This window comes from Brachybacterium sp. B718/18, from assembly GCF_055454375.1.
In genome coordinates, this window is the sequence record NZ_JBVDDO010000001.1 from 110,160 (window position 1) to 164,972 (window position 54,813).

Here is a 54,813-nt window from a genome sequence, read left to right on the forward strand (position 1 = left end):
CCCCCCGGGACGGCGCGCTCCGTCCACGACGCCACCGTACGGCGTGCCGTCGCCGCGATCGCGGTCTTCCCGTCCGTTGCCGAGGAGCGCCCGGAGAGCGGAGTGCACCCCGGGAGGATGCCGCCGGTTGCCATCCCGCACGGGCCGGGATGAGGTCCGGTGTGAGCGGCGTCGCAATGTGCTGACGATCTCGCCGGAAACTGTGGCAACCCGTGACAACTGGGTGAGGGGGCATCTGCGCTCTGGGAGCGTCCCCCGCAACGGCAAGGGCGCCTCCCCGAGCACACCCCGCTCGAGAGCTCCCGGATCAAGGATGATGATGAGCACCACTTCGAACACCGCACCCCAGGCCACGTCGGCCCGCGGCCTGCAGCGGCTGAACCCGCTGAACTACGTCGCGTACGCCGGCGGTGACGCGGCGAACAACCTCGCCTTCTCCCTGGCGATGTCCTTCCTCGCGGTCTACCTCACCGACGTCGCGCAGATCGGCCCCGCGGTCGTGGGCCTCATGTTCCTGCTGATGCGCGCGGTCGACGCCGTCACCGACGTGCTCATGGGCTCCCTGATCGACCGCACCAGCACCCGATTCGGCAAGTTCCGACCCTGGATCCTCGCCGGCTCCGTGCCCCTCGTGGTCCTCGCGATCCTGAACTTCGCGATGCCCGCGTCGCTCTACGGCACCGCGGCCGGCGTCGCCTGGGCCTTCATCATGTACTTCCTGATGGGGTCGGTTGCCTACACCTCGGTGAACATCCCCTACGGCTCGCTCGCCGCCGCGATGACCGACAACCGCGCCGAGCGCTCGCGCCTCGCCGTCGCCCGGTCGGTCGGCTCCGCCCTGATGCAGATCGTCGTGGCCCTCGCGATCGCCCCGGCGATCAACTCCTTCCGCGGCGATCCCGCCGGGCTGCAGAACGCGATCCTCACCGCGCTGATCCCCCTCGGCGTCCTCGCGATCGCCCTGTACGTCTTCCTCTTCCTCACCGCGCGCGAGAACGTGCAGCGCTGCGTGGACCGGGTGAGCCTGCGGGCGAGCGTGGCCACCATCGCCTCGAACCGAGCGCTGCAGATGCTCGCCCTGTCCTCCGTCCTGATGCTGGTCGGCGTCTTCGGCGCCTCGGGCATGATGGCGTACTACGCCCGCGACGTGCTCGGCAACGCGACGCTCATCGCGGTGAACCAGGTGCTCATGTCCGGCGCGATCCTCGTGACCGGCGCGTTCATCCCGGTCCTCGCCAAGAAGCTCGGCAAGCCGCGGCTGTTCCAGGTCGCCGGGGTCGTCGGCATCGTCGCCGGTGTGCTGCTGTTCCTCGCCTCGCAGGAGCTCGTGTGGCTCGCCTTCGTCGGCTTCGGGCTCTTCGGCATCGCGAACAGCACGGCCAACACCCTCATGTGGAACATGGAGGCGGACTCCGTCGAGTACGGCGAGTGGAAGACCGGCATCCGCAACGAGGGCACCACCTACGCGGTGTTCTCCTTCGTGCGGAAATGCTCGCAGGCCCTCGGTGGCGCGGTGGGCCTGTGGATCCTGGGCTGGTTCGGCTACGACGGCACCGCCGCCGCGCAGAGCGCCGAGACGATCTTCGGCATCAACGTGGCCACGGGCCTGCTGCCCGCCGTCTCGATGGTCCTCGCGATCGTGGTCATGCACTTCTATCCGATGAGCGATAGCAAGCACCGCGAGATCCTCGCCGAGCTCGAGAGCCGGGGCGAGAAGCCCACCGAGAAGACCTCGGCGCAGGGCTGACGCCGCCACTCGTCTCCTCCGCACCGCGGTCCTGTCCTCCCGAGGGGGCGGGACCGTTTTGCGTCGGCGCGGTGCGTCCGTGCGGTGCGAGAGCGATCCGGTGGGTCCGACGGGGGACACGCCGACCGCGGTCGCGTAGCCTTCACGGATGCCCGCCTCCCGACCCGCCCCGCCCGCGGCGGATCTCCCGGTCGACCGGGAGCGCGTCCGGCGTCTGCTGATGCAGCTCGTGCCCGAGCCGGGGGTCCGACGCGGGTCTCTCGATGTCGATGTCGATCTCGATGTCGACGTCGATCTCGCTCCGCGGCCCGCGGGCGAGGGGTGGGACAACGTGCTCTGGCCGGTCGGCACCGTGGACGGCTTCCCGGTGGTCCTGCGCGTCGTCCGCCGCCGCAGCGCGCGCCCGCTGCGGGATCGGGAGCTGGCCGTGCTGCGGCGACTGGCCCCGCTCTCCGCCGAGCTCCCGCTGCGGATCCCGACGATCCTGGCCACCGCCCCCGACGCCCTGCTGATCCCCTGGGTTCCCGGACGCAGTGCGGCGGAGTCGAGCCCGCCGCACCGCCGCCGCAGCGCCACGGGCCTGGCCTCGATGCTCGCCGCCCTGCACTCGCTCCCTCCGCGCGACCTGGCGGACCTCGAGCGGAACCCGGTGCGCGGCGTGCCGCTCGCCGGCCGTGCCGAGGCCCTCGCCGCGGACCTGGAGCGGGCCGAGCTGCCGGCAGACCTCCGTCGTGCCGCGCGCGACGTGGCCGACCGGGGGCTCGAGGCACCGGTCTGGGACGGCGGGGACCTGCTGCTCCATGGGGACCCGCATCCGGGCAACGTCGTGGTCCCGACGGTCGACCCGGACCGCGACCCGGTACCCGGCGAGGACCACGACGCTTTCCGCGACAGGGCCCGCACGGGAGCGCTGATCGACTGGGGCGATGCGACCCTCGGCGACCCGGCGAGCGACCTCGGGGCCCTGCTGCTGCACGATCCCCGCGGGGATCTCCTCGCCCGCTACCGCCGGCACGCCACCTGGAACGGCATCGAGGACGAAGCGCGATGGTCGGCGCTCCTCGAGCGAGCTTGGGCCTGGTCGGTGCGCCTCGCCCTCGCCCTGGTCACCGCTTACGACTCCGCGCACCCGCTCGGGCGGAGCGGAACGGAGCTGCTGCGGGCAGTCGAGGAGGGGAAGCTCACCCCTGCTCGGCGGCCCGGGACCTGACGAAAGCGGCGACGGCGGCCTCGACATCGGCCTCGGTGTGCGCGGCGGAGAGCTGCACCCGGATCCGGGCCTTCCCCTGCGGCACCACCGGGTACGAGAAGGCGGTGACGTACACGCCGTTCTCGAGCATGCGGTCGGCGATGCGCGCCGCGAGCGCGGCGTCCCCGAACATGACCGGCACGATCGCGTGCTCTCCCGGCAGCAGCTCGAAACCCTCCTCGCTCATGCGCGTGCGGAACAGCTCGGCGTTGCGGAACAGGGTCGCGCGGAGCTCGGCACTGCCCTCGACGAGCTCGAGGGCCTGCAGCGTCGCAGCCGTGATCGCCGGGGCGAGCGAGTTGGAGAACAGGTAGGGGCGGCCCTTCTGGCGCAGCATCGCGACGATCTCGGCCCGGCCCGAGACATAGCCCCCGCTCGCCCCGCCGAGGGCCTTGCCGAAGGTCCCGGTGTAGAGGTCCACCCGATCCGAGACGCCGAAGTGCTCGGGCGTGCCGGCCCCGGTCTCGCCCATGAAGCCGACGGCGTGGGAGTCGTCGACGAGGACCAGCGCCCCGAACTCGTCGGCCAGGTCGCAGATGCCGGGCAGCGGGGCGAGATAGCCGTCCATCGAGAAGACGCCGTCGGTGACGATGATGGAGCGGCGCGCGCCGTGCCCGTCGTGGAGCGCGGCGGCCGCCTCGAGCTGGGTGCGCAGGTCCGCGAGGTCGGCGTTGCGGTAGCGGAGGCGAGCGGCCTTCGAGAGCCGGATGCCGTCGATGAGCGAGGCGTGGTTCAGCTCGTCGGAGATGATCGCGTCCTCCGTGCCGAACAGCGGCTCGAAGACGGCGCCGTTGGCGTCGAAGCAGGAGGAGAACAGGATGGTGTCCTCGGTGCCGAGGAAGGCGGAGACCGCCTGCTCGAGTTGAAGATGGAGATCCTGGGTGCCGCAGATGAAGCGCACCGACGCCATGCCGAAGCCGCGCTCGTCGAGAGCCCGCTTCGCCGCCTCGACCAGGCGCGGATCATCCGCCAGGCCCAGGTAGTTGTTGGCGCAGAAGTTCAGCACCTCGGCGCCGTCGCGGCCGATGGGGCCGGCGGTGATGCGGTTGCCCTGGGCGGTGGTGATCACCCGCTCGTGCTTGTAGGTGCCGGCCTCCTCGAGGGCGGCGAGCTCGGCGGTCAGCTGGTCCTTGAGGGCGGTGTACATGGAAGCCTCCGGGTCGTTCGGGTCGTGGGGTGCGGGAGCGGGCGCGGTCAGTCGTCGAGGGCGCTCCAGTCCAGGAGCACCTTCCCGGCCGAGCCGGCCTTCGCGAGGGCGAAGCCCTGCTCCCAGTCGGTCGCGGGCAGGACGTGGGTGATGGTGCGCTCGATCGCGCCGCGCAGCGTGGAGGACGTGGAGAGCATCGCGCTCATCGCGTTCCAGGTCTCGAACATCTCGCGGCCGTAGATGCCCTGCAGGGTGAGCATGCGGGTGACGACGGCGGTCCAGTCGATCTCGAACTGCGTCGCGGGCAGTCCCAGCAGGGCGATCTTCCCGCCGTGGTTCATGTTCTCGATCATCTCCTGCAGGGCGCGGGCCTGGCCCGTGATCTCGAGGCCCACGTCGAAGCCCTCGCGCATCCCGAGGCGCCGCTGCGCATCGCGCACCCGCGTCGTGGAGACGTCGAGGACCACGTCGGCCCCGCACTCCTCGGCCATCGCCAGGCGCTGCGGGGAGATGTCGGTGATCGTGATGTAGCGGGCGCCGGCGTGGCGCGCGACCGCCGCGGCCATCTGGCCGATCGGTCCGGCCCCGGTGATCAGCACGTCCTCGCCGACGAGCGGGAACTTCAGCGCCGTGTGGACGGCGTTGCCCAGCGGGTCGAAGGCGGCGCCGAGCTCGGGGCTGATCAGGTCCGTGCGGCCGTCGTGCTCGTGCACCCAGACGTTCTCGTGGGGGAGCGTCACGTACTCGGCGAAGGCGCCGTCGCGCTGCACGCCGACGGAGCGCACGCGGTTGCACATCTGGCGCCGCCCGGCGCGGCAGTTGCGACAGGTCCCGCACACCACGTGGCCCTCGCCGGAGATCCGATCGCCGACGCGCACGTCCGTGACCTCGGCGCCGATCTCGACCACCTCGCCGTAGACCTCGTGGCCGGGGGTGAAGGGGACCGTGTCGCACATCGACTGCGCCGACTCGTCCCAGGCCAGGATGTGCAGGTCGGTCCCGCAGATGCCGGCGCGGAGCACGCGCACCTTCACGTCCCACGGCCCGCAGCGGGGCTCCTCGACCTCGGTGAGCTCGAGGCCCCCTCCGGGTGCGAGCTTGCGCAGTGCGCGCATCAGACCTCCTCGTCCGGCTCCGTCCGGAGCACGCAGGGACCGGCGCCATGACGCGATGCGGGGGTGGGCATCGCCACGGGCGGTCCGTCGGCCCCGGGTGGGACGCCGACGCGACGAGGATACGGGCCCGGCGTCGTGCCCGACGGATATCCGCAGGACCGCCAGCCACCCCGGCCCGTAGACTTGGGCCCGTCATGACCACGCCCTCCTCGACCCCTGATCCGTCCGTCACGACCCCGGGCGGCCCGGCTCCGTCCCCCAGGTCCCCCGGGCCGCGGATCTCCTACCCGTCGGACCTCCCCGTCTCGCAGCGCCGCGAGGACATCCAGGCCGCGATCCGGGACCACCAGGTGGTGGTGATCGCCGGGGCGACCGGCTCGGGCAAGACCACCCAGATCCCCAAGATGCTGCTGGAGATGGGGTATGGGGAAGGCCGCCGCCTGATCGGGCACACGCAGCCCCGCCGGATCGCCGCCCGCTCCGTCGCCGGGCGCATCGCGAGCGAACTGGGGGAGACCCTCGGCGAGGGGACCGTCGGCTTCCAGGTCCGCTTCACCAAGCAGACCGCCCGCGGAGCCCGGCTCAAGCTCATGACCGACGGCATCCTGCTCGCCGAGATCGGCCGCGACCGGCTGCTGAAGCGCTACGACGCGATCATCATCGACGAGGCCCACGAGCGCTCCCTCACGATCGACGTGATCCTCGGCTACCTCCGCCAGATCCTGCCGCAGCGTCCGGATCTCAAGGTCGTCATCACCTCGGCGACCATCGACCCGGAGCGCTTCGCCGAGCATTTCGCCTCGGTGCTGCCCTCGGGGGAGAGGCGCCCGGCGCCGATCATCGAGGTCTCGGGCCGGACCTACCCCGTGGAGGTCCGGTACCGGCCGCTCGTGCTCGAGCCGGAGATGGACGAGGACGACGAGCTGGAGGACGTCCACTCCGTCGAGCGGGACCTCACCCAGGCGATCACCGACGCCGTCGACGAGCTGGCCGCCGAGGGACCCGGCGACATGCTCGTCTTCCTGCCCGGTGAGCGGGAGATCCGGGAGATCTCCGACGCCCTCACCGCGCACCTGTCCCGCGGGACCCGCGGCCGAGCGGCGCTGCCCGTCGAGGTGCTGCCCCTCTTCGGGCGGCTCTCCGCCCAGGACCAGCAGAAGATCTTCTCCCCGCCCCCGTCGGGCACATACCGTCGCATCATCCTCTCGACCAATGTCGCCGAGACCTCCCTGACCGTCCCCGGCATCACGTACGTGATCGACTCCGGCCTCGCCCGCATCTCCCGCTACTCCCAGCGCACCAAGGTGCAGCGGCTCCCCATCGAGCCGATCTCCCAGGCCAGCGCCAACCAGCGCTCCGGCCGGTCCGGGCGCACCCATCCCGGCATCGCCATCCGCCTCTACTCCGAGGAGGACTTCGAGAGCCGGCCCGAGTTCACCGAGCCGGAGATCCTGCGCACCTCGCTGGCCTCCGTGGTGCTGCTGATGACCTCGCTGGGCCTCGGTGACGTCGAGTCCTTCCCCTTCGTCGAGCCGCCCGCGAGCCGTGCGATCGCCGACGGCGTGCGCCTGCTGGAGGAGCTCGGTGCGATCGAGGACGATCCGAAATCTCCAGGCGGTCGCCGCCTCACCCGCATCGGCCGCGATCTCGCCCGCTTCCCGCTCGACCCGCGGATGGCCCGCATGCTCCTCGAGGCGAACCGCCTCGGCGCCCTGCGCGAGGTGCTGATCATCGTCGCCGCCCTCTCGATCCAGGACCCGCGCGAGCGGCCCCTCGGGCAGGAGCAGCAGGCCCGCGAGAAGCACAAGCGCTTCGAGGACGAGACCAGCGACTTCCTCGCCTACCTCAACCTCTGGAACCACCTGCAGCAGCGTCGGAAGGATCTCTCCTCGAGCGCCTTCCGCCGCGAGGTGCGCGCCGACCACCTCCACTACCTGCGCATCCGCGAGTGGTGGGACCTCCACGCCCAGCTGCGCGACATGGCCAAGGATGCGGATCTGCGCGCCAATGAGCACGACGCCACCCCGCAGGCCATCCACCAGTCCCTGCTCGCGGGGCTGCTCAGCCATGTTGGCCTCCTCGATGACCGCACCCGCGAGTACTCCGGCGCCCGCGGGGCGCGCTTCGCGCTGTGGCCCGGCTCGGCGCTCGCCAGGAAGCGGCCCGACTACGTGATGGTCGCCGAGCTGGTGGAGACCTCCCGGCTGTGGGGCCGCACCGCCGCCCGCATCGACCCCGCCTGGGCCGAGGAGATCGGCGCGCACGTCGTCAAGCGCTCCCACTCCGCGCCGCACTGGTCCTCCAAGCAGGCGGGCGCCATGGCCCACGAGAAGGTCACCCTCTACGGCGTGACGCTCGTGGCGGACCGCGTGGTCGGCTACGGACGCATCGACCCCGAGGCGGCCCGCGACATCTTCCTGCAGAACGCCCTCGTCGAGGGGGACTGGCGCACCCGCCACCACTTCTTCCGCGACAACCGGGCCCTGATCGCGCGGCTCGAGGAGCTCGAGGCGAAGACCCGCCGACGCGACCTGCTGATCGGCGACGAGCAGATCTTCTCCTTCTACGACCGGCGGATCCCCCGCGAGGTCGTCTCCGGCCGCCACTTCGATACCTGGTGGAAGTCCCAGCGGCACGAGACCCCGGACCTGCTCACCCTCACCGAGAAGGACCTCCTCGCGGCCGATGAGGAGACCACGGCCGCGATCGCCGCGGACTTCCCCGACACCTGGGTCCAGGGCGATATCACCCTCCCGCTCAGCTACTCCTTCGGCGAGGTCGGGTCGAAGGGTGCCGAGGGCGTCACCGCGACGATCCCGCTCGCGGTCCTGAACCGACTGCGGCCCTCCGGCTTCGACTGGCTCGTGCCCGGCATGCGCGAGGAGCTCGTCACCGAGCTGATCCGCTCGCTCCCGAAGCCGATCCGGCGGTACCTGGTCCCCGCGCCCGAGCGCGCGAAGACCGTCGCCGCGACCCTCCACGACGACGACCCGGAGTCCGGTGAGGCCTTCGTCGAGGCGGTCGCCGACGAGCTCGTGGCCCTGCCCGGCGTGCCCGACGACCTCCCGCTGTACGGGCCCGAGTTCGACCTCGCGAAGCTGCCCGACCATCTGCGGATGCACTTCCGGGTGGTCGATGCGCAGGGCAAGCAGATCGGAGCGGGCGACGACCTGGAGGCGCTGCGCGGCCGGCTCAAGCAGCGGGTCGACGCCTCCGTCTCCTCCCAGGGCGACGATCTCGCCCATCGGGACCTCGACGGCTTCCCTGCGGGCGGCGTGCCCGCCCTGCACGAGTCGAGGGTCGGCGGTCTCAAGGTCACGGGGTATCCCGCGCTCGTGGCCCGCCGCGGCTCCGACGGCCGCCTCGAGCGCGTCGACCTCGCGGTGCTCGCGAGCGCCGACGAGCAGACCCTCGCCCACCGGGAGGGTGTCATCGCGCTGCTGGACCGCGACCTCGGCACCGAGTTGTCGACCGTGCTGAACGCCCTGCCCAACCCCACCAAGCTCGCCGTCGCCGGCTCCGAGTACGCGAGCACGGCAGCGCTGCTGGCCGACGCGACGCGCGCCGCGACGATCCACCTCGCTGGCGACGCCGCCACGATCCGCACCCGCGCGCAGTACGAGCAGCTGCTTGAGGCGGCCCGACCCCGGCACGCCGAGCTCGCGGCGCAGGCCGTCAAGGACGCTGCCGCGGCCCTCGCCGTCAACGCGACGCTGCAGAAGGAGCTCTCGCGGGTCTCGTCCCTCGCGATCCTGTCCCACCTGACCCAGATCCGCGAGCACGCCGCCGGCCTGCTCGCGGACGGCTTCATCTCCCGCACCGGCGTCGATCGCCTGCCGGACTTGCGGCGTTACCTCGAGGCGGATCGGGTCCGGCTCGAAAAGCTGCCGGAGAACCCGCGCCGGGACGAGCAGGCCGCCTGGCAGATCGCCGATCTCGAGGGGTACTGGGCGACCCGACGTGCGGCACTCGGTGCCCGGCGCCGCTCCGAGAAGGAGGCGCAGGAGATCGCCTGGCTGCTCGAGGAGCTGCGGGTGAGCCTCTTCGCGCAGACCCTGGGCACCCGCGTCTCCGTCTCGGACAAGCGGATCCGCCAGGCGATCGCGGCGCTCTGAGCCCGGAACGGACCGAGGCCCGCGCGGGGTGAGCCACGCCTCCGCCGCCTGCGCCGCAGCGGGACCTTGCGGAAGTTTTACCCGCGCGCCGTGATCCGTCGGCGTCTCCGCTCGGCCGCCTCGGCCGCGGCGGCCGGGAACCGTCCCCGACCGGTGCGGACGTCGCCCGGACGGTCCTGCGCAGAGACCCCAAGCGGTGGTCATGGCGATCCCAAGACGGGCGGAGCACGGCTCCGACCTGCGACAGCGCTCTCTTCCCTGCGGCGTGGGCCGCGCCTACGGTGGCACGGCCCGCGTCCCTGGCGATCGATCCGCCCGTCTCCCGAAGGAAATCTCGCATGCTCGGCTCCCGCTCCACCGCCCTCGTCGCCCCGGCGACGTCCCCGCTCCCGCGACGTCGCACGCTGCTCGTCGGCGCGCTCGGCGCCGGGGCCCTCCTCGGACTCGGGGCGACCGCGCCGGCTCGGGCGGATGACGTCTGGACCGAGGAGTTCATGACCCGGCCGGAGACCCGCGAGGGCTTCGACGTGAACGCCCTGGACTCCTGGCAGGAGCAGAACGCGCGGTTCCTCCTCTCCGTGATCGCCGGGCACGGCCTGGGGCGCGAGGCGGCGCGCATCACCCTGATCACGGCGATCGTCGAGTCCTGGCTGCGCAACTACGAGCCCGCCGTCGACCTCGATTCCGGTGGTCTCTTCCAGCAGCGGCCCTCGATGGGTTGGGGCACCGCCGCCCAGGTCCGCCACAAGAAGCTCGCCGTCGACGCCTTCCTCGGCCTCTCCGAGCACTCCGAGGCGCCCGGCCTGCTGCAGGTCGTCCCGGAGTACGAGGCGTGGGACCCGGGTGCCGCGGCGCAGGCCGTGCAGGCCTCTGCCCACCCCGACCGCTATAGCGAGCAGATCCCGGCCGCGGACGCCCTGTGGGACCGGTTCGCCGACCGCGTGGTGCCGTACACCGCCTGATCAGGTCGCGCTCGCCGCGGACGGAGCTGCTGTCCGGGGAGCCGGACACGCCCGGCGCGGCGCGGGTGCACGGGGCCCGATGCGCTCGTTACGCTGTGCCTCATGTCACCGTCGCCATCCGTCAGCTACTCCATCACGATCCGCCTCGAGTTCGAGGCGCGGTCCGCCGCCGTCAGCGACATCACCAGTCGCATCGAGCAGCATGGGGCGACCGTCACCGCCCTCGACGTCTCCGCCTCCGGCCCGGAGCGGATGCGCGCGGACATCACGGTGCTCACGGCCGGCCACGACCACGCGATCGAGGTCGTGGAGTCGCTCAAGGAACTCGACGGCGTCGAGCTCGGCAAGGTCTCCGATCGCACCTTCCTCGCCCACCTCGGGGGCAAGCTCACCGTCGAGTCCAAGCTCCCGATCCGCCACCGCGACGACCTGTCGATGATCTACACGCCGGGCGTCGCCCGCGTGGTCAAGGCGATCGCGGAGAACCCCGAGGACGCGCGCCGCCTCACCATCAAGCGCAACACCGTCGCCGTGGTCTCCGACGGCTCGGCGATCCTCGGCCTCGGCGACCTCGGCCCGCTCGCCGCGATGCCGGTGATGGAGGGCAAGGCCGCCCTCTTCAAGCGCTTCGCCGGGATCGACGCCTTCCCCATCTGCCTCGACGCGCACACGGTCGACGAGATCGTCGCGCACGTGAAGGCGATCGCGCCGGTCTTCGCGGGCATCAACCTCGAGGACATCTCCGCGCCGCGCTGCTTCGAGATCGAGGACCGGCTGCGGGCCGAGCTCGACATCCCCGTCTTCCACGACGACCAGCACGGCACCGCGATCGTCGTCGTCGCGGCCCTGCGCAACGCACTGCGCGTGGTGGAGAAGGACATCGCCTCGACCCGCATCGTGCTCTCGGGCGCGGGCGCCGCGGGCACGGCGATCCTGCGTCTGCTGCGCGCGGCCGGTGCCCGCGACATCGTCGTCACCGACATCCACGGCATCGTGCACGAGCGACGCGAGCAGCTCGAGGGTCGCCTCCCCTGGATCGCGGAGGTCACCAACCCCCGCGACCTCACGGGCACCCTGCAGGACGCCGTCGTGGACGCCGACGTCTTCATCGGCGTCAGCGCGGGCAACATCCTCACCGCCGCGGACGTCGCGACGATGGCCGACCGCTCGATCGTGTTCGCCATGGCCAACCCGACCCCGGAGATCGACCCGTCCGAGGCGGCCAAGCACGCCGAGGTCGTCGCGACCGGCCGCAGCGACTTCGCGAACCAGATCAACAACGTCCTCGCCTTCCCGGGAGTCTTCCGCGGGCTGCTCGACGCGCACGCCACGAAGGTCAGCGACCGCATGCTGCTCGCCGCCGCGAAGGCGCTCGCCGACGTGGTCTCCACCGAGGAGCTCAACCCCACCTACATCGTGCCGAGCGTCTTCCACGACGGGGTCACCAAGGCGGTCGCGAGCGCCGTCGAGCAGGTCGCCCGCGAGGAGGCGGGGACGGTCGACACCATCACCGGTGCGATGCGGCCGGTCTACGCCGACGAGATCACGCTGGAGAGCTGAGCCGGGCCCTCCGGCGGCCCCGGCCGCCGGAGGCTTCAGGCCGTGTCGCCGTCGAGCGCGTCGGCGCCAGGGTCCGTAGCCGTGGCGGACCGGCGCCGCTCGAGGATCCATGCGCTGAGGCCGACCCCGATCCCGAGCACGCCCGCGACCGCATCCCCGACGTCGCCCGACCGCTGCGGCAGGGCGAGGGACTGGACCAGCTCGACCAGCAGGACCTGCGCGAGCGCGACGATCACCACCCAGCCGATCGGGAAGCGGCGCCGCGGCGCGAGCAGCCGACCGAGCGCCCACACGGTGAGGGCGAGGACCACCAGGTGGTAGATCTTGTCCAGTCCCGGCACCCCGACGCCGGGGGTCCCGGAGGGGATCGACGGCAGGTAGAAGCCGCTGTTCAGCACGAGCGCGAGCACCGCGAGCGCGATCCGCAGCGGCAGCGATCCGCCGACATCCCGGATCTGGACGGGCAGGTCGAGGACGAAGCGATGCAGCGCTGACATGGGCGGCATTCTCCCCGGAGCCGTGACCGGGATCGGGGAGGCGGGGCCGTCCACCGCCCAGGGACTCCGCTAGTCTCGACGTGTCTCGAGAGATCGACCCCTGACCCCGGGAGCAGCCATGTCCTCCACCTCTGATCCGTCCCGCCTGGACCCGTACAGCGACCAGCCCGGTGCCGCGCCCGGCAGCACCGCCGTGCTGGACCGGCAGGTCCAGGAGCGGGAGCAGACCACCGACGACGGCGATCACGACCGGTTCGCCCACTACGTGCGCAAGGACCGGATCACGCAGGCCGCGCTCGACGGCACCCCGGTGATCGCCCTCTGCGGCAAGGTGTGGGTGCCCGGCCGCGACCCGAACAAGTACCCGGTCTGCCCGGAGTGCAAGGAGATCTACGAGGGCCTGCGCGAGCCCAACGACGGCGGGAACGGCGCGGGCGGCTCCGGTGGCAAGGGCGGGGGCGGCGGCTTCCGCGGTCTCTTCGGCGGGCGCCGCTGACCCCGGCCGGCGACGCTCTCTCCCACCCCTCCGCCCGACACGCCCGGGGGACTTCCTCACATCCCTCGCGCGGGCGGGTCGTCGGTCCTCAGCGGTACGGTGGAGCACGCTGTGACAACACCATCCCTGTTCTCCACCGGCGATCCCCGTCGGCCCTCCGAGGCCGCCGCGCGATCGCTCCCCGTCGCCTACCCCGAGCGCGCCGCCTGGGGCACGGTCCCGAAGCTCCGTGCCTGGCAGGCGGAGGCTCTCGACCTCTATCGCCGCACCGCGCCGAAGGACTTCCTCGCGGTCGCGACGCCCGGCGCGGGCAAGACCACCTTCGCGCTCCAGATCGCCGCGGGCCTCCTCGCGGACGGGACGGTCCGGAGGATCACCGTGGTCGCCCCGACCGAGCACCTGAAGACTCAGTGGGCGGACTCCGCGGCGCGCGTCGGCATCTCCCTGGATCCGAACTTCTCGAACGCCCAGGGCACCCACGGCGCCCATTACCAGGGGGTCGCGATCACCTACGCGCAGGTCGGCATGGCCCCCGCCCTGCATCGCGCCCGCACCGAGGCCGATCGCACCCTGGTCATCCTCGACGAGATCCACCACGCCGGTGACTCCCTCACCTGGGGTGACGGGGTCCGGGACGCCTTCGATCGGGCCACCCGCCGCCTGTCGCTGACGGGAACACCGTTCCGCTCGGACTCCTCGCAGATCCCCTTCGTCACGTACGAGGAGGACGGCGAGGGCTTCTCCCGCTCGAAGGCGGACTACACCTACGGGTACGGGGAGGCGCTGCGCGACCACGTCGTCCGCCCCGTCCTGTTCATGACCTATTCGGGGCGCATGCACTGGCGCACCAAGACCGGCGACGAGGTCTCGGCCCAGCTCGGCGCCCTCGAGACCAAGGACATCACCCAGCAGGCCTGGCGCACGGCGCTCGATCCCCAGGGCGAGTGGATCCAGTCGGTGCTCTCCGCCGCGGACCGCCGGCTCACCGAGGTGCGCCGTCACGTGCCGGACGCCGGCGGGCTCGTCATCGCGACCGACCAGAAGGCCGCCCGCTCCTACGCGGAGACGCTGCGCGAGCTGTGCGGGGAGGCGCCCACGGTGGTGCTCTCGGACGACGCGGGCGCCGGCAAGCGCATCGAGGACTTCTCCGCCTCCAAGGACCGCTGGATGGTGGCGGTGCGCATGGTGTCCGAGGGCGTCGACGTGCCCCGCCTCGCCGTCGGCGTCTACGCCACCTCGACCGCGACGCCCATGTTCTTCGCGCAGGCGGTAGGTCGCTTCGTCCGTTCGCGGACCCGTGGCGAGACCGCGAGCGTCTTCCTGCCGACGGTGCCGATCCTCATGGCCCACGCCGCGGCGATGGAGGAGGAGCGCGACCACGTGCTCGATCTCCGCCCCGCCGAGGGCGATGCCGAGACGGGGCTCGACGAGTCGCTGATCGAGGAGGCCAATCGCAGCGAGCGCGCCTCCGATCAGCTGGAGATGAGTTTCGAGGCGCTCGAGTCGCAGGCTTCCTTCGACCGGGTCCTCTTCGACGGCGGCGAGTACGGCGCGGGCGGCATGATCGGCTCGGAGGACGAGCAGGAGTTCCTCGGCATCCCCGGTCTGCTGGATGCGGACCAGATGCGCGCCGTCCTCCAGCAGCAGCAGGCCGAGCAGCAGGCGCGCCGCCGCCGCAACGGCACCGTGCAGGCTCCCGTCACCCCCGGCGTGGTCGACCATCGTCGGCTCATGGACCTGCGCAAGGAGCTCTCCTCGCTGGTCTCGGCCTGGTCCAAGAAGTCGGGCTCCCCGCACGGCTCGGTCCACAACACGCTGCGCTCGCGCAGCGGCGGCCCGGCGGTCGCGCAGGCCAGCGCCGAGCAGATCCAGGCGCGGATCGACATCGTCCGCGGTTGGTTCGTCGGCCGACGCTGATCCGACCGACCGACCGACCGACCGACCGACCGACTGACCGGCCGAGCGAGCGGGAGGGGGTCGATCGCTCTGCGCTCAGCGCAGCACGCGGGCGGCCTCCGTGCCGTCGGTGACGGTGGGGATCGCGATCGGCCCGTCGGGCCCGTCGTCGGCGACCAGGCCCAGCTCGGCGACCGAGGCGCGGTGCCGCTCCCGTGCCCGCCGCACGCGCTCGGGACCGCGCAGGTCCTCGACGGGCTCGCCGTCGCGGATCAGCGGGACCTGCAGCGGGCGCAGCGAGGTGCGACCCCAGTCCGGGGAGGCGTCGGCCGAGGTCAGCTCGGCCATCAGCTCCCGTTCGAACTCGGCCACCTCGGACTCGCCGGGCAGCACCAGCTCGGCGTGCGCCCGATCCCCGACCAGCACCCGGTAGGCATGCTTGCCCGCCCCGAGCGTGGCTTTGTCCTTCGACTGCTTGCCGACGGGATGCATGAGCCCGTCGGAGCCCTCCCGCTCGACGAGCTTGTACACGAAGCCGGGGGCGGGGTGCCCGCCGCCGGTGACCAGCCGGGTGCCGACGCCGTAGCCGTCGAGCGGGGCGTCGGCGAGGTCCTCCATGCGGTGCTCGTCGAGGTCGCCCGTGGCGGTGATGCGGGTGCCGGTGGCCCCGAGGCCGTCCAGCTGGGCGCGCAGGCGGACGGCCTGCTCGGCGAGGTCTCCCGAGTCCAGCCGCACCGCGCCCAGCTCGGGGCCGGCGAGCTCGACGGCGGTGCGTACCGCCTCCTCGACGTCGTAGGTGTCCACGAGGACGGTCGTCCCGGGGCCCTGGGCGGAGATCTGGGCGGAGAAGGCCTCGGACTCCTCGTCGAACAGCAGGGTGAAGGCGTGGGCGGCGGTCCCGGCGACAGGGATCCGGTAGTGGGCGCCCGCGGCGAGGTTCGAGGTCGAGTCGAAGCCGACGACGTACGCGGCGCGCGCGGCGGCGATCGCGGCGTCCTCGTGCACCCGTCGGCCGCCCATCTCGATGCAGGGACGGCCGCGGGCGGCGGTGACCATGCGCGATCCGGCGGAGGCGACGCCGCTGTCGTGGTTCAGGATCGAGAGCACGACGGTCTCGAGCATCACGGAGTCCTCGAAGGTGCCCTCGATGCGCAGCACGGGGGAGCCGGGGAAGTAGAGCTCGCCCTCGGCGTACCCGTGGACGTCGCCGTGGAAGCGGTAGTCGGCGAGGAAGTCGAGCGTGTCCTCGTCGAGCAGCTCGAGCCCGCGCAGGTAGCGGAGGTCCGCCGCGTCGAAGCGGAAGTCGGCGATCGCGTCGAGGACGCGGCCGGTGCCGGCGAGCGCGCCGTAGCGGCGCCCCGCGGGGAGGGAACGGGTGAACACCTCGAAGACGCAGCGACGGGAGGCGGTGCCGGCCTCGCGGGCGGCGCGGAGCATGGTCAGCTCGTAGAGGTCGGTGAGCAGGGCGGAGGTCACGCGTCCACCGTAATGGGTGCAGGGCGGGCAGGGCGTGCGCGGTCGCCGTAGAATCATCGGCATTGCCGTCCGCCGGGTCTCCGCGGGCGGCCCCGGCCGGTGAGGAGCGCGCATGCAGGACGTGGTGGCAGGAGCGGACCCGGGGACGGGGCCACTCGGCGACCTCTCTCCGGGCGCGCAGGCCACGCTCGAGGTGGACGGGCCCTGGCGCACCGTCGTCTGGAACGACCCGGTCAACCTCATGAGCTACGTGGTCTACGTCTTCCGCAGCTACTTCGGGTACTCCCACCTCGTGGCCGAGCAGCTGATGATGCAGGTGCACGAGGAGGGGCGGGCGATCGTCTCCCGCGGGTCGAAGGAGAAGGCCGAGCGGGACGTGCAGGCGATGCACTCCTTCGGGTTGCGGGCGACGCTCGAGCGGGCGGGGGAGGGCTGATGGCGCACGCATTCCGCCGTCGGCCCGACGGCACCGTCGCCTGCCGCCTGGACGGCGAGGAGAAGGCGATCCTGGCCCAGGTCGCGCAGGAGACCGCCGATCTGATCCGGGCGGATCTCGGCCTGGACCCGGAGCGGGAGGCGGTCCGCCGGGCCGCCGAGAGCGAGGATCCGCTGCGCCGGCTCGAGGCGGAGTTCGCGGGCCGGGATGCGCGGGTCCCCTCGGACAGCGCCGTCAAGCGTCTGTTCCCCGATGCGTCGGAGGATCCGGACCTGGCGCAGGAGTACCGGCGGCTCGGGCAGCAGGATCTCGCCGAGGGCAAGCTCGCGGATCTGCATCGGGTGATCGCGCTGCTGGACGGGGCGGGTCCCGGTCACGGCGAGGTCGTGGTCGAGGCCGACGAGGCCGTGGTGGTGCTCCGCGCGCTGAACGACGTGCGGATCGTGCTCGCGGACCGGTTGGGCCTGCAGCGCGACGGCGACTTCGACACCGTGCGCATGCTCCAGCAGATCGGCGAGCGGGTGGAGGACCTCCCCGAGCGGGACGACGAGATGGTCGGCTCGGACGTGGTGATCGCGGTGTACGAGCTGCTGAGCTGGCTGCAGGAAAGCCTCCTGCGGGCCTTGGACTGATCGACGTACTGGCGAGGGACGAGCCGGTAGGAGATCAGTCGATCGGAGGCAGGACTGATCGACGTCCTGGCGAGGGACGAGCACTCCTTCCTGACAACTGTCCGAATCCGTTGTGAGACTGCACCCAGTGCGTGCGCCGTCACGGCGGGACGGGGGCCGGGACACTAGCCTGTCCGGGATGAATACTGCGCCGATCGGGATCCTCGACTCCGGGGTGGGCGGGCTGACCGTGGCCCGGGCCATCCTGGACCAGTTGCCGCGCGAGGAGCTCGTCTACATCGGCGACACCGCGCACGGCCCGTACGGCCCGCGCCCGATCGCCGAGGTGCGCTCGCTGACGCTCGAGATCATGGACGATCTCGTCGGCCGCGGCGTGAAGATGCTGGTCATCGCGTGCAACACCGCGTCGGCGGCCGTGTTGCGCGATGCGCGCGAGCGCTACGACGTGCCCGTCATCGAGGTGATCCAGCCGGCCGTGCGCCGTGCCGTAACGGCGACCCGCAACCGTCGGATCGGGGTGATCGGCACCCAGGGCACCGTGAACTCGCGGGCCTACGAGGACGCCTTCGCGGCGGCCCCGGACCTGGAGATCACCACGCAGGCCTGCCCGCGCTTCGTGGAGTTCGTCGAGAGCGGCGTGATCACGGGCGAGGAGGTGCTCGAGGTCGCGGAGGAGTACCTCGCGCCGGTGCGTGCGGCGGGCGTGGACACCCTGGTGCTCGGCTGCACCCACTACCCGATGCTCGCCGGTCCGATCAGTTATGTCATGGGCCCGGAGGTCACCCTGGTCTCGTCCGCGGAGGAGACGGCGCTGGACGTCTACCGCCAGCTGCGCGGGTCGGGACTGCTGCGGGAGGACGCGCACGTGCCCCGGCACGTGTTCGCCCAGACCGCGACGGGCACGGCGGGGGAGTCCTTCGCCAGGCTGTCCCGACGCTTCCTCGGCCCGGCCCTGGACATGACGTCGACGCTCCCGGTGATCCCGGCATGAGGCTCCACGTCATCGGCTGCTCGGGCAGCTTCGCCGGCCCGGACGGCGCCGCCTCCAGCTACCTGCTGGAGCAGGAGGACGCCGACGGTCGCGTCTGGCGGGTGCTCATGGATCTCGGCTCGGGTGCCTTCGGCCCGCTGCAGTCCGTGATCGACCCCGCGGATCTCGACGCGGTGATCATCTCCCACCTCCACCCGGACCACTATCTCGACCTCACGGGTCTCGAGGTGTTCTGGGCCTACCACGAGCGGACCGACCTCCCTCAGCTGCCCATCCACGCGCCGGCACCGCTCCCGGAGCGGCTCTCGGCGGTGCTCAGCCGGGACGGCCGGATCCCCGACGGCACGGACCGGGTGCCCTTCGAGTACGGGGCGCTGACCGATGGTCAGGAACTGCGGATCGGCCCGTTCGAGATGACGGTGCGCGAGGTCCAGCACCCGGTCGAGGCGTACGGTTTCCGGATCCGCGCCGGGGGGAGCGTGCTCGCCTACTCGGGGGACACCGATGCCTGCCCGGCGCTGGACGAGCTCGCCGCCGACGCCGACCTCTTCCTCTGCGAGGCGGGGTACGTCGAGGGGCGCGACGACCGCTTCACGGGAGTGCACCTGACGGGCCGACGCGCGGGGGAGTGCGCCGCGCGCGCCGGGGCACGGTCTCTCGCGCTCACCCACATCCCCGCCTGGACCGATCCGGAGGTGCCGCTCGCCGAGGCCCGCGCCGCCTTCCCGGGGGAGATCACGATGGTGCGACCGATGGATATCCTCGAGCTGTCATCCTGACCCTCGAGGAGAGGAGCTCCGTGAGCTCGCAGACCCCCACCCCCACCGGCGACCGTGTCGACGGCCGCACCCCCGAGCAGCTGCGCGAGGTGCGCATTACGCGCGACTGGCTCGACCACGCCGAGGGCAGCGCGCTGATCGAGTTCGGCCGCACCCGGGTGCTGTGCGCCGCCTCCTTCACCGAGGGCGTGCCGCGCTGGAAGAAGGGCTCCGGATCGGGCTGGGTCACCGCCGAGTACGCGATGCTGCCCCGCTCCACCAACACCCGCTCGGACCGCGAGAGCGTCAAGGGACGCATCGGCGGGCGCACCCACGAGATCTCCCGCCTCATCGGCCGGTCGCTGCGCGCCGTGATCGACCTCGACGCGCTCGGCGAGAACACGATCCAGCTGGACTGCGACGTGCTCCAGGCCGACGGCGGCACCCGCACCGCGGCGATCACCGGCGCCTACGTGGCGCTCGCCGACGCGATCTCCTGGGGCAAGCGGCACTCTTCGATCCCGGCCGCGAAGGACGTGCTCACCGACTCGGTGAGCGCGATCAGCGTCGGCATCGTCGACGGCCGGCCGCTGCTGGACCTGGAGTACCGCGAGGACGTGCGCGCCGAGACGGACATGAACGTCGTCGTCACCGGGGCGGGCTCTTTCGTCGAGGTGCAGGGCACCGCCGAGGGCGCCCCCTTCGACCGGGCCGAGCTGGGCACTCTCCTGGACCTGGCGACCGCGGGCTGTGCGGATCTCGCCCGGATCCAGCGCGAGGTGCTGGCGGGCTCCCGATGAGCGCCGTCGAGGTTCCGGCCGGGGCGCGGGTGATCCTCGCGAGCCACAATGCGAAGAAGCTGCGGGAGCTGCAGCGGATCCTCGCGGCGGCCGTGCCCGGCCTCGCGCCGGAGCAGGTGATCTCCTCGGCGGGCATCGCGCTGCCGGACGTGGTCGAGGACGAGGTCTCCTTCGAGGGCAACGCCCTGCTCAAGGCCCGCTCCGCGGCCGCGGCGACCGGGCTGCTGGCGGTCGCCGACGACTCGGGCATCGCCGTGGATGTGCTCGGCGGAGCCCCCGGCATCTTCTCGGCCCGCTGGTCGGGTCGGCACGGGGACGACGAGGCGAACAACGACCTGCTCCTCGCGCAGCTCTCCGACGTCCCCGACGCGCATCGCGGGGCACGGTTCGTGTGCGCGGCGGCGCTGGTGGCGGCCGACGGGACCGAGCTCGTCGAGCGCGGCGAGATGACCGGGCGCCTGCTGCGGGAGCGGCGCGGGGCGGGGGGCTTCGGCTACGACCCGCTGTTCGTGCCCGACGGGCAGGAGCTCACCTCGGCGGAGCTCAGCCCCGAGGCGAAAGACGCGATCTCCCATCGCGGGCGTGCCTTCCGCGCGATCGCCCCGCACGTGGCGCGGCTGCTGGGCTGAACCGCCGGCCGGTCCTGATGGTGGGGCGGCTGGTCCGCCTCAGACCGCGCCGACGTGGGCCAGCGCCCGCCGCACGAGCAGGTCGCGGCCGCCGTTCATCTCCTCGAGCGGAGAGCTGTCCCCGAGCAGCTCGTCGATCCCGAACCAGGACAGCTCGAGCGCGTCCTCCTGCGGGGCGGTCTCCCCGTCGATCGGCACGACGTAGGCGAGGGAGATCGCGTGCTGACGCGCATCGTGGAAGGGGGACACCCCGGGGGTCGGGAAGTACTCGGCGACCGTGAACGGGACGGGGGAGACGGGGATGCGCGGCATCGCCATGGGGCCGAGGTCCTTCTCGATGTGCCGACCGATCGCCTCGCGGATCGTCTCGTGGATCAGGACGCGTCCGGAGACGATCGCGCGCACGATCTCCCCGTCACCCGAGGCGCGCAGCAGCAGCCCGACCTCGGTGACCGAGCCGTCGAGGTCGGTCCGCACGGGCACCACGTCCACGTAGGTGATGGGCAGACGCCGGCGCAGCTCATCGATGCGCTCACGCTCGAACCAGGCTCCCTCGGAGTCGACGGCGGTGCGGTTCATGGCTGCTCCTGGGGTGCGGGTGCTGCGGTCGGGATGAGAAGACGGGGACAGGGACGGGGACGGGGAGAGACGCGAGGGTCGCTCCGACGCGTGCGGGTCAGTCGCGCGCGGGCTCAAGGCCGCGCGGGCGCAGGTGGTGGTCCGGCAGGGTGAAGCGCGGTGTGCCGTCGCGGGGGACGGTGCGGGTGCGCGGGGCGAGCTCCTCGCCCGCGACCATGCTCACGGTCCAGGTCTCCTGCTCGGGGCCGGTGACCACCTCGAGCTGCGACAGGGTGCCGTTGGGGATCGAGGGCAGGTGCTCGCCGGTCACGCCGGAGAGCAGCAGCCGGATCAGGGTGCCGTGGGCGACGACCAGGAGGTTCTGGTCGGGGCGCTGGGAGGCGATCTCGTCGAGCGCGGCGGTCGCGCGATCGATCACGGACTGCGTGGTCTCGCGACCGGGGAAGGTGCGCCCCGGGTAGCGGTCCTCCATCTCGCCGACGGGGTTCCCCTCGGCGGCGCCCCAGTTGATCTCGACCAGGCGCGTATCGGTGCCGGCGAAGGGGATCGCGTGGTCCTCCGCGATGATGCGCGCGGTCTCCTCGGCGCGGGACAGGGTCGAGGAGAGGGCGGCGTCCCAGGCGATCGGCGGCAGCGCGTCCAGTGCCCGGTGCGCCTGCTCGCGTCCGGTGTCGTTCAGCGGCACGTCGCTGACGCCCTGGAAGAGTCCCTGTCGGTTGAACTCCGTCTGGCCGTGGCGGACGAGACCGAACAGGGTCATGGAGGCTCCTACGGGATGATCGCGGACGGGTCGCGCAGCGGGCCGGGCCGCTGCGGCTCCCAGGGTACAACCGCGCTGGCCACGGGCGGGGAGGCCCCGTCGGCCCGGGATCCCGGGCCGACGGACGGTGCGCGAGAAGGGACTCGAACCCTCACGCCCTCGGGCACTGGAACCTAAATCCAGCGCGTCTGCCAATTCCGCCACTCGCGCGCCGGACCAGCCTAGCCGCAGCGCGCGGAGCCGACGGGTAGGCTCGAGGGTCGGTGGCGCAGGCCGACCCGCTCGCGGAGGACTCCGCGGCGGAGCCCGGCGCCCGCCCGACCCGGACCCCGTCCCGAGCATCCGTCCCGAGAATCAGGAGACCCCCATGAGCCCCCTCGCCGGCAAGACCGCCGTCATCACCGGATCCTCCCGCGGCGTCGGCGCCGCGACCGCCGAGCTCCTCGCCGCCCAGGGCGCGAACGTCGTCATCAACTACCGCCAGAAGGTGCCCCGCGCGAACAAGGTCGTGGAGAAGATCGAGGCGGCCGGCGGCCGAGCCCTCGCCGTCGGCGCGGACCTCACCGACCCCGAGGGCGTGCGCGCCCTGATGCGCGCGGCGGTCGACACCTTCGGCTCCCTGGACCTCCTGGTCCTGAACGCCTCCGGCGGCATGGAGTCCGACCTCGGCGAGGACTACGCGATGCGGCTGAACCGCGACGCGCAGGACGATGCGCTCACGGCCGGCCTCGAGCACCTGACCGAGGGTGGCCGCGTGGTCTTCGTGACCAGCCACCAGGCGCACTTCATCGACGAGGTCGAGACCATGCCCGAGTACGAGCAGGTCGCCCGGTCCAAGCGCGCCGGCGAGACCGCGCTGACCGCCCGCATCCCCGAGCTGAGCGCGAAGGGAGTGTCCTTCGTGGTCGTCTCCGGCGACATGATCGAGGGCACCGTCACCGCGACCCTGCTCAACCGCGCTCGTCCCGGGGCGCTCGAGGCGCGTCGTGAGGCGGCCGGCAAGCTGTACTCGGTCGAGGAGTTCGCGGCCGAGGTCGCGAGGATGGCGACGGCCGACGTCGAGACCGGCCACGTCGAGCTGGTCGGCGGGGCCGAGGACTTCCTCGCCCGCGCGCAGGGCTGAGACGCCCGGCACGTTACGATTCCCCTGACGAACCGCACGAGCACCGGAGGCAAGTGGTGGCCAAGAAGCAGAGCCTGGACGACATGCGCGACGAGGCGTTCCGCCGGCAGGACAACCTCGCCGCGGACATCGACGAGCTGCTCGACCGCGTCAACCCCAAGAACGCCGTGACGCGATGGAAGAACGAGCTGCTCGGATCGGTGAAGAGTTTTTCCGAGGCCGGTGACGGGAAGACCGCCGCGACCCTCCCCGTGGTCGTCGGCGGCGTCATCGGCCTGGTCGTGATCGGTGGCGGGATCGCCGCGGCGGTGGCCCTGTCGCGCCGCGAGCCGACCCGCGGGCAGAAGGTCGCCGCGGTCATGAAGGATGCCCGCCGCGGCGCGGAACGCTCGGCGAAGAAGGCCCGGAAGACGGTCCGGACATCCTCGCTGCCGGTCCCCAAGGAAGCGGAGAAGCACGCCTCGGAGCTCGGCGCGATCCTTCAGGAGGCCGCGAAGCGCGCCGAGAAGAAGGTCGCCTCGGCCGGCTCCTGATCGCCCTCGCGGAGCTCGTACGAGACGCCTCGGTCCCTTCGGACCGGGGCGTCTCGCTGTCCGCGGCCGACGGGGCGGGGGACGGCGGGCTCAGTCGACCTCGCCGTCGACGTAGAGCCAGAGGCCGTCTTCGCGCAGGAACCGCGAGACCTCGTGCTGCTGCTCGCGGCCGGCCGGGCCCTTCGCGTGGGCGGCGAACTCGACGACCCCGGCGTCGTCGAAGGGCCCGCCCGCCTCGGTGCGGAGGATCTCGAGGCGCAGCCAGCGCCGCTCCTCGCGGAGTGAGCCCGCGAGCTCGGCCTCGTCGGGCCGGGTGCTCGGATGCCAGGAGCGCAGCAGATGCTCCACGTCGCCGGTGGCGAAGGCGGTGTAGCGGGAGCGCATCAGGGCCTGGGCCGTCGGGGCCCGGCGCGCACCACGCAGCACCGGACCGCAGCAGGCGCCGATCACCTCCCCGCTCCCGCACGGGCAGCGGGCGTCATCGGGCAGGGGAGCGGGGGAGTGGGTCATCGCCCCAGTATCCCGGCCCGTCCGGCCCCGGTGGCAGGATCGGGGCATGGCCTCGTCCGACATGACTCCCGCTGCACCCTCGCCCGCCCCGCTCCCGCCGGGCTATCAGCAGAGTGCCGAGCCGCCGACGAGCGCGGAGTACGTGCGGCTCCGGCAGATCGCCGGGCTCAGCCCGCGCACCCCGAAGCAGGCCGCCGGGGCGCTCGCGAACAGCTGGGCCTGGACCACGGTGCGCACCGCGGAGGGCGATCTCGCTGCGATGGGCCGCACGCTCGGCGACGGCACCTGGTACTTCCACCTCGCCGACATCGCGACCGATCCCGGGCATCAGCGGCAGGGGCTCGGGCGAGCCGTGATGGAGGACCTGATCGCGCGGATCGAGGCGGCGGCGCCCCCGCATCCGTACATCACCCTGCTCGCCGACCCGCCCGGGCAGCGGCTCTACCGCTCCCTCGGATTTGTCGACTCGACGCCGAGCCTCGGCATGCGCCTGCCCCGCTGAGAGCGGCTCAGCGGCGTGACCAGCCCTTGGTCGACGGACCCACCGTCGGCCGCCAGCCGGTCTCGGACATGAATCGGAGCGAGGAGACCCGCAGGGAACGGCGCTGCGTGTCGAGCCGGGTCCCGACGAGGGCCTGGGTGATCTCGGGGTAGAACTTCGCCGGCCCGGACGCGCCGGCCTCGGTGCCGAGATCCTTCGCCCAGCGGCCGCGGGTGATCGGCTCGCCACCGACGTTGTAGAAGCCGCTGCCCGCCCGCAGCGCGGCGACGAAGGCGGTGCCCGCGTCGGAGTGGTGCAGCAGGGTGATGTAGCCGTCGGGCCGGCCGAGCAGGATCGGGTCCCCAGCCCGGGTGGCGCGCAGGGCGTGGGTGGTGTGCTGATCGCGGCCGAAGAGCTGGCCGAGGCGCAGGACCACCGCGGTGCGGCCGGCGGTCGCGAAGTCGACGGCGGCGCGCATCTCCCGGACCCGCGGGCGGAAGGCCTGGTTGCGGACGCTGAGCGGGAGGTCCTCGCCGATCCAGTCGGTGCCGTTGTCCGGGTACATGAAGATCGAGGACTCCTGCACCAGGCGGCGTGCCCCGGCCTCGGCGGCCGCCTTCGCGATGGCGACCGAGGCCTCGAGGTGGAGCCGGTCGTCCTCCCGCCAGGCGAGCGGACGCAGTCCTGCCATCCCGACGGGGACGTGGGCGAGGGTGTTCATGACGACGTCGTGGCCGCGGAAGGCCCGGGCGAGGTCGGCGTGATCGAAGACGTCGGCGACGATCGCGGAGGCTCCACGCCCCTCGATGATCGGGACCCCGGAGTCGCGTCGAGTGATCCCGGTGACCTCATGGCCGGCGGCGACGAGCGCCTCGACGGCCTCCTGGCCGAGAACTCCCGTGGCACCGGTGATCGCGATCCTCACGCTGACCTCTTTCCTGAGTGCCCTGGCCGGGGCCTCGCGCGACGACTTTCCTGGATGCTCGAGTCTAGGGGATCAGCGCTGATCGGCGCGTCGACGATCGTCCCGCGCGCGTGCAGGTCCCGGGGAGGTCCACGGCGGACTGAGCGGAGCGTCGTCGCTGTTCGCTCGCTCACAGAAGGGGCGCTGCGGTTGGATGGGAGGGGACTTGGGGGTAAAGTTCTTCTCCGTTGGCGCCATTAGCTCAGTTGGTTAGAGCAGCTGACTCTTAATCAGCGGGTCCGGGGTTCGAGTCCCTGATGGCGCACCCGTGGAAGAAGCCCCCGTCGCATATGCGGCGGGGGCTTCGTCGTCGTGCGGTGCTCGGGAGCCGGAATTGTCCGCCGCAGCCGCGGTCCCCGCTCACGCGCCGCATCCAGATGTGTACGATCGTCCCGACCGTGCAGAGCCTGGAGGACCGATGACCCATCCCCACTTCGCGGGTGACCCCCGCACGAACCGCGAGCGGATGCTCGCCGGCGACCTGTACATCGCCGACGACCCCGAGAACGCCCGTCTCCATGCCCGCGCCCGGCGCCTCGCCCACGAGTACCATCGCGCCGATTCCCTGGGCGAGCCCGATGCCCGGGACCTGCTCGAGCAGCTGATCGGCGAGCTCGGTGAGGACGTCTACATCTCATCGCCCCTCGCCGTGGACTACGGGGAGAACATCCGCATCGGCGCGCGGACCTTCATCAACAACAACCTCACCGCCCTCGACGTCGCCCCCATCGTGATCGGCGAGGACTGCCAGCTCGGCCCCAACGTCCAGCTGCTCACGCCCACCCACCCGATCGACCCCGAGCTCCGCCGCGACAAGCTCGAGGCGGCCGAGCCGATCACCCTCGGCGACAACGTGTGGCTCGGCGGCGGGGTCATCGTCTGCCCCGGCGCCACCATCGGGGAGAACAGCGTGATCGGCGCGGGGTCCGTAGTCACCCGGGACATCCCCGCGAACGTCGTCGCCGTCGGGAACCCGGCGCGCGTCCTGCGCCGGATACCCTGAGGCATGGCCGCCGAACGCAGATACGACCCGGAGCGCCGCCGGCGGATCATCGAGGCCTGCGTCGAGGTGATCGCCGAGAACGGGGTCGACGGGACCAGCCATCGCAAGGTCGCCCAGCGGGCGGGAGTACCCCTCGGGTCCACGACCTACCACTTCACCGGGCGGGACGAGCTGCTCCGCGAAGCGCTGATGCTCTTCGCCGACTCGGTCGCGGATCGCTTCGAGGCGCGGCTAGCGGCCCTGCCCGTCGGCGGCGACGAGGACCGGGTGGTCGACGAGCTCGTCGCCCTGATCCTCGAGGACGTCTTCCCCACCCCGCGCGACCTGGTGCTGACCCATGAGCTCTACACCCTCGCGGCCCGCTCGCCCGCCTTCCGCGAACTGACCATGGCGTGGATGGCCCGCAGCCGCGCCGCGCTCGAGCGCCACGTCGACCCGCTCACGGCCCGGCTGCTCGATGCGCTCATCGAGGGGCTCACCATCCATCACGCGCTCGGCCCGGGCATGCTCGACGCCGCGGACATCGCCGAGGCCGTGCGGCGCATCGTCAGCCGGGAGCGCTGAGCCGGACTCGCCGGGGGAGGGGACCTCACATCCCGTGCCGCTCGCGCGACTACCGGGGGAGACGAGGAGAGTGACCATGACGACCGCCTGCCACACGCTCGTGGAGACCCGCCTCGGGGACCTGACCCTGGTCGCCGAGGAGGACGCCCTCACCGGCGTCTACTTCCCCCAGCACCGCTACCCGCCCGCCCCCGACTCCATCGGCGACCGCGTCGACGCCGCGGCCCGTCCGGTGCTCGCCCGCGCCGCTCAGCAGCTCGCCCAGTACCTCGACGGCGACCGCCGCGACTTCGACCTCGCGCTCGCCCCTCGCGGCGACGACTTCTCCTGCACCGTCTGGGACCGCCTGCAGGAGATCCCCTACGGGACGACCACCACCTACGGCCGGATCGCCCAGGAGCTGGGGAATCCGCACCTCGCGCAGCGCGTGGGCCAGGCCGTCGGCCACAACCCGCTGAGCATCGTCATCCCCTGCCACCGGGTGGTCGGGGCCGACGGCTCCCTCACCGGATACGCCGGCGGCCTTCCGCGCAAGCGCCTCCTGCTCGATCTCGAGGAGCCCACCGCGGCGAGCGAGGCACGGCTCTTCTGAGCCGGGAACGCCATGGTCCACGTCCCCGGGTGCAGCGACCTCCGCGAAAGGGAGCGCCGTTGCCGATGACCCTTCCCTTCGAGACCGCGGTCGACCGCCACGGCGCGACCGTGCTGCGGGTCTGCCGAGCCGTCCTCGGCCCCGGGCCCGACGCGGAGGACGCCTGGTCCGAGACCTTCCTCGCCGCGCTCACCGCCTGGACCCAGCTCCCGGCCGAGACCAACTTCGAGGCGTGGCTCGTCCGCGTCGCGCAGCGCAAGGCGATCGACGTGACGCGTCGTCGGGCGCGCCATGGGGTCCCCACCGCAGAGTTGCCCGAGCGCGCCTCCCTCCAGGGGGACCCGGGGGAGGGGGAGGACCTCTGGACCGCCGTCGCCGCACTCCCCGAACGGCAGCGCCTCGCCCTCGCCTACCACTATCTCGGCGGGCTCCCGCACACCGAGACCGCCGCACTGATCGGTGGCAGCGCCGACGCCGTCCGCCGTGCCGCCTCCGACGGCCTGCGCGCCCTCCGCCGGCAGTACGCCCCGACAGACCCGAGCACAGGAGACCCTCGATGAGCTCCCCCCACCCGGCCGACCATCCCGCCACCGCCACCGACCCGTCCGTCGACCTCGATCGGGACCTCCCCGTCCCGAGCGCGATGCTGACCGCACTCCGGGAGCGACTCGCCCGCCGCGCCGAGGAGGACGGTCTCCTCGACATCGCCTATCGGACGATCGACAGCCCGCTCGGCCCGCTCCTGCTCGCCGCGACCCCCGCCGGGCTGGTCCGGGTCGCCTTCGCGCTCGAGGACTTCGACGCCGTGCTGAGCTCCCTCGCCGCGACGCTCAGCCCCCGCGTGCTCGAGGCGCCGCGCCGTCTCGACGCGGCGGCCGCCGAGCTCGAGGAGTACTTCACCGGGACGCGCCGCAGCTTCGACCTGCGGTTGGACCGCTCTCTCTCGAGCAGCTTCCGGCAGCGGGTCCTGGAGCACCTGCCGCGCATCGCCTACGGCAGCACCCTGTCCTACCGGGAGGTCGCCGAGCTGGTCGGGAATCCCCGGGCCGTGCGCGCCGTCGGCACCGCCTGCGCGACCAACCCGCTGCCGGTCGTCGTGCCCTGCCATCGTGTGCTGCGCAGCGACGGCCGCCTCGGCGGCTATCTCGGCGGTCTCGCGGCGAAGACCACGCTGCTGGAGCTCGAGGCGGACGACCGCACCGCGGGCTGACACACTGCCCGGAGCACCCCGAGAGAGCAGAGGACCCGCCGATGAGCACGCCAGACCCCGCGACCACCGAGACGACCCGCGATCGCTCCGCCGGCCCGGCGGAGGACGGCACCGGCCTGGTGCGCGGCGAGGACGGACTGGCCCGACCGGTCTGGGCGAGCACGGACGCGCTGCTGCGCGAGTACTACGACACCGAATGGGGGATGCCCGTCCGTGACGAGCAGGGCCTCTTCGAGCGGATCAGCCTCGAGGCCTTCCAGGCGGGTCTCTCGTGGGCGACGATCCTGCGCAAGCGGCCCGCCTTCCGTACCGCCTTCGCCGGCTTCGACCCCGAGGCGGTGGCGCGCTTCGACGAGGCCGACGTCGACCGTCTCCTCGGGGACGCCGGGATCGTCCGCAACCGCGCCAAGATCCGCGCGACGATCACCAACGCGAACGCGACCCTCAGGCTGCGTGAGAAGGGCGGGCTCGTCGACCTGGTGTGGTCCTTCCAGCCCGCGGACACGCCGCGCCCGAGGACGCCCGCCGAGGTCCCGACCGCATCGGCCGAGTCCATCGCGCTGTCCAAGGCCCTGCGGAAAGAGGGGTTCGCCTTCGTCGGACCGACGACGATGTTCGCCCTCATGGAGGCGATCGGCATCGTGGACACGCACCTGCTCGCCGCGCACCGGCGCGGCACGTCCGGGGTCTGGCCAGCGTGAGCGACACCGACGCCCTGCTCCTCACCGCGGAGGGTCCCCTCGACATGGCCGCCGCCCTCACCACGGTGCGCGCGCACGCGATCGACGGGCTGCACCGTCTCGAGGCGGGCACGGGCACGCTCACCCGGCGCCTCACGGTCGCGGGCGACAGCCTCCCGATCACGCTGCACTTCGTCCCCGACGGCGTCGCGCTGCGCGTCGAGACGCGGGACGAGGGCGTGCGCTCGGTGGTCGCCGCGAGGGTGCGGCGCTGGTTCGACCTCGACACCCCGATCGCGCCGATCGACGCCCTGCTGGGACGGGATCCGCTGTTCGCCGAGCAGGTCCGGGCGCGGCCCGGCGTCCGCCTCACCCGCTTCGCCTCGCCCTTCGAGGCGGCGGTGCTCATCGTCCTCGGCCAGCAGGTCTCGCTCGCCGCCGGCCGGGTCTTCGCCGGGCGCCTGATCGCGGCGCACGGCATCTGGTCGAAGGGCGAGGAGACGGTGGGCGACGAGACGATGGGCGCGCTCCGCGATCTCCCCGCTCCGGCGGAGCTGGCCGCGGTCCCCGTCGACGAGCTGCGCGAGCAGATCGGGCTGACCCGCGGCCGGGCTCGCACCCTCCACGAGGTGGCCGCCCTGTTCGCGGAGGCAGGGATCGATCCGTCCACAGGTGCAGAACCGCTCCCGCCCCGCGAGGCACTGCACGCCCTGCACGGCGTCGGACCCTGGACCCTGGACTGCCTCGCGATCCGCGCGGGAGAGGACCGGGACGCGTTTCCCGCGACCGACGCCGTGCTCCGGCGCGCGCTCGCCGCGGAGCCGAGAGAGCGATCCGCCGCGCCGTCGGCCGAGCGGTGGAGCCCATATCGCAGCTACGCGACCGCGAGGCTGTGGGCCGCCGCCTCCTGAGGTGCCGTACGCCCGCAGCCGACGGCCGGGCTCACGAGGTCAGCGGAAGCGCTGCACCGCGAGCGGGTTCGCCTCGGCGAGCTCCCGGATCGGCTCGTGCTCGGTGCGGGAGAGCACCTCGGCGAGGGTGCCGCTCGCCAGCAGCCGCCCCTGGCCGAGAAAGGCGATCTGCGGGCAGAGCCGCTGCAGCAGCTCCACGTCGTGCGAGGCGATCAGGGTCCCGATACCGAGCCGCTCGATCGTCCCGGCGAGCCGACGCGCGATCTCGACCCGGGTCGCGGGGTCGACGGCGGTCAGCGGCTCGTCCAGGAGCAGCAGCTCGGGCCGGGTGGCGAGCGCCGCGGCGAGGGACACGCGCTGGGTCTCCCCGCCGGAGAGAGTGCGCATGGTGCGGGGGAGGAATCCCTTGGGCAGTCCCACCGATTCCAGCAGCTCGGCGGGGGAGACGGCGTGGGTGCGTCCACCCTTGCGGGCCTCCTTCGCGGCGATCTCGAGCCGGGAGCCCACGGTCTCCCGCGGGTCCACGATCGTCATCGCGTACTGGGAGACGGAGCGGACCGCCGCGCGGAAGCGCCGCTTGTCCTTGCCGCGCAGCCGCGACACTTCCCGGCCCTCCCAGGTGACGCGCCCGTGGCTCGGCCGGTGCTCCCCGGCGAGCACGGCGAGCAGCGTCGTCTTCCCCGAGCCGGAGTCGCCGAGCAGTCCGAGCGGCGGCCGGCCCGCGGTGAGCTCGAGGTCCACGCCCTCGAGCACGGTCTCTCCCGGGTACCCGGCGTGGACGGCGGAGGCGACGAGGCTGGTGGGAGGAGGCATGGGAGGCTTTCTCGCGGAATGACGGGCCAGGGGCACTGTAGCCACCCCGACTGGACCGGCGCGGGGAGTGCCACCTCCCGGCGGACGGCGCGGGACGTGCCCGCCACGCGGCGTCGACCGCCGCGGCGGCCCGGCCCGACGAGGGTCAGTCCACGAGATCGCCCTGCAGGAACGAGCGCAGCAACCGGGCGATCTCCTGGGCGGGGGCGTCATCGTGGGTCCCACCCTGCATCGCCCGCACCGTCTTCTCCCGGACGGCGAGGTTCAGCACGAGTCCGAGCATCGCCCTGCTCGCGAACGCGGGGTCGAGGCCGCGGCGGAGCATCCCGCTCGCGCCGTAGGCTGCGAAGCACTGCTCGAGGACGTGCTCGTGGACACGGCGCAGCCGTGCGGTGCGCAGACGTCCGGGATGGTCCTCGCTGACGGTCTCCGCGACGAGCGTGGCCACGAGCCGTACCGGCAGCGAGCTCGGGTGCCACGCCGCGGTGAGGGCCTGCAGCAGCGACTCGGGGCGGTCCGTGAGCTGCCCGAGCTCCTCGAGCGCCTGCTGCGCGCGGTCCTCGAGCCCGTCGAGGACGGCATGGAGCAGGCTGGCCTTCGAGGGGAAGTGGTGCATCAGTCCCGGATGCGAGATGCCGATGTGGCCGGCGATGTCGCGCAGGCTCGACCCGTGGTAACCGTGCTCGGCGAACATCTCCGCGGCACCGTCGAGGATCTCCTCCCGGCGACCGCGCGGCGCTCGTCCGCGCTTGGCGCGCTCGGGGAGGGCGGTGGCGTCCACGTCCCCGCCGGGGTCCCTCGGAGCCGACGGTTCCGACCTCTCCGCGGGCGGGGCGGCCGGAGCGAGCGGGCAGGCCGGGAGTTCGTCGGGAACTTGGACGCTCAGGGGCGCGATCTGCTCCGGGTCGGCGAGGTCGATCGCCCGGCGCAGGGAGAGGAGCCCGTCGAGGTCGACGTGCTGCGCCCCCAGGAGATCGAGCGCGATGCGCGGCACCGGGTCGAGCGCCCGTGCCTGGGCGAGGACGGGGAGCAAGGAGGCGTAGCTCCGGGCGGTGAGGCAGCCCTCGATCACGAGGAACACCTTGTGGAGGTCCAGATCGACGCGGACCGTCACCGAGAGGACGTGGGTCATGGGAGGAGGCCGTTCCGTGCGCGCTGACGACGAGGCCTCCTGCTAGACCTCTCGGTGAGCCTAGCCCACCCCGGAACGGCCCGCTCCTACGCGTCGAAGGAGGTGCGCGCGGGCGCGGAGCCCACCGAGGCGACGAGCGTCGCGGCCAGGTCGCGCAATGCGACGTTGCGGTGGTTCGAGGCGCTCTTGAGGATGCTGATCGCTTCCTCCTGGCTGCACCGGTTGCGGCCCATGAGGATCCCCACCGCGAGGTCTATCACGGTACGAGACTCCATCGCCGCACGCAGGTCCCGGGCCGTCTCGGAGTGCAGTGCCTGGCGCACCGCGAGGCGCATCGCGCTCGAGGCCTGCTCCACCTGCAGCGCGATCGACTCGACCGTCACGGGGTCGAAGTCGTGCGGCGTGGCCGAATAGACGTTCAGGCCCGCCTTCGCGTCGTCCTCCAGATCGAAGGGAAGCCCGAGCACGGCTCTGACCCCCTGCTCCTGCGCGGCGGCGGCATAGTCGGGCCAGCGGCCATCGCTGCGCAGGTCGCCCGCTCGGATCACCGTGTTCTCGCGGATGGCGGTCATGCACGGCCCGTCGGTGAAGCTGTTCTGCAGCTCGTCGAGGGCCAGCGCCTGAGGACCGGACGAGGCGGCGGTGGCGGCCTTGCGCTCCCTCAACAGGGTGACCGCGCACCAGCGGTCCGGACCTCCCAGCGAGAGCTGCCGGGCGAGCAGATCGGTGAAGTCCTGGAGGAAGTCCTGGATGTCAGGGTTCTGGAGCAGGAGCGACTGCATCGTGCTCACGGAGACATCGTTCTCGGAATCGTCGAGCACGGCTCCTCCTCTCTTCTCGAAGGGGGCGGATCAGCGAGCGTCCAGGCGCAGGGCGTTCGAGAGGCACTGCTCCGCGAACCAGATCAGGTCGTGGTCCCGGTCCCTCGTGCCGGTGATCCGGCCACCGTTGTCGGCGTGACCCCTGATCATATCCCTCGTCGGTCGTCTTCCGATGGTCTGGGCCCGTCGTCGGAGCAGGGCCCGCGGAGCCATCCCACGACTCGGCGTTGCAGCGGTCAACACGTCGAGGCGCTCCTGCAGGTCGCAGGGCAGGACCGATCGTCCGGCTCAGCGCGGGCCGCACTGCGTAGAGTCGAGCACATGAGGGCCGAAACCCCGGGACCCCGGGACAGGACGATGGCTCTGTCGCCCGCGGTGGGCGGAGGTCCAGCGGAGACGGAGGTGCAGCGATGACCCTTCCACGACGGATCCGAATACTGCTCGCGGTCGTGACGGCGATGGTCCTGCTGGCCGGTTGCCAGGGCGCCTTCCCTGCGGATTCCCAGGGCACCCTCGAGCGAGCCCGCGAGGGCGTGCTGAGGGTCGGCATCAGCGAGAACCCTCCGTGGACCGTCGTGGCACCCGACGGGACCGTCAGCGGTTCGGAGGTCGAGCTCGTCACCGACTACGCCGAGTCGATCGACGCCGCCGTCGAGTGGGTGCCCGCCGGGGAGAGCACCCTGGCGGCGATGATGCGGGAGGGACAGCTCGACGTGGTCGTCGGCGGACTCGCCTCCGATGTCCCGTGGACCTCCGAGATCGCCACGACGCGCCCCTATGCGACGACCACCGGTGCCGACGGCAGGGAGGTCAGGATCGTCCTCGGGGTGAGGCCGGGGGAGAACGCGCTGATGATCGACATCGAGCGATTCCTCGCCGAGCGCGGGGGAGAGCTGTGACCGACTCCGACGGAGAGGGCGGCGAGGAGGCGACGGGCTCCGGCCACGACGCCTTCGGCGAGCAGCAGCGGGACGCCCTGCGCCGCGCCACCCACCTGGAATGGCTCACGCTCGCCTGGATGTCGGCGACCGTCGTCCTGGTCGGGCTGGTCGCCGGACAGTCCCAGGCGATGCGGGCGGCCTGGGCCGAGGACCTGCTCTCGCTCCTGCCCCCGATCGCCTTCCTCGTCGCGGCGCGTCGGATCCGTGAGAAGCCCGACCGCCGGCATCCCTATGGGCACCACCGCTCGATCGGGGTCGCCCATCTGGTCGCCGCGCTGGCGCTGCTCGCGATGGGCGCTTATCTCGCGATCGACTCGGCGCTGACCCTGGTGACCGTCGAGCGACCCCCGATGGGCCTCACCGTCCTCGGGGGCCACGCGATCTGGTCCGGCTGGCTGATGATCGCCGTGATGGCGGTGACCAGCATCGGGCCGGTGATCCTCGGGTACAAGAAGCTTGCACTCTCCGAGACGCTGCACGACAAGGTGCTGTACGCCGATGCCGACATGAGCAAGGCCGACTGGTCCACCGCGGTCGCCACCATCGCGGGTGTGATCGGGGTGGGGCTCGGGCTCTGGTGGGCGGACGCGACCGCCGCGCTGCTGGTGTCCGTCTCGATCCTGCATGACGGGGTGAAGAACCTTCGCAGCTCGATCGGCGGGCTCACCGATGCCGAGGCGCGGACCTTCGACGACTCCGCACCGCATCCGCTGACGCGCCGGATCGAGGAGCAGGCGGAGGAGGAGTCCTGGGTGGGGGAGGCCTCGGCCCGGGTCCGCGACGAGGGGCACGTCTTCCATGCCGAGGTGTTCGTGGTCCCCGCCGCGGGGATCGAGCCGAGCCTCGACCGGATCGCCGCCCTGCGCGACCGGATCCAGGAGCTCGACTGGAAGGTGCACGACGTCGTCATCGCCCCCGTTCCCCAGCTGCCGCCGACGCAGACCTTTCGGTCGACACTGCGGACGCGGGCCGACGGTGCCCCCTAGGGTGGAAGGAAAGCCGCGGCATCACCACCGGAAGGCGGGACCATGAGAGCAGTGACCTGGCAGGGCAACGAGCACGTGAGCGTCGAGACCGTGCCCGACCCGATCCTCCAGCAGCCCACCGATGCGATCGTCCGCATCACCTCCACCGCTATATGCGGCTCCGATCTCCACCTGTACTCGGTTCTCGGACCGTTCATGACACCCGGCGACATCATCGGCCACGAGCCGATGGGGATCGTCGAGGAGGTCGGCTCCGAGGTGACCGGGGTGCGCCCCGGGGACCGGGTCGTCGTCCCCTTCACGATCTCCTGCGGGCACTGCGCCATGTGCGGGCAGGGGCTCCCCTCCCAGTGCGAGACCACCCAGGTGACCGAGCGCGGCACGGGAGCCGCGCTACTGGGCTATTCGAAGCTCTACGGCCAGGTCCCCGGCGGTCAGGCCGAGCACCTGCGGGTGCCGCACGCCGACTACGGTCTGATGAAGGTCGGCACTGAGCTGCCCGACGACAACTACCTCTTCCTCAGCGACATCCTCCCCACCGCGTGGCAGGCCGTGCAGTACGCCGGTGTTCCGGCGCACCGCACCCTCGCGGTGATCGGCCTGGGACCTGTCGGCCAGCTGTCGGCCCGGATCGGGCGTCACCTGGGGGCCCGGGTGTTCGGCATCGATCCCGTCCCCGAGCGCCGGGCCATGGCCGAGCGTCACGGCATCGAGGTGCTCGACCTGAACGAAGACGCCGTGGGCGAGATCCGCGAGCGCACCCAGGGACGAGGGCCCGACGCCGTCGTCGACGCCGTGGGCATGGAGGCCGAGGGCAGCCCGGTCGCCGGTCTCGCCCAGACCCTCGCCGGCAAGCTTCCCGACGCGGTCGCGCAGCCGCTCATGGAGCGCGCCGGGGTGGATCGGCTCGCTGCCCTGCACACCGCCATCGACCTGGTCCGGCGCGGCGGCACCGTGTCCCTCGCCGGCGTCTACGGCGGTGCGGCCAGCCCGATGCCGCTGCTGACCATGTTCGACAAGCAGCTCCAGCTGCGCATGGGCCAGTGCAACGTGCGGGTCTGGACCGACACGCTGCTGCCGCTGGTCGAGGATCCCGCGGACCCGCTGGGCGTCGGCGACCTGGTCACCCATCGGCTCCCCCTGGACGAGGCGGCCGCAGGTTACGACCTCTTCCAGCGCAAGCACGATGGCTGCATCAAGGTCGTCCTCGACCCCACGATCCCCGCGGCCCCCACGCCCGCCCCCTGAACCGCCGCCGGCCCACCGCCGCGGACTTTAGCCACCGATCCCGAGGAGAACCCATGTCCGACCAGCTCACCTTCACGAACCCCGTCACCCGCTTTCCCGACATCACCCCGCCGAAGCAGGACCAGCCCGAGCCCGGCCTCGACGCCGAGCTCGTCCCCGGCACCGATCGCGGCGAGAAGTCCTATCGCGGCACCGGTCGCCTCGAGGGACGCCGCGCGCTGATCACCGGCGCCGACTCCGGCATCGGTGCGGCCGTCGCCATCGCCTTCGCCCGCGAGGGAGCGGATGTCGCGATGAACTACCTCCCGGAGGAGGAGGAGGACGCCCAGCACGTCGCCGGCGTGATCCGGGAGGCCGGCCGCACCGTCGTGCTGCTGCCCGGCGATCTCGCCGATCCCGAGTTCTGCCGCCAGCTCGTCGAGGACGCGGTGGAAGGGCTCGGCGGTCTCGACGCCCTCGTGAACAATGCGGGTCGTCAGATCGCGGTCGAGTCCCTCGAGGAGATCGACGACCAGCAGTGGGAGGACACGTATGCGGTCAACATCCACGCGATGTTCCGCATCACCAAGGCGGCGCTGAAGCACCTCCCCGCCGGCGCCACGATCGTGAACACCACCTCGATCCAGGCCTACGACCCCTCGCCCACGCTCGTGGACTACGCCTCGACCAAGGCCGCGATCAACAACTTCACCAAGGGGCTCGCCCAGCAGCTCGCCCCGCGCGGCATCCGCGTCAACGCGGTCGCTCCGGGACCCATCTGGACCCCGCTGCAGGTCTCCGACGGACAGCCCAAGGAGGCGCTGCCGGAGTTCGGGAAGAGCACCCCGATCGGCCGGGCCGGCCAGCCCACCGAGCTCGCCCCGGCGTACGTCTTCCTGACCTCCTCGGAGTCCAGCTACGTGCTCGGGGAGACCCTCGCCGTGACGGGAGGGAGCCCCACGCCATGAGCCGCCCGGATGTCGTGGGAGGCGAGCCGCCCACGGCCACCGCGCTGCTGCTGGTCGACCTGCAGGAGGCCTTCTTCGAGGACCCGGCGCTCGCCGCGTCACGCACCGCGGTCGTCGCCGCGGCGCGGACGCTCGCGCAGGGTGCTCGCGCGGCCGGAGCACCCGTCCTGCTCATCACGACGGAGCACAGCCAAGACCGCTCCACCTGGACGTTGAGCATGCTCGAGGACGACCAGGGCTACCTGTTCCACGGCGATCCCGGCACGGCGGTCGTCCACGAGCTGGACACGACGGGGATGACGAGGATCGAGAAGACCCGCGACAGCGCGTGGTTCGGCACCGACCTGTCGCTGCGCCTGCGGAACCTCGGCGTGCACCGGGTGCTCATCGCCGGCGTGTCCACGCACGCCTGCATCGCGCAGACCGCGCGGGACGCCTACGCCCACAACGTCCGCGCGGGGGTCGTCGCCGATGCCGTGGCCGACGAGCGCGTCGACCACATGCACGCGGTCCTGGACCTGCTGGTCGCGGATCGTCAGGCGGAGGTGGTCACGGTCGAGGACGCCCTCGAGCGCTGGTGGTCCTGAGGACGAGTGACCGCCGACTCAGGTCTCGTCGGCCGGGGGCTCGAGGGACTCCGGGGCGAGCACGACGTCCACCAGACGGGCGAGGTCCGCGAGCGGGGCGTCGTCCGCGTCTGCGTGCTGATAGGGCCGCACCGTCTTCTCGCGCACGGCGAGATTCAGCACCATCGCGAACAGGGCGCGACCGGCGAACGCCGCATCGCTCTGCCCGTCCGGCAGCTTCTCCTGGTCGAGGCGGGAGAAGCAGGTCTCGAGCAGGTGCTCGTGGACTTTTCGCAGACGCGCCAGACGGTACCGCCCCGGGTGGTCCTCGCTCACGGTCTCGGCGTCCAGCGTCGCGAGCAGGCGCACAGGCAGCGAGGACGGATTCCAGACCTCTGCCAGGATCTGCAGGAAGGCCTCGCGGCTCCCCTCGACGTCCCGGACCCGCTCCATGGCCATCTCAGCGTGGTCCTCCAGCCGATCGATCACGGCGCCGAGGAGCACGTCCTTGGACTCGACGTGATGCAGCATCCCGGAGCGTGAGATGCCGACGTGGCGGGAGATGTCGCGCAGGCTCGAGCCGTAGTAGCCGTGCTCGGCGAACATCTCGGCCGCGCCATCGATGATGTGCTCGCGCCGCCCCTGCGGCTGATCCGGGGTCGCCCCCGGAGGGCCCTCGCTGTCGAACACGATTCTCCTCGTCCCTGGTTCAACGGGTCAGAGGCAACGTTAATCGCATCTGCCGAACGAGGTCCTCGCGGTACTCGTCCGCGCTCCGTCCTCGCTCACCCTAGTGCACCCGGGACCGGCGGGACCGGTCGTGGGAGGGCGCTCCCGAGAGCGGTCGGCGGCGGGCGCCCTCAGACCGACGAAAGGGCGGGGGCATCTGATCCGGAAGCGGCCGACGGCGCCGGCGGGACATCGCGCGAGAGGCTGCGCACCGAGCGCAGGCGCAGGCTGTTGCCGACGACGAACACGCTCGAGAACGCCATCGCGGCCCCGGCGAGCATCGGGTTCAGCAGACCCAGCGCCGCGAGCGGGATCGCCGCGACGTTGTAGGCGAAGGCCCAGAACAGGTTGCCCTTGATGGTGCCGAGGGTGCGGCGGGCGAGGCGGATCGCGTCGGCCGCCGCGCGCAGATCGCCGCGCACCAGCGTGATGTCCGAGGCCTCGATCGCCGCATCGGTGCCGGTGCCCATCGCGAGGCCGAGGTCGGCCTGCGCGAGGGCGGCCGCGTCGTTGACGCCGTCGCCGATCATCGCCACGATCCTCCCCTCCTCCTGGAGACGGGAGACGACCTCCACCTTGTCCTGGGGGAGAACCTCGGCGATGACCTCGTCGATGCCGACCTCCGCGGCGATCTGCTCGGCCGTGGCGCGGTGGTCCCCGGTGAGCAGGATCGGGGTCAGGCCCTGTTGCCGCAGGAGCGCGACGGCCTCGGCGCTCGTGGGCTTGACCGCGTCGGCCACCACCAGAATCCCGCGGGCCGCGCCGTCCCAACCGGCGACGACCGCGGTGCGCCCGGCGGCCTCCGCCGCGGACTTCGCACGCGCCAGCTCGGCCGGCAGGCCGGCGGGGAACAGCGCCTCGCGGCCGACGAGCACCTCGCGGCCGTCCACGTCGCCACGCACGCCGCGCCCGGGGAGGTTCTCGAACCCGGTCGGGACGGGCAGGCCGCCCACGCGCTCGCGGGCTCCGGCGGCGACGGCCCGGGCGATCGGATGCTCGGAGGCGTCCTCGAGGGCGCCCGCCGCGCGCAGCAGCTCCTCGGCGGTGGTGCCCTCTGCGGGGACGACGTCCACGAGGGTCATGGTCCCGGTGGTCACCGTGCCGGTCTTGTCGAGGACGACGGTGTCGGCGCGGCGGGTGCTCTCGAGCACCTCGGGCCCCTTCAGCAGGATGCCCATCTGCGCGCCGCGCCCGGTGCCGACCAGCAGCGCGGTCGGGGTCGCGAGGCCGAGCGCGCACGGGCAGGCGATGATCAGCACGGCCACCGCGGCGGTGAAGGCCGTCTCGAGGGGGTGGCCGGTCGCGATCCAGGTGATCAGCACGCCGACCGCGAGGACCAGCACGATCGGCACGAACACGCCGGAAACGCGGTCGGCGAGGCGCTGGGCGGCGGCCTTCCCGGACTGGGCGTCCTCGACCATGCGCGCCATCTGGGCGAGCTGGGTGTCGGCGCCGACGCGCGTCGCGCGGACCACGAGCCGCCCGCCGACGTTCACGGTCGCGCCGGTGACGGTGTCACCCTCGGCGACCTCCTGCGGGACCGACTCGCCGGTGAGCATCGAGACGTCCACCGCGGAGGTGCCGGCGGCCACGGCGCCGTCGGTCGCGATCTTCTCGCCGGGCCGCACCACGAACTCGTCGCCGACCGCGAGCCGTGCGACGGGGATCCTGGTCTCGACGCCGTCGCGGAGCACCGCCACGTCCTTCGCGCCGAGGTCCATCAGGGCGCGCAGCGCCGCGCCGGCCTGCCGCTTCGAGCGCTTCTCGAGATAGCGCCCGAGCAACAGGAACAGCGTCACGCCGGCCGCGACCTCGAGGTAGATGTTCGCGGAGCCGTCCGTGCGCGCGATCGACAGGGAGAACTCGTGGGTCATTCCCGTCATGCCCGCCTCGCCGAGGAACAGCGCGTACAGCGACCACAGGTAGGCGGCGGTGACCCCCACGGAGATCAGCGTGTCCATGGTGGTCGCGCCGTGGCGGGCGTTGATCAGCGCCGCACGGTGGAAGGGCCAGGCCGCCCACAACACGACCGGCGAGCTCAGGGCGAGGACCGCCCACTGCCAGTTCGGAAACTGCAGCGCCGGAATCATCGACAGCAGGATCACCGGGATCCCGAGCACGGCCGCGCCGATCAGCCGCTGCCGGAGCACGTGCAGCTCCGGGTCCTCCGCGTCGGCCGACGTCCCTGCGCCGGAGCCGTCCTCGACGGGAGCGGGTGCCGGGGGAGCGGGGACCGTCGCCCCGTACCCCGCCTGCTCGACCACGGCGACGAGCGCGGCCGGGTCGGTGCCCACGGGCGCGCTGATCCGTGCCCTCTCGGTCGCGTAGTTGACGCTCGCGGTGACGCCCTCGATCTTGTTGAGTTTCCGCTCGATGCGGTTCGCGCACGAGGCGCAGGTCATCCCGCTGATCTCGAGGTCGATCTCGGCGCCGAGGGGAAGCGGGGACGATCCGGCGGGCATGGGGGCCTCCTTCGGGACAGCAGCGGGAACGGCGGTGGTGCGGTGGATCAGGCGCGGACGGCGGTGTAGCCGGCCTCCCCGACGGCGGCGAGCACGGCGGTGTCGTCGAGCTCGTGCTCGGCGGAGACGGTGAGCACGCCGGTCTCGTGGCTGACCTGGACGTCCTGGACGCCGGCGATCTCGGAGACCTCTTCGCGCACGGACGTCTCGCAGTGACCGCAGGTCATGCCGGTGACCTGGAAGGTGGTGGTGGTCATGGGGTTCTCCTCGGGTCGACGATGCGCGAGCGATCGCTCCGCACGCCATCATTTATACCCCTATGGGGTATAGAAGGCAAGGCGTCCCGCCCGGAATCGGGTGTCGTGCGTCACCCCGCGGTGCTTCGATGGGGCCATGAGCATCGACGCGCACACCACCATCTCCCGCGAGGCCGATCGCCTCGCCGCCGTCCTCGCCGGGACCGACTCCGCCGCCCAGGTTCCCACCTGTCCCGAGTGGACCGCCGACGATCTGCTGTGGCACCTCACCGAGGTCCACGAGTTCTGGGCCGCGATCCTCCGGGAGGGCGCCACCACCGAGGAGGAGGTCCAGCGGATCGAGGAGGCCAAGACGCCACGGCCCGAGGGTCGCGACGAGCTGCTGGCCCGTCGAGCGGCAGCCACCGCGGCCCTGCTCGAGCAGCTCGAGGCGCACGAGGATGAGGACCCCGCCTGGTTCTGGTTCTCCGAGGTCCATGGCGTCGGCGCGACCCGTCGCATGCAGCCCCACGAGGCGACGGTGCACCGCGTGGATGCCGAGCTCGCCGCGGGCCTGGATCAGCTCAGCCCCATCGCGCCCGAGGACGCGCTCGCGGGACTGGACCACGTCCTGCAGGTGATGTGGCCGGCCGGCTTCGAGTGGATCCCCGACTGGGCGACGCTGCGGCCCGTCGCCGTGGCCGAGATCGCGCCCGAGGGTGGCGAGGCCCGGCAGTTGCTGATCAGCCGCTGGTCCGGGACCCGGCCCCGCGACGGCCAGGAGTTCGACGCCCCCGTCGGCCGGCTCCTCGCCGACCCGGCGGACGCGGAGGGTCTGCCGCGCGCGCGGGCCACCGGCACTCCGCAGGCTCTGGACCTGTGGGCCTGGGGGCGGGCCGCGGGGCTCGACCGCCTCCCCGGCGGGCCGCAGCGCGTGCACGTGGACGGCGACGCCGAGGCCGTCGCCCAGCTCGGGGCGCTGATCGCTGAGGGACACGACTGAGCGGACTCGCGAGGCGGGAACGCCCGTGGGAGGGTGCGTCGGACGCCGCGGCGCCGGGCCGGTGTTTCAGCTCCTCGGTGCGTCCGACCGGGAAAGGGCCCGCGAGGGATCATCGCTCGGGATGGGTCGGCGCCGCGCGAGCCGCCCGTGCAGGAGATGGATCCCGAGCGCGACGGTGAGGAAGGCGACCAGCACGATCGCGGTCGTCACGAGCACCTGTCCCCACGAGGAGGCCGTCGGGTCGAGGAAGGCGTACGGGTACCAGCCGGTGACCGCGCCCCGGATCCAGGTCAGCACGAGGAAGAGCACCGGGTACACCTGCCAGGCGAGCAGACGCACCGGGCGTGGGCGGGAGCGCCGCGGGGTCAGCAGCCAGTCCGCGACGGCGACCACGGGCGCCAGTCGGTGCAGCACGATGCCCGTCCAGCCGATGTCCCAGCGCAGCAGCTCGTCCAGCGGCGCCACCAGCAGGGCGTAGATGATCCCCGTCATCGCCAGGTAGAACACGACTGCGCCCCGAAGGTGCTCCCACCACCTCGGGTGCCGGGCCTGCGGGAGTATCGCCATCGCGAGCATCACGAGGGCGAAGGCGAAGTTCGACTGGATCGTGAAGAAGGAGACGTGCTGGGGGAGGGTCCCGGCGCGGGCCGCCTCGAGTGAGCTCCAGGCGAGCGCCGCGAGCACGAGCACCGCGACCGCCGCTCGCGGCACCGCGGTGAGCGGGTCGCGGCGTCGATGTGTGCCGCCGGGTTCGCGCGGACCTCGCCCGGGGAGGCCGGTCATGACCCGAGCGGCCAATCGTCCCGCACTCCGGCACCGCCCTCGACCACGTGCTCGCCTGCCCCGGGGAGGCGGGTCCAGGAGTCCTGGGGCCGATACCCCAGCTCCAGCTGCGTGTTCGTCGTGGACCAGCGACGGTTGGGATTGTCGGAGATGGCGTAGAACAGGCCGAAGGTCACCTCGGCTTCGATCGCGCAGCGCACCACCTCGGTGCAGTCGCGGGGGCTGAGCCACATGGCGCGCAGGATGTCCTCTTCCGCGGCGAGCGGATCCTCGGTGAACCAGCCGATGCGCAGGGCTATCACGTCCAGGCCGTGCTCGTCGTGGTAGAAGCGTCCGATCCCCTCCCCGAAGACCTTCGAGACCCCGTACAGGGAGTCGGCCCGCTGCAGCTGGTGTGGGTAGACGGGCCACTGTTCGTGGCGGTCGTACATGCCCATAGCGTGGTTGGAGGAGGCGAGCACCACGCGACGCACACCCGCCTCCCGGGCGGCTTCCAGGACGTTGCGCACGCCGATGATGTTCGCCTCGAGCACGAGCTCCCAGCTGGACTCGGGCGAAGCCGCCCCGGCCATGTGGACTACCGTGTCGATGCCGTCCATCAATTCCAGGACCTGCTGGTACTCACCGAGCTGGGCGATCTTCAGCGCCGTGCCCTGGGGTGTCTTCTCCGGGCTGCGGCTGTGCAGCACGAGCTCGTAGTCGTCGGTCAGGGTGGTGGCCAGATGGGAGCCGACGCCTCCGGTGGCTCCCGTGATCAGCACACGTCGTCGGGCAGTGTTCCGTGACATGCCCCCAGTATGGCGCGCATGTCCCCTGTCACATGCTGCCGAGCTCAGGCGGGGGACCCGGGGCGAACCGAGAACAGGCCGCTGCCCCCTCCGGGCGCGGCCTGCGGCCGGATCTCCCCGCGCAGCCGTTCCATCCGCGCATCCAGCTCGTTCGCGACCCGGGCCGCGTCGTCGAGCTCCTCGCGCAGCGCGGGCGGGAGGTTCTTCTCGTACTTGTAGGAGAGCTTGTGCTCGGTGCTGGCCCAGAAGTCCATCGCGATCGTGCGGATCTGCAGTTCGACCGGCACCTGCTCGACATGCGTGGACAGGTACACCGGCACCTGCACGATGAGATGCAGGGAGCGGTAGCCGTTCGGCTTGGGGGCGGCGATGTAGTCCTTGACGGTGAGCACCTCGAGGTCCCCCTGTGAGGCGAGGATGTCCGCGATCCAGTACGCGTCCGCGACGAAGCTCGTGGTGATGCGGATGCCGGCGATGTCGTGGATCCGCTTCCGGATCGCGCGTACCGTCATCTCCCCGCCGGTGCGCAGTGCCTTGTCCATGAGGGACTCGACGGACTTCAGCCGTGTGCGCACATGCTCGATGGGGGAGTAGTCGTGCATCTGCTCGAACTCCTTGCGGAGGATCTCCACCTTCGTGAGCACCTCGTCGATGCCGAACTGGTAGTGCATTCGCAGGGCGATGAACTCCTCGTACACCTGTCGCAGCCCTGCTGCGATCTCGTCCTGCTCGGACTCCGTCAGCACGGCCTGCTCCGCGCGAGCGGCGACGAGGTCGCGGACCGGCTGGGTTGCGACGACCGGCGAGGGCCTCTCCTGCGGTGACGCTGCGTCGTCCATCCGGGGCACTCCTCGCGGGTCGGGGTCGGAGGATCGATCCTGCCAGAACGGACTGGATGCAAGGTGGAGTCGAGGTCGCTGCGGGGCCGAGCCCTGGCTGGGAGGCCGGGGACCTCTCGCACCCCTCAGGTGCTCATCCCGGAGACCCCGCACTCTGCTGGGGAACGAGAAAACGCCCTGTTTCCAGGGCGTTTCTTGGGGTGATCGACGGGATTTGAACCCGCGACCGCCTGGACCACAACCAGGAGCTCTACCAACTGAGCTACGACCACCATGTGCGCGGCGATGCCGTGCAACGAGTAGCAAGCATACCGTCCCCGCCGCGTGGTTCGAGCCGTCCGACGGCCCGCAGGAGTGTGAGTCGCATTGCACTCCTCCGCACTCCTCCTCGGGATCCCGTCGACGCACGGACCCGGGACGGCAGCGCGCCACGGGATCCTCCCCGGTGACGACGGGGACGCGGGGAGCGCTCGGCGGATCCGGCGGCCGAGCGCCCCCGCCGTCTCAGAGGTTCGCGTCGAGCAGACCGTCCCGCAGCGCGGCGGCCAGGGTCGGCGTGACCGGCAGGCGAGGGATGAGCGTCGCCTGGAAGGCGTGGTAGATGTCGGGCTTGCCCGGCCAGGTCACGCCCTGCGGCTCGTTGTCGCCGTCGAGCTCGTGGAACCACGAGCCGTCCTCCGCGTCCAGCAGGAAGGTGGAGATGTACTCCCACCACTGCTCGTAGCGCTCGGCCCAGATCCGCTCGCCGGTGACCTCGTGCATCACGGCGGCGGCGCCCACGGCCTCCGCGGCGACCCAGTGCATGCGCTCGCGGGCGACGGGGGAGCCGTCCCAGTCGACGGTGTAGACGAAGCCGGGGGCGCCGTCGATGCCGAAGGTGCCCGCCGCCTTCTCCATCAGCGCGGTCGCCGCCTCGAGCATCCACTCGGGTGTCTCGCCGTCGGCTGCGAGGAGCGCTGCCCGCGCGTGGAGCACCAGTCGCGCCCACTCGATCCAGTGGCCGACGGTCGCCCCGTAGGGGCGGAAGGGGTGGTTCGGCTCGTCCCGGTTGTAGTCCAGGAGCGGGTTCCAGTCGACGTCGAAGTGCTCGGGCAGCGCCCAGTCGTTCGCCCGGGCGAACTCGTCGATCGCCCGGGTCGCGATGGCGACGGCCCGGTCCAGCCAGCGACGCTCGCCGGTGACGTCCGCGGCGGCCAGCAGGGCTTCCACGGTGTGCATGTTGGCGTTGATCCCGCGGTAGTCCTCGCACTCGGTGAAGGTGCGGTCGAAGGTGTCCACGCTCATCCCCGCGGCCTCGTCGAAGAACTTCTCCTCGAGGACGGTGAGCGCTTCCTCCAGCAGCTCGGCGGCGCCGGGGCGACCGGCGGCCGTCGCGGAGGCGGCGGCGAGCACCACGAAGGCGTGCGCATAGGCCTGCTTGGTGTCGTCGACCGGCGCGCCGTCCTGCACCGAGGCGAACCAGCCGCCGTGCTCCGCGTCGCGGAAGACCCCGCGCAGGGAGGCGACGCCATGATCGGCGAAGCGCCCGAAGTCGGGGCGTCCCAACAGGTGGCCGAGGGAGAAGCAGTGCGTCATCCGGCAGGTGATCCACAGCTCGGCCGGGCGGGAGAGGTCCGGGGCGCCCTCCTCGTCGAGCCAGGAGAAACCGCCGTCCTCCCGCACCGACTCGGAGCCGAAGACGAGCAGCTCATCGCCCTCGCCCTCGAGCCAGGAGCGGTGGGAGGGCCGGGACAGCCAGGGCTGGTGGGGGCCGGGGGCAGGGGTCACGGGGTTCTCCTCGTCGGTGAGCTCAAAGGTGCGTGCGGCGGCCTGGGCCTGGGCGGAGGTCGGGCCGGGCTCGTCGACGAGCAGCACCTCGCGGTAGTACTTCAGCTCCTGGATCGACTCGCGGATGTCGGCGAGGGCGCGGTGGCCGCCGTGCTTCGCGGGGATGTTGTAGTAGACGCGCGGGAACCAGCGCTTGGCGAGCTCCTTGAGGCTCGAGACGTCGATGGTGCGGTACGAGAGCCAGTTCGCGAACTCGGGCACGTCGCGGTCCAGGAAGGCGCGGTCGGTGCCGACGCTGTTGCCGGCGAGCGGGGCCTTCCCCGGCTCCGGGCAGAACTCCCGCACGTACTCGAGGCACAGCTCCTGCGCCTCCTCGAGGGTCATGCCCGCCTCGAGCTCGTCGAGAAGGCCCGAGGTGGTGTGCATCCGGACCACGAAGGGGTCCATTCCCTCGAGCGCCTCCGCCGGGGGCCTGATGACGACGTCGACGCCGTCCCCGAGGATGTTCAGATCGGCGTCGGTCACGAGCACCGCGATCTCGACGAGCGCGTCGCGCTGCTTGTCGAGTCCGGTCATCTCGCAGTCGACCCAGATGATGCGGTCGTTCACGGAGCGGGAGGAGCTGGAGGTCACCGGACAACAGTAGCGCGAGGGCCGGTCCCGCCCGGGGGCCGGGACGCGGGCCGCGAGAGATTACCCTGTGGTCATCCGGAGTCGAGGGCGGGCCGACGGGGGCCCGGGGAGGATCCTGCCGTGAACATGTACATCCGCCTTCTCCTGTTCCTGGTGCGGGTGCGCGGGAAGACCCCGCTCTCGATCTGGGACACCTCGAGGGCGCGCTTTCGCGTGAACCTCGCCGATCTCGACGTGCAGCGGCACATGAACAACGGCCGCTACCTCTCGATCATGGATCTCGGCCGGATGGACCTCATGTTCCGCTCCGGCTTCTGGAAGCGGATCACCGATGCCGGGTGGTACCCGGTCGTCGCGGGCCAGACCATCACCTATCGCCGCTCCCTCACGCTCGGGCAGAGGTTCGATCTGGACACCCGGGTGATCGGGCACGACGACCGGTGGATCTACATGGAGCAGGTGTTCCGCCGCGGGGGCCGGGTGGTCGCCGATGCGGTCGTGCGGGCCCGCTTCCTGCGTGAGGAGGGCGGCTCCGTCCCGGTCCCCGAGGTGCTCGAGCTTTCCGGTCCGATGCCCGCGGACCGCGAGCTGCCCGCCTGGGTCACCGCCTGGAACGAGGGCTCCTCGGCGCACGGCCGGGAGGTGTGACGAGGCGAGCGGCCCGCGACCGCCGGCGGACCTCCTCGACGAGCCCGAGCACGAGCAGCACCACCACTGCGCCGAGCAGGATCCACTGTTCGAAGACCGCGGCGAGCACCCCGGTGACCAGCAGCGCCCCGAGGTAGACGGCGTCGAGCACCCTCCGGGAGACGCCGAGCAGGCGTGCACCGAGCGGCGTGCGCGTCAGGCGCAGCAGGATCAGCAGGGCGATCGCGCCGAACGTGAGGACCTTCAGGATCATCTCGGTGGCACCTCTGCGGCGGGCGGGGATCGGCGGTGTGCCGACGGGCGGCGCCCCCAGCAGGACTCGAACCTGCAACCTACGGATTAGAAGGCCGTTGCTCTATCCATTGAGCTATGGAGGCTGACGGCGCACGAGTCTACCGAGGCGCGCGTCGACCCCGGGCCCGAGAGGCCGGTGGCGTCCCGCTCACCTCGGTCGCACCCGGTCCTGCCTGGCAGCGGGGACAGAACCACAGCACTCGCGCCTCGGTCCCCTCGAGCCGCGGCTCGGCCAGCTCGCCCCGCTCGACCCGGGTGCGACAGCGGCGGCACTGGCGGCCTCCGCGGCCGTACACCCACAGGTCGCCGTCCCGGCCGAGCATCCCGCCGGTGGTCACCCGCACCTCCCGGTCTCGGTTCAGCACCAACAGCCGGTGTGCGAGGTCGACGAGCTCCCCGAGGTCCCCGGCGGCGGAGACGGGGGCGGCGGGATGCACCCGGCGCAGGAAGCACAGCTCGCTGCGGTAGATGTTCCCGATCCCGGCGAGGACGTGCTGGTCCAGCAGGGCGAGGCCGATCGGTCGCGTGGGCTCGGCGGCGAGGTTCGCGATCGCTCGCGCGCGCAACGACGGATCGGCGTCCCAGTCCGGGTCCAGCAGATCGGGGCCCAGTCTCCCGAGCAGCTGCTCCTCGTCGGCCGTGCGCAGCAGCCGCACCTGCTTGACGTCGTAGGCGACGGCCCGCACCGACCTCCCGTCCCCGTGCCGGGCCTGGAGCTCGATACGGATCGTGTCGGGAGAGCGAGGTCCGGCGCTGGTGTCGCTCGAGCGCAGCGCCCGCCCGTCGACGCGCCAGATCCCGTCCATCATCAGATGGCTGTGCAGGGTCAACGGGCTCGGTCCGGGCCCGGGAGGGGCGAGCCGGATCAGGAGGTGCTTGCCGCGCGGTCGCACCTCGAGCACGCTCCAGCCGGCCAGGTCGGCGGTCGCCGCGCGCGGCACCCGGAGGTCGCAGGCGGTGAGCACGGCGCCGGCGAGAGCCTCGTCGAGGATCCGGCACTGACGCGCCACGGTGTCGCCCTCGGGCATCAGCGATCACCCGCCCGCAGCCGTAGCGAGCGGGGGGAGCGGTAGCAGCCGGCCTCGGCGAGGGCTGCGGTGACGTGGGCGACCGGCTCCGCGTCGAGGCCGTGGCCGGTGATGCGCTCGATCCGCAGCTGCGGCAGGCGGGAGTCCTCCGCCACGGCGCGGACCAGCTGCTCCGCGGTCCCCGGCGTCGCGGCCTCGTCGGCCCACCACAGCAGGTGCTTCCCGCCCCGATCGACGAAGGCCTGCACGTGGCCGTCCCGGAGCAGCACGAGAGCCCCGGCGCGGCGCGCGGGGCGCACCGCCCGGCCCTCCGGCGGGGCGATCGGCAGTGCAGGCCAGGGGAGCGCCGCACCATAGGGGTTCGCCGGATCGGTCGCCGCGAGCGCCACCGCGACGGCATCGGCCGACGGGCCCGTCCCCGGCGCCCCGGCCCCGGAGCTCGCCGAGGCCTCCTGGTCGCGGTCGCGGAGCAGGTCCACCGCCTCGGCGGGGGCGAACTGGGAGGCGCCGAGATGGTCCACGAAGTAGCCCCGGCGGCAGCCGCCGCTGTCCTCGAGCGCGGAGAGCACCCGGTACACGCCGGCGAAGCCGCCGGGGACGTCCTCCACATCCATCGCGCCGCGGGTGACCACGCCGTGGCGGTCCAGCAGCAGCGCCGCGAGGGCCGCCGCCCGGGCGGCGGGATCCACCGCATCGACCCGCACTGCGGACCAGCGGCCGGTGCCGAGGGCGGTGCTGGCGAGCTCCGCGCTGCTCGTGACGCCCTGGCGCATCATCGCCGCGGAGAGCCGGGCGGCGCCGCGTCGACCGAGGGTCCGTGACCGGGACGGCGTGCCCGAGCGTCGGGCGCTCCCGGTGCGGGCGGCACCGCTGCCCGAGGGTCCGTGGGCGAGGGCGCGCAGCGCCGCGAAGGAGTCGTTGGTGATCAGTCCCTGGAAGGCGAGATCCCACACCGCCTCCTCGAGCGCGGCGGGGTCCACCGGCGTGCCGTCCTCCCCCGCCAGTACCGCGAAGATCTCCCCGTGACGCAGCGCGCCGGGCGTGGCGCGCAGCAGGGCGAGGACGCGCGCGGCGAGCGAGTCCTGCGGCAGGGCGTCCGCGGCCTCCTCGAGGGCTGCGACGTCGAGGCCCAGGGGCAGCGCGTCGGCGAGGTGGAGCCGGACCCAGCCGTCGTCGGCGCCGAGGCGGCCGTGCCCGGTCCACACCAGTTCCCCGCTCGCGAAGGCGGCATCCAGCAGGGCGGGCGTCATCTCGGGCAGGCGGGCCGGGAGCACCTGGCGCTCCCAGGCGGACAGCGGCAGCGAGACCCCCGCCAGCTGGTCCACCACGGAGAGCAGACCGTCGTGTCCGGACCAGGAGGCACGCTCGCGGCGGCCGTCGGCCCTACGCCCCACGAGGTGCTGCCACTGGCCCAGGAAGCGGGCGTAGACGGGGCCGGGGACCGGTGCGATCTCGCGGCGCGAGGCGGCGAGGCTCGCTCGACGGATGCGGCGCAGCACGTCCGTCTCGACCCATTCCTCGCCCTCGCGGCCCGGGGTGAACTCGCCCTGGGAGAGGACGCGCTCCGCGGTGAGCTGCTCGAGCGCCGCCCGGGCCACCCCCGGCGCGAGGCCGAAGGCCTCCGTCGGCGCCGCGGCCGGGAACGGGCCCCGACCCCGGGCCCAGCGGGCGAGCAGCTGAGCGACCGCCCGGTCCACCGGGGCGAGGAACGCGGCGGGCACTCCCGTCGGCAGCGCCGTGCCCAGCGCATCGCGCAGCAGGCCCGCATCCTCGACCGCCGCCAGATGTTCGGTGCCGGAGATCCGTACACGGATCACGCGACGCGCCCGCTCGAGCTCCGCGAGCGCCTCGTCGACGTCGATCTCGTCGGCCGCGCGCTCGACGATCTGGCCCACGGTGAGCGGGCCGAGGCGCCGCAGGGCGTCGGCGAGCTGCTCGGCGCTGCGCAGCGCCCGTTCCGCCGTGAGCCCCTGCAGGCTCCTCTCGACCTCGGCGATCACCTCGGTGTCCAACAGCTCCCGCAGGCTCACCGTGCCCAGCAGCTCGGCCAGCAGCGACTGGTCCAGGGCGAGGGCCGCGGTGCGCCGTTCGGCGAGCGGTGCGTCGGCGTCGTAGAGGAACTGCGCCATGTAGCCGAAGAGCAGGGAGCGGGCGAACGGGGAGGGCGACGGGGTCTCGACCTCGTGCACCTGCACGCGCCGGCGTCCGACCTGGGTCATCAGCTCCACCAGTGCCGGCAGGTCGTACACGTCCTGGAGGCACTCCCGCGCCGCCTCGAGCATGATCGGGAAGTCCGGATAGGGACGCGCCACCTCGAGCAGATGCGCCGACCGCTGTCGCTGCTGCCACAGCGGCGCCCGCTGGTTCGGGTCCCGGCGCGGCAGCAGCAGCGCCCGGGCGGCGCACTCCCGGAACCGCGCCGCGAACAGTGCGGAGGAGCCGACCAGGCGCCGCACCTCCTCCGCGATCTCCTCCGGCTCGAAGGTGAACAGGTCCGCGCCCGGGGGCTGCTCGCCGTGGGGGATGCGCAGCACGATCCCGTCGTCGGCCGCCATCACCTGGCCGTCCAGGCCGTAGCGCTCCTCGACGCGGGCACCGACCGCGAGTGCCCACGGCGCCGTGATCCGCTGTCCGGCCGCGCAGTGCAGCACCACCCGCCAGTCCCCGAGCTCGTCGAGGAAGCGTTCGACCACGAGTCGGTCGGGGCCCGGCATCACGGAGGTGACCTGCAGCTGTTCGCCGAGATGATCGAGCAGGACGGTGCGCGCGTTCTCGTCCAGCCCCAGTCCGGTCAACCGCTCCGCGGCCTCGTCGCGGGGGAGGGCGGCGAGCTCGGCCTGCGCCGTGGAGATCGCCCGGCCGAGGCTCGCGGGACGGCCGTCCCCGTCGCCGTGCCAGAACGGGATCCGGCCGCTGAGCCCGAAGGCGGGGGAGACCGTGACGCGGGACGCGGTGATCTCCTCGATCCGCCAGCTGCTGGTCCCGAGCGTGATCACGTCCCCGCGCCGGGACTCGTAGACCATCTCCTCGTCGAGCTCTCCCACCCTCCGCGGCTGGGAGTCGCCGTCGGAGGCGACCAGGTGCACCGGGTACAGCCCTCGATCGGGGATGGTGCCACCGCTGGTCACGGCGAGGCGCTGCGCTCCGGGACGTGCGGTGAGGGTGCCGGTGGCATGGTCGTGGACCAGCCGCGGGCGCAGCTCCGTGAAGGCGGTCGAGGGGTACCGGCCGGCGAGCAGATCGATCGTCTGGTCGAAGGCGGCGCGCGGCAGGGCCCGATAGGGATGCGCGGAGCGGACCAGATCGAACCAGGCGTCGATCTGCAGGTCCTCCATGGCGGCGGCCGAGACCGTGTGCTGGGCCAGGACGTCCAGGGCGTTGCGGGGCACGGCGAGCGGCTCGATCCGCCCGGCGACGGCCTCCTGCACCGCGACCGCGGAGCGGAGCACGTCGGCCGCATGCAGGGGGTGGAGGGACCCGGTGGAGACGGCGCCGACGTCGTGCCCGGCCCGGCCCACCCGCTGCAGCAGGCTCGAGACCGACATCGGGGCCGCGACCTGCAGCACGAGGTCGACCGCGCCCATGTCGATGCCCAGCTCGAGGGAGCTGGTCGCGACCACGCAGCGCAGCGTCCCCGCCTTCAGCTGGTCCTCGATCTGCGCGCGCACCTCCTTCGCCATCGAGCCGTGATGGGCACGCGCGATGTCTGGGGCCTCCTCGGGCTCCGCGTCGCTGGCCGAGTCTGCGGACTCGTCCGCCGCCGCGGCGAGGCGCCGGGTGTGGAGCCGGTTCAGCTTCCCGGTGAGGCGCTCCGCCTGGCTGCGGGAGTTCGTGAACACGATCGTGGAGCGGTGGGCGAGGACCTCCTCGTACACCGCCCGCTCGACGTGCGGCCAGATCGTCCCCGAGACGTCCTCGTCGTCGACGGCATCGGCCGGCGGCTCGATCGCCTTCAGGTCCGGGACGGGGAGGGAGATGCTCAGGTCCCATCGCTTCGTCGACGCGGGGCGCACCACCGTCGCCGAGCGCCCGCTACCGGAGCCGCTGAGGAAGGCCGCCACCTCGTCCACGGGCTCGACCGTCGCCGACAGCCCGATCCGTTGCGCGGGACGCTCCAGCAGCGCGTCGAGCCGTGCGAGCGACAGGGCCAGGTGCACGCCGCGCTTGGTGCCGGCGACCGCATGGACCTCGTCGAGGATCACCGTGTCGACTGCGGTGAGCGTCTCGCGCGCCTGCGAGGTGAGCATCAGGAACAGCGACTCGGGGGTGGTGATGAGGATGTCCGGCGGACGGGAGGCGAGCCGACGGCGCTCCGCGGGCGGGGTGTCCCCGGTGCGGACGCCCACGCTCAGCGGCCGACGCTCCTCGCCGAGCCGCTCCGCCGTGCGCGCCGTTCCCACGAGCGGCGAGGTCAGATTCCGCTCCACGTCGACGCCCAGCGCCTTGAGCGGCGAGATGTACAGGACCGAGGTGCGCGGGGAGTCCGAGGGCGGCACGGCGGAGAGCCGATCGATCGCGCTGAGGAAGGCGGCGAGGGTCTTGCCGGAGCCGGTCGGTGCGACGACGAGCGTGTCCTCACCCCGGGCGATCGCGGCCCACGCCGCCTTCTGGGCGGCGGTGGGTGCCTCAAAGGACTCCTCGAACCAGGTCGTCGTGGAGCGCGAGAACGAGGAGGGGAGGGCGCTGCGGGGGCGGGCCATCGGTCCATTGTCGCGCGGGGGGCCGACGCCCGGTGCCGTTCCGCCGCGGCCGACAGGGGCGGCGCCGCGGGGCGGTGATCGACGGCGCATCGCGGCGGGCGATCGACGACGCCTCGCGGCGGGGCCGTTCGAGAGGTGCCGCGCGACCGACGATCGCCCCGCGACCACGCCTGCCGCCACTCCGCGGCGCGTGGCAGGATGGACGGCACGGCGGGGCCCGCAGCGGCTGGTCCCGCGCACTTCTGACGAAGGGATGATCCACATGGCGGAGTTCACGCTTCCCGATCTCGATTACGACTACGGCGCTCTGGATCCCTCGATCTCGGGCCGGATCATGGAGCTGCACCACTCCAAGCACCACGCGACCTACGTCAAGGGCGCCAACACCGCGCTGGAGAAGCTGGCGGCGGCGCGTGAGGCGAACGATTTCGGCACGGTGAACCAGCTGTCGAAGGACCTCGCGTTCAACCTGGGCGGTCACACGAACCACTCGATCTTCTGGAAGAACCTCTCCCCGGAGGGTGGCGACAAGCCGACCGGTGAGCTGGCGGCGGCGATCGATGAGTTCTTCGGCTCCTTCGATGCGTTCCGCGCCCACTTCACGGCCGCGGCGCTGGGGATCCAGGGCTCCGGCTGGGCCGTGCTGGCCTACGAGCCGGCTGGCGGGAACCTGGTGATCGAGCAGTTCTACGATCAGCAGAACGGGGTGCCGGTGGCGACGATCCCGCTGTTCCAGCTGGATATGTGGGAGCACGCGTTCTACCTGGATTACCAGAACGTGAAGGCTGATTACGTGAAGGCGGTCTGGAACATCGTGAACTGGGCGGATGTCCAGGCGCGGTTCGAGAACGCGCGGGCGAACGCGAGCACGATCGTGGTGCCCGGCGCCTGATCCGCGTCGCGGTACGGGTCAGCAATGACCGGTGCGGTGCGCGCCCGGTGCGCGCTGATCTCGGACGGTCGGTCCCTCTCCGGAGGGGCCGGCCGTTTCGTGTGTTCCGGGGGTCTCCGCCGCCGGTGACGCCTGGCCCGG

General features: G+C 72.4%; 52 protein-coding genes and 4 tRNA genes. 32 read left to right on the forward strand and 24 right to left on the reverse strand.

All coding sequences use genetic code 11. The features are described 5' to 3' along the window. Positions 1–319: 319 nt before the first annotated feature. Positions 320–1,747 carry a glycoside-pentoside-hexuronide (GPH):cation symporter gene (locus ACZCAH_RS00615; RefSeq protein WP_464339248.1) on the forward strand — a complete coding sequence of 476 codons (1,428 nt, stop codon included), beginning with the start codon at positions 320–322 and terminating at the stop codon, positions 1,745–1,747. Positions 1,748–1,895: 148 nt separating this feature from the next. Continuing rightward, complete coding sequence (locus tag ACZCAH_RS00620; protein ID WP_464339249.1) at positions 1,896–2,957, forward strand: phosphotransferase; 1,062 nt, start codon at positions 1,896–1,898, stop codon at positions 2,955–2,957. On the opposite strand, the gene ACZCAH_RS00625 is transcribed toward ACZCAH_RS00620, so the two are convergent. Together ACZCAH_RS00625 and tdh are read right to left on the reverse strand one after the other, a co-directional pair. Further along, positions 2,929–4,143, reverse strand: coding sequence for a glycine C-acetyltransferase (locus ACZCAH_RS00625; protein WP_464339250.1), 1,215 nt, complete (start codon positions 4,141–4,143; stop codon positions 2,929–2,931). The genes ACZCAH_RS00620 and ACZCAH_RS00625 overlap by 29 nt on opposite strands. A 47-nt stretch (positions 4,144–4,190) precedes the next feature. Further along, on the reverse strand, positions 4,191–5,258 hold the full coding sequence (gene tdh, locus ACZCAH_RS00630) for an L-threonine 3-dehydrogenase (RefSeq protein WP_464339251.1): 1,068 nt from the start codon (positions 5,256–5,258) through the stop codon (positions 4,191–4,193). A 194-nt stretch (positions 5,259–5,452) separates the two neighbouring features. On the opposite strand from tdh, the gene hrpA reads away from it, so the two are divergent. From hrpA to ACZCAH_RS00645, 3 genes are all read left to right on the forward strand, one after another. Further along, entirely contained in the window at positions 5,453–9,373 is a 3,921-nt protein-coding gene (gene hrpA, locus ACZCAH_RS00635) for an ATP-dependent RNA helicase HrpA (RefSeq protein ID WP_464339252.1), read from the forward strand. A 338-nt stretch (positions 9,374–9,711) separates the two neighbouring features. Beyond that, on the forward strand, positions 9,712–10,335 hold the full coding sequence (locus ACZCAH_RS00640) for a hypothetical protein (protein WP_464339253.1): 624 nt from the start codon (positions 9,712–9,714) through the stop codon (positions 10,333–10,335). 102 nt (positions 10,336–10,437) lie between these two features. Further along, entirely contained in the window at positions 10,438–11,895 is a 1,458-nt protein-coding gene (locus ACZCAH_RS00645; RefSeq protein WP_464339254.1) for an NAD-dependent malic enzyme, read from the forward strand. A 35-nt stretch (positions 11,896–11,930) separates the two neighbouring features. Here ACZCAH_RS00645 and ACZCAH_RS00650 read toward each other — a convergent pair whose 3' ends face one another. Next, complete coding sequence (locus ACZCAH_RS00650; RefSeq protein ID WP_464339255.1) at positions 11,931–12,392, reverse strand: VanZ family protein; 462 nt, start codon at positions 12,390–12,392, stop codon at positions 11,931–11,933. 118 nt (positions 12,393–12,510) lie between these two features. Between ACZCAH_RS00650 and ACZCAH_RS00655 the strand changes: the two genes are divergently transcribed. Both ACZCAH_RS00655 and ACZCAH_RS00660 read left to right on the forward strand, forming a co-directional pair. Next, entirely contained in the window at positions 12,511–12,888 is a 378-nt protein-coding gene (locus ACZCAH_RS00655) for a DUF3039 domain-containing protein (RefSeq protein WP_329745218.1), read from the forward strand. A 126-nt stretch (positions 12,889–13,014) separates the two neighbouring features. Beyond that, a complete protein-coding gene (locus ACZCAH_RS00660; protein WP_464339794.1) occupies positions 13,015–14,805 on the forward strand; it encodes a DEAD/DEAH box helicase in 1,791 nt (596 codons plus the stop codon). Between the two features lie 75 nt (positions 14,806–14,880). On the opposite strand, the gene ACZCAH_RS00665 is transcribed toward ACZCAH_RS00660, so the two are convergent. Beyond that, positions 14,881–16,260 (reverse strand): nicotinate phosphoribosyltransferase, encoded by a 1,380-nt coding sequence (locus tag ACZCAH_RS00665; RefSeq protein ID WP_464339256.1) that lies wholly within the window; start codon positions 16,258–16,260, stop codon positions 14,881–14,883. A gap of 112 nt (positions 16,261–16,372) precedes the next feature. Between ACZCAH_RS00665 and clpS the strand changes: the two genes are divergently transcribed. The 6 genes from clpS to rdgB all read left to right on the forward strand — a co-directional run bounded on the left by clpS (position 16,373) and on the right by rdgB (position 20,506). Beyond that, entirely contained in the window at positions 16,373–16,696 is a 324-nt protein-coding gene (gene clpS, locus ACZCAH_RS00670) for an ATP-dependent Clp protease adapter ClpS (protein WP_329745221.1), read from the forward strand. Beyond that, entirely contained in the window at positions 16,696–17,328 is a 633-nt protein-coding gene (locus tag ACZCAH_RS00675; protein WP_464339257.1) for a DUF2017 family protein, read from the forward strand. The genes clpS and ACZCAH_RS00675 overlap by 1 nt, the downstream gene beginning before the upstream one ends. A gap of 178 nt (positions 17,329–17,506) precedes the next feature. Beyond that, positions 17,507–18,319, forward strand: coding sequence for a glutamate racemase (gene murI, locus ACZCAH_RS00680; RefSeq protein WP_464339258.1), 813 nt, complete (start codon positions 17,507–17,509; stop codon positions 18,317–18,319). Continuing rightward, positions 18,316–19,098: an MBL fold metallo-hydrolase gene (locus ACZCAH_RS00685; RefSeq protein ID WP_329745224.1), complete on the forward strand. Its 783-nt coding sequence runs from the start codon at positions 18,316–18,318 to the stop codon at positions 19,096–19,098. Before murI ends, ACZCAH_RS00685 begins: the two co-directional genes overlap by 4 nt. A 20-nt stretch (positions 19,099–19,118) precedes the next feature. Then, on the forward strand, positions 19,119–19,877 hold the full coding sequence (gene rph / locus ACZCAH_RS00690) for a ribonuclease PH (protein ID WP_464339259.1): 759 nt from the start codon (positions 19,119–19,121) through the stop codon (positions 19,875–19,877). Next, positions 19,874–20,506 (forward strand): RdgB/HAM1 family non-canonical purine NTP pyrophosphatase, encoded by a 633-nt coding sequence (gene rdgB, locus ACZCAH_RS00695; RefSeq protein WP_464339260.1) that lies wholly within the window; start codon positions 19,874–19,876, stop codon positions 20,504–20,506. The genes rph and rdgB overlap by 4 nt, the downstream gene beginning before the upstream one ends. Positions 20,507–20,545: 39 nt before the next feature. On the opposite strand, the gene ACZCAH_RS00700 is transcribed toward rdgB, so the two are convergent. The 3 genes from ACZCAH_RS00700 to ACZCAH_RS00710 all read right to left on the reverse strand — a co-directional run bounded on the left by ACZCAH_RS00700 (position 20,546) and on the right by ACZCAH_RS00710 (position 22,055). Next, a complete protein-coding gene (locus tag ACZCAH_RS00700) occupies positions 20,546–21,085 on the reverse strand; it encodes an NUDIX hydrolase family protein (RefSeq protein WP_329745227.1) in 540 nt (179 codons plus the stop codon). Between the two features lie 97 nt (positions 21,086–21,182). Beyond that, complete coding sequence (locus ACZCAH_RS00705; protein WP_464339261.1) at positions 21,183–21,845, reverse strand: histidine phosphatase family protein; 663 nt, start codon at positions 21,843–21,845, stop codon at positions 21,183–21,185. Between the two features lie 128 nt (positions 21,846–21,973). After that, positions 21,974–22,055 (reverse strand) — tRNA-Leu (locus tag ACZCAH_RS00710). Positions 22,056–22,212: 157 nt separating this feature from the next. Here ACZCAH_RS00710 and ACZCAH_RS00715 point away from each other — a divergent pair. Together ACZCAH_RS00715 and ACZCAH_RS00720 are read left to right on the forward strand one after the other, a co-directional pair. Continuing rightward, positions 22,213–22,968: an SDR family oxidoreductase gene (locus ACZCAH_RS00715; protein ID WP_464339262.1), complete on the forward strand. Its 756-nt coding sequence runs from the start codon at positions 22,213–22,215 to the stop codon at positions 22,966–22,968. Positions 22,969–23,024: 56 nt separating this feature from the next. Continuing rightward, positions 23,025–23,501, forward strand: coding sequence for a hypothetical protein (locus ACZCAH_RS00720; protein ID WP_464339263.1), 477 nt, complete (start codon positions 23,025–23,027; stop codon positions 23,499–23,501). Between the two features lie 90 nt (positions 23,502–23,591). Here the strand turns inward: ACZCAH_RS00720 and ACZCAH_RS00725 are convergent, their stop codons facing one another. Then, positions 23,592–24,011, reverse strand: coding sequence for a YchJ family protein (locus ACZCAH_RS00725; RefSeq protein ID WP_464339264.1), 420 nt, complete (start codon positions 24,009–24,011; stop codon positions 23,592–23,594). A gap of 46 nt (positions 24,012–24,057) precedes the next feature. Between ACZCAH_RS00725 and ACZCAH_RS00730 the strand changes: the two genes are divergently transcribed. Next, positions 24,058–24,513, forward strand: coding sequence for a GNAT family N-acetyltransferase (locus ACZCAH_RS00730; protein ID WP_464339265.1), 456 nt, complete (start codon positions 24,058–24,060; stop codon positions 24,511–24,513). A 7-nt stretch (positions 24,514–24,520) separates the two neighbouring features. Here ACZCAH_RS00730 and ACZCAH_RS00735 read toward each other — a convergent pair whose 3' ends face one another. Continuing rightward, the gene (locus tag ACZCAH_RS00735) at positions 24,521–25,417 is read right to left on the reverse strand and encodes an NAD-dependent epimerase/dehydratase family protein (RefSeq protein ID WP_329747925.1); all 897 of its coding nucleotides are present in this window, start codon (positions 25,415–25,417) and stop codon (positions 24,521–24,523) included. 230 nt (positions 25,418–25,647) lie between these two features. Between ACZCAH_RS00735 and ACZCAH_RS00740 the strand changes: the two genes are divergently transcribed. The 8 genes from ACZCAH_RS00740 (at position 25,648) to ACZCAH_RS00775 (ending at position 30,416) form a co-directional block, all read left to right on the forward strand. Beyond that, a tRNA-Lys gene (locus tag ACZCAH_RS00740) sits at positions 25,648–25,721 on the forward strand. A 153-nt stretch (positions 25,722–25,874) separates the two neighbouring features. Further along, positions 25,875–26,459 carry a sugar O-acetyltransferase gene (locus ACZCAH_RS00745; protein WP_464339266.1) on the forward strand — a complete coding sequence of 195 codons (585 nt, stop codon included), beginning with the start codon at positions 25,875–25,877 and terminating at the stop codon, positions 26,457–26,459. Positions 26,460–26,462: 3 nt separating this feature from the next. Beyond that, positions 26,463–27,023 carry a TetR/AcrR family transcriptional regulator gene (locus tag ACZCAH_RS00750; protein WP_329747974.1) on the forward strand — a complete coding sequence of 187 codons (561 nt, stop codon included), beginning with the start codon at positions 26,463–26,465 and terminating at the stop codon, positions 27,021–27,023. A gap of 76 nt (positions 27,024–27,099) precedes the next feature. Beyond that, on the forward strand, positions 27,100–27,615 hold the full coding sequence (locus ACZCAH_RS00755; RefSeq protein ID WP_464339267.1) for a methylated-DNA--[protein]-cysteine S-methyltransferase: 516 nt from the start codon (positions 27,100–27,102) through the stop codon (positions 27,613–27,615). Positions 27,616–27,680: 65 nt separating this feature from the next. Continuing rightward, a complete protein-coding gene (locus ACZCAH_RS00760) occupies positions 27,681–28,175 on the forward strand; it encodes an RNA polymerase sigma factor (RefSeq protein WP_464339268.1) in 495 nt (164 codons plus the stop codon). Continuing rightward, complete coding sequence (locus ACZCAH_RS00765; protein WP_464339269.1) at positions 28,172–28,825, forward strand: methylated-DNA--[protein]-cysteine S-methyltransferase; 654 nt, start codon at positions 28,172–28,174, stop codon at positions 28,823–28,825. Before ACZCAH_RS00760 ends, ACZCAH_RS00765 begins: the two co-directional genes overlap by 4 nt. Before the next feature lie 41 nt (positions 28,826–28,866). Further along, the gene (locus ACZCAH_RS00770) at positions 28,867–29,526 is read left to right on the forward strand and encodes a DNA-3-methyladenine glycosylase I (RefSeq protein ID WP_464339270.1); all 660 of its coding nucleotides are present in this window, start codon (positions 28,867–28,869) and stop codon (positions 29,524–29,526) included. Further along, positions 29,523–30,416 carry a DNA-3-methyladenine glycosylase family protein gene (locus ACZCAH_RS00775; RefSeq protein ID WP_464339271.1) on the forward strand — a complete coding sequence of 298 codons (894 nt, stop codon included), beginning with the start codon at positions 29,523–29,525 and terminating at the stop codon, positions 30,414–30,416. Before ACZCAH_RS00770 ends, ACZCAH_RS00775 begins: the two co-directional genes overlap by 4 nt. A 39-nt stretch (positions 30,417–30,455) precedes the next feature. Here the strand turns inward: ACZCAH_RS00775 and ACZCAH_RS00780 are convergent, their stop codons facing one another. From ACZCAH_RS00780 to ACZCAH_RS00790, 3 genes are all read right to left on the reverse strand, one after another. Further along, positions 30,456–31,229 carry an ABC transporter ATP-binding protein gene (locus ACZCAH_RS00780; RefSeq protein WP_464339272.1) on the reverse strand — a complete coding sequence of 258 codons (774 nt, stop codon included), beginning with the start codon at positions 31,227–31,229 and terminating at the stop codon, positions 30,456–30,458. A 145-nt stretch (positions 31,230–31,374) separates the two neighbouring features. Continuing rightward, positions 31,375–32,361 carry a TetR/AcrR family transcriptional regulator gene (locus ACZCAH_RS00785; protein WP_464339273.1) on the reverse strand — a complete coding sequence of 329 codons (987 nt, stop codon included), beginning with the start codon at positions 32,359–32,361 and terminating at the stop codon, positions 31,375–31,377. Between the two features lie 86 nt (positions 32,362–32,447). Continuing rightward, positions 32,448–33,182, reverse strand: coding sequence for an ANTAR domain-containing protein (locus ACZCAH_RS00790; protein WP_464339274.1), 735 nt, complete (start codon positions 33,180–33,182; stop codon positions 32,448–32,450). A gap of 410 nt (positions 33,183–33,592) precedes the next feature. On the opposite strand from ACZCAH_RS00790, the gene ACZCAH_RS00795 reads away from it, so the two are divergent. From ACZCAH_RS00795 to ACZCAH_RS00815, 5 genes are read left to right on the forward strand one after another with little or no spacing between them, the layout of a single operon-like run. Next, entirely contained in the window at positions 33,593–34,081 is a 489-nt protein-coding gene (locus tag ACZCAH_RS00795) for a transporter substrate-binding domain-containing protein (protein WP_464339275.1), read from the forward strand. Next, on the forward strand, positions 34,078–35,109 hold the full coding sequence (locus tag ACZCAH_RS00800; RefSeq protein WP_464339276.1) for a cation efflux transmembrane domain-containing protein: 1,032 nt from the start codon (positions 34,078–34,080) through the stop codon (positions 35,107–35,109). The genes ACZCAH_RS00795 and ACZCAH_RS00800 overlap by 4 nt, the downstream gene beginning before the upstream one ends. 42 nt (positions 35,110–35,151) lie before the next feature. Beyond that, positions 35,152–36,357, forward strand: a complete 1,206-nt coding sequence (locus ACZCAH_RS00805; protein ID WP_464339277.1) for an alcohol dehydrogenase catalytic domain-containing protein — start codon at positions 35,152–35,154, stop codon at positions 36,355–36,357. 53 nt (positions 36,358–36,410) lie between these two features. Beyond that, complete coding sequence (locus ACZCAH_RS00810) at positions 36,411–37,304, forward strand: SDR family oxidoreductase (RefSeq protein WP_464339278.1); 894 nt, start codon at positions 36,411–36,413, stop codon at positions 37,302–37,304. Continuing rightward, positions 37,301–37,891, forward strand: coding sequence for a cysteine hydrolase family protein (locus ACZCAH_RS00815; protein ID WP_464339279.1), 591 nt, complete (start codon positions 37,301–37,303; stop codon positions 37,889–37,891). The genes ACZCAH_RS00810 and ACZCAH_RS00815 overlap by 4 nt, the downstream gene beginning before the upstream one ends. An 18-nt stretch (positions 37,892–37,909) precedes the next feature. Here ACZCAH_RS00815 and ACZCAH_RS00820 read toward each other — a convergent pair whose 3' ends face one another. From ACZCAH_RS00820 to ACZCAH_RS00830, 3 genes are all read right to left on the reverse strand, one after another. Continuing rightward, the gene (locus tag ACZCAH_RS00820) at positions 37,910–38,560 is read right to left on the reverse strand and encodes a TetR/AcrR family transcriptional regulator (protein ID WP_464339280.1); all 651 of its coding nucleotides are present in this window, start codon (positions 38,558–38,560) and stop codon (positions 37,910–37,912) included. Between the two features lie 170 nt (positions 38,561–38,730). After that, positions 38,731–41,061 carry a heavy metal translocating P-type ATPase gene (locus ACZCAH_RS00825; RefSeq protein WP_464339281.1) on the reverse strand — a complete coding sequence of 777 codons (2,331 nt, stop codon included), beginning with the start codon at positions 41,059–41,061 and terminating at the stop codon, positions 38,731–38,733. Between the two features lie 47 nt (positions 41,062–41,108). Next, entirely contained in the window at positions 41,109–41,318 is a 210-nt protein-coding gene (locus tag ACZCAH_RS00830; RefSeq protein WP_464339282.1) for a heavy-metal-associated domain-containing protein, read from the reverse strand. A gap of 136 nt (positions 41,319–41,454) precedes the next feature. Here ACZCAH_RS00830 and ACZCAH_RS00835 point away from each other — a divergent pair, with 136 nt between their 5' ends. Further along, a complete protein-coding gene (locus tag ACZCAH_RS00835; protein ID WP_464339283.1) occupies positions 41,455–42,300 on the forward strand; it encodes a DinB family protein in 846 nt (281 codons plus the stop codon). A gap of 66 nt (positions 42,301–42,366) precedes the next feature. On the opposite strand, the gene ACZCAH_RS00840 is transcribed toward ACZCAH_RS00835, so the two are convergent. The 5 genes from ACZCAH_RS00840 to orn all read right to left on the reverse strand — a co-directional run bounded on the left by ACZCAH_RS00840 (position 42,367) and on the right by orn (position 47,110). Beyond that, complete coding sequence (locus ACZCAH_RS00840) at positions 42,367–43,083, reverse strand: Pr6Pr family membrane protein (protein ID WP_464339284.1); 717 nt, start codon at positions 43,081–43,083, stop codon at positions 42,367–42,369. Then, positions 43,080–43,871, reverse strand: a complete 792-nt coding sequence (locus ACZCAH_RS00845) for an NAD-dependent epimerase/dehydratase family protein (RefSeq protein WP_464339285.1) — start codon at positions 43,869–43,871, stop codon at positions 43,080–43,082. The genes ACZCAH_RS00840 and ACZCAH_RS00845 overlap by 4 nt, the downstream gene beginning before the upstream one ends. 44 nt (positions 43,872–43,915) lie before the next feature. Then, positions 43,916–44,710, reverse strand: a complete 795-nt coding sequence (locus tag ACZCAH_RS00850; RefSeq protein WP_464339286.1) for a GTP pyrophosphokinase — start codon at positions 44,708–44,710, stop codon at positions 43,916–43,918. Positions 44,711–44,906: 196 nt separating this feature from the next. Further along, positions 44,907–44,982 (reverse strand) — tRNA-His (locus ACZCAH_RS00855). Positions 44,983–45,214: 232 nt separating this feature from the next. Then, positions 45,215–47,110: an oligoribonuclease gene (orn, locus tag ACZCAH_RS00860; RefSeq protein WP_464339287.1), complete on the reverse strand. Its 1,896-nt coding sequence runs from the start codon at positions 47,108–47,110 to the stop codon at positions 45,215–45,217. Positions 47,111–47,236: 126 nt separating this feature from the next. Between orn and ACZCAH_RS00865 the strand changes: the two genes are divergently transcribed. Next, positions 47,237–47,758 (forward strand): acyl-CoA thioesterase, encoded by a 522-nt coding sequence (locus ACZCAH_RS00865; RefSeq protein ID WP_464339795.1) that lies wholly within the window; start codon positions 47,237–47,239, stop codon positions 47,756–47,758. On the opposite strand, the gene ACZCAH_RS00870 is transcribed toward ACZCAH_RS00865, so the two are convergent. The 4 genes from ACZCAH_RS00870 to ACZCAH_RS00885 form a co-directional block, all read right to left on the reverse strand. Beyond that, the gene (locus tag ACZCAH_RS00870; RefSeq protein WP_464339288.1) at positions 47,712–48,011 is read right to left on the reverse strand and encodes a hypothetical protein; all 300 of its coding nucleotides are present in this window, start codon (positions 48,009–48,011) and stop codon (positions 47,712–47,714) included. The two genes, ACZCAH_RS00865 and ACZCAH_RS00870, sit on opposite strands and share 47 nt — an antisense overlap. A 51-nt stretch (positions 48,012–48,062) precedes the next feature. Then, positions 48,063–48,135: transfer RNA gene (locus ACZCAH_RS00875), tRNA-Arg, on the reverse strand. A gap of 15 nt (positions 48,136–48,150) precedes the next feature. Then, positions 48,151–49,080: a DNA-formamidopyrimidine glycosylase family protein gene (locus ACZCAH_RS00880; protein WP_464339289.1), complete on the reverse strand. Its 930-nt coding sequence runs from the start codon at positions 49,078–49,080 to the stop codon at positions 48,151–48,153. Continuing rightward, positions 49,080–53,780, reverse strand: a complete 4,701-nt coding sequence (locus ACZCAH_RS00885) for an ATP-dependent helicase (protein WP_464339290.1) — start codon at positions 53,778–53,780, stop codon at positions 49,080–49,082. Before ACZCAH_RS00885 ends, ACZCAH_RS00880 begins: the two co-directional genes overlap by 1 nt. 262 nt (positions 53,781–54,042) lie before the next feature. Between ACZCAH_RS00885 and ACZCAH_RS00890 the strand changes: the two genes are divergently transcribed. Continuing rightward, positions 54,043–54,672: a superoxide dismutase gene (locus ACZCAH_RS00890; RefSeq protein WP_329745251.1), complete on the forward strand. Its 630-nt coding sequence runs from the start codon at positions 54,043–54,045 to the stop codon at positions 54,670–54,672. Positions 54,673–54,813: the final 141 nt, after the last annotated feature.

Excerpts from the sequence above, each read along its gene's own strand:
- ACZCAH_RS00650 (WP_464339255.1), bottom strand. The coding sequence starts at position 12,392 with ATGTCAGCGCTGCATCGCTTCGTCCTCGACCTGCCCGTCCAGATCCGG.
- ACZCAH_RS00755 (WP_464339267.1), top strand. The coding sequence starts at position 27,100 with ATGACGACCGCCTGCCACACGCTCGTGGAGACCCGCCTCGGGGACCTG.
- ACZCAH_RS00770 (WP_464339270.1), top strand. The coding sequence starts at position 28,867 with ATGAGCACGCCAGACCCCGCGACCACCGAGACGACCCGCGATCGCTCC.
- hrpA (WP_464339252.1), top strand. The coding sequence starts at position 5,453 with ATGACCACGCCCTCCTCGACCCCTGATCCGTCCGTCACGACCCCGGGC.
- murI (WP_464339258.1), top strand. The coding sequence starts at position 17,507 with ATGAATACTGCGCCGATCGGGATCCTCGACTCCGGGGTGGGCGGGCTG.
- ACZCAH_RS00745 (WP_464339266.1), top strand. The coding sequence starts at position 25,875 with ATGACCCATCCCCACTTCGCGGGTGACCCCCGCACGAACCGCGAGCGG.
- ACZCAH_RS00685 (WP_329745224.1), top strand. The coding sequence starts at position 18,316 with ATGAGGCTCCACGTCATCGGCTGCTCGGGCAGCTTCGCCGGCCCGGAC.
- ACZCAH_RS00840 (WP_464339284.1), bottom strand. The coding sequence starts at position 43,083 with ATGACCGGCCTCCCCGGGCGAGGTCCGCGCGAACCCGGCGGCACACAT.
- ACZCAH_RS00620 (WP_464339249.1), top strand. The coding sequence starts at position 1,896 with ATGCCCGCCTCCCGACCCGCCCCGCCCGCGGCGGATCTCCCGGTCGAC.
- tdh (WP_464339251.1), bottom strand. The coding sequence starts at position 5,258 with ATGCGCGCACTGCGCAAGCTCGCACCCGGAGGGGGCCTCGAGCTCACC.
- ACZCAH_RS00625 (WP_464339250.1), bottom strand. The coding sequence starts at position 4,143 with ATGTACACCGCCCTCAAGGACCAGCTGACCGCCGAGCTCGCCGCCCTC.
- ACZCAH_RS00845 (WP_464339285.1), bottom strand. The coding sequence starts at position 43,871 with ATGTCACGGAACACTGCCCGACGACGTGTGCTGATCACGGGAGCCACC.
- ACZCAH_RS00890 (WP_329745251.1), top strand. The coding sequence starts at position 54,043 with ATGGCGGAGTTCACGCTTCCCGATCTCGATTACGACTACGGCGCTCTG.
- ACZCAH_RS00810 (WP_464339278.1), top strand. The coding sequence starts at position 36,411 with ATGTCCGACCAGCTCACCTTCACGAACCCCGTCACCCGCTTTCCCGAC.
- ACZCAH_RS00780 (WP_464339272.1), bottom strand. The coding sequence starts at position 31,229 with ATGCCTCCTCCCACCAGCCTCGTCGCCTCCGCCGTCCACGCCGGGTAC.
- ACZCAH_RS00835 (WP_464339283.1), top strand. The coding sequence starts at position 41,455 with ATGAGCATCGACGCGCACACCACCATCTCCCGCGAGGCCGATCGCCTC.
- ACZCAH_RS00730 (WP_464339265.1), top strand. The coding sequence starts at position 24,058 with ATGGCCTCGTCCGACATGACTCCCGCTGCACCCTCGCCCGCCCCGCTC.
- ACZCAH_RS00615 (WP_464339248.1), top strand. The coding sequence starts at position 320 with ATGAGCACCACTTCGAACACCGCACCCCAGGCCACGTCGGCCCGCGGC.
- ACZCAH_RS00700 (WP_329745227.1), bottom strand. The coding sequence starts at position 21,085 with ATGAACCGCACCGCCGTCGACTCCGAGGGAGCCTGGTTCGAGCGTGAG.
- ACZCAH_RS00825 (WP_464339281.1), bottom strand. The coding sequence starts at position 41,061 with ATGCCCGCCGGATCGTCCCCGCTTCCCCTCGGCGCCGAGATCGACCTC.
- ACZCAH_RS00750 (WP_329747974.1), top strand. The coding sequence starts at position 26,463 with ATGGCCGCCGAACGCAGATACGACCCGGAGCGCCGCCGGCGGATCATC.
- rdgB (WP_464339260.1), top strand. The coding sequence starts at position 19,874 with ATGAGCGCCGTCGAGGTTCCGGCCGGGGCGCGGGTGATCCTCGCGAGC.
- ACZCAH_RS00885 (WP_464339290.1), bottom strand. The coding sequence starts at position 53,780 with ATGGCCCGCCCCCGCAGCGCCCTCCCCTCCTCGTTCTCGCGCTCCACG.
- clpS (WP_329745221.1), top strand. The coding sequence starts at position 16,373 with ATGCAGGACGTGGTGGCAGGAGCGGACCCGGGGACGGGGCCACTCGGC.
- ACZCAH_RS00640 (WP_464339253.1), top strand. The coding sequence starts at position 9,712 with ATGCTCGGCTCCCGCTCCACCGCCCTCGTCGCCCCGGCGACGTCCCCG.
- ACZCAH_RS00715 (WP_464339262.1), top strand. The coding sequence starts at position 22,213 with ATGAGCCCCCTCGCCGGCAAGACCGCCGTCATCACCGGATCCTCCCGC.
- ACZCAH_RS00675 (WP_464339257.1), top strand. The coding sequence starts at position 16,696 with ATGGCGCACGCATTCCGCCGTCGGCCCGACGGCACCGTCGCCTGCCGC.
- ACZCAH_RS00795 (WP_464339275.1), top strand. The coding sequence starts at position 33,593 with ATGACCCTTCCACGACGGATCCGAATACTGCTCGCGGTCGTGACGGCG.
- ACZCAH_RS00655 (WP_329745218.1), top strand. The coding sequence starts at position 12,511 with ATGTCCTCCACCTCTGATCCGTCCCGCCTGGACCCGTACAGCGACCAG.
- ACZCAH_RS00760 (WP_464339268.1), top strand. The coding sequence starts at position 27,681 with ATGACCCTTCCCTTCGAGACCGCGGTCGACCGCCACGGCGCGACCGTG.
- ACZCAH_RS00725 (WP_464339264.1), bottom strand. The coding sequence starts at position 24,011 with ATGACCCACTCCCCCGCTCCCCTGCCCGATGACGCCCGCTGCCCGTGC.
- ACZCAH_RS00815 (WP_464339279.1), top strand. The coding sequence starts at position 37,301 with ATGAGCCGCCCGGATGTCGTGGGAGGCGAGCCGCCCACGGCCACCGCG.
- ACZCAH_RS00645 (WP_464339254.1), top strand. The coding sequence starts at position 10,438 with ATGTCACCGTCGCCATCCGTCAGCTACTCCATCACGATCCGCCTCGAG.
- ACZCAH_RS00805 (WP_464339277.1), top strand. The coding sequence starts at position 35,152 with ATGAGAGCAGTGACCTGGCAGGGCAACGAGCACGTGAGCGTCGAGACC.
- ACZCAH_RS00865 (WP_464339795.1), top strand. The coding sequence starts at position 47,237 with ATGTACATCCGCCTTCTCCTGTTCCTGGTGCGGGTGCGCGGGAAGACC.
- ACZCAH_RS00705 (WP_464339261.1), bottom strand. The coding sequence starts at position 21,845 with ATGACCCTGTTCGGTCTCGTCCGCCACGGCCAGACGGAGTTCAACCGA.
- ACZCAH_RS00870 (WP_464339288.1), bottom strand. The coding sequence starts at position 48,011 with ATGATCCTGAAGGTCCTCACGTTCGGCGCGATCGCCCTGCTGATCCTG.
- ACZCAH_RS00880 (WP_464339289.1), bottom strand. The coding sequence starts at position 49,080 with ATGCCCGAGGGCGACACCGTGGCGCGTCAGTGCCGGATCCTCGACGAG.
- ACZCAH_RS00830 (WP_464339282.1), bottom strand. The coding sequence starts at position 41,318 with ATGACCACCACCACCTTCCAGGTCACCGGCATGACCTGCGGTCACTGC.
- ACZCAH_RS00850 (WP_464339286.1), bottom strand. The coding sequence starts at position 44,710 with ATGGACGACGCAGCGTCACCGCAGGAGAGGCCCTCGCCGGTCGTCGCA.
- ACZCAH_RS00785 (WP_464339273.1), bottom strand. The coding sequence starts at position 32,361 with ATGACCCACGTCCTCTCGGTGACGGTCCGCGTCGATCTGGACCTCCAC.
- ACZCAH_RS00765 (WP_464339269.1), top strand. The coding sequence starts at position 28,172 with ATGAGCTCCCCCCACCCGGCCGACCATCCCGCCACCGCCACCGACCCG.